57 protein-coding genes and 1 tRNA gene (1 of these 58 running past the window's edge) are annotated in these 54,548 nt (G+C 72.0%); 32 read left to right on the top strand and 26 right to left on the bottom strand.

Annotation, left to right across the window (positions count from 1 at the left end):
- Nucleotides 1-235 precede the first annotated feature (235 nt).
- The 14 genes from ABTZ58_RS11970 to ABTZ58_RS11905 all read left to right on the top strand — a co-directional run bounded on the left by ABTZ58_RS11970 (nt 236) and on the right by ABTZ58_RS11905 (nt 11,205).
- Nucleotides 236-499, top strand: coding sequence for a DUF6284 family protein (locus tag ABTZ58_RS11970; protein ID WP_351353985.1), 264 nt, complete (start codon nt 236-238; stop codon nt 497-499).
- Nucleotides 496-1,029 carry a hypothetical protein gene (locus ABTZ58_RS11965; RefSeq protein ID WP_351353982.1) on the top strand — a complete coding sequence of 178 codons (534 nt, stop codon included), beginning with the start codon at nt 496-498 and terminating at the stop codon, nt 1,027-1,029. The genes ABTZ58_RS11970 and ABTZ58_RS11965 overlap by 4 nt, the downstream gene beginning before the upstream one ends.
- Nucleotides 1,026-2,036 (top strand): DUF2637 domain-containing protein, encoded by a 1,011-nt coding sequence (locus ABTZ58_RS11960; protein WP_351353980.1) that lies wholly within the window; start codon nt 1,026-1,028, stop codon nt 2,034-2,036. Before ABTZ58_RS11965 ends, ABTZ58_RS11960 begins: the two co-directional genes overlap by 4 nt.
- Nucleotides 2,036-2,374, top strand: coding sequence for an RRQRL motif-containing zinc-binding protein (locus tag ABTZ58_RS11955; protein ID WP_351353977.1), 339 nt, complete (start codon nt 2,036-2,038; stop codon nt 2,372-2,374). The genes ABTZ58_RS11960 and ABTZ58_RS11955 overlap by 1 nt, the downstream gene beginning before the upstream one ends.
- Nucleotides 2,375-2,399: 25 nt before the next feature.
- The gene (locus ABTZ58_RS11950) at nt 2,400-2,900 is read left to right on the top strand and encodes a hypothetical protein (RefSeq protein ID WP_351353974.1); all 501 of its coding nucleotides are present in this window, start codon (nt 2,400-2,402) and stop codon (nt 2,898-2,900) included.
- Nucleotides 2,901-2,919: 19 nt separating this feature from the next.
- A complete protein-coding gene (gene traA, locus ABTZ58_RS11945) occupies nt 2,920-3,465 on the top strand; it encodes a plasmid transfer protein TraA (protein ID WP_351353971.1) in 546 nt (181 codons plus the stop codon).
- A 72-nt stretch (nt 3,466-3,537) separates the two neighbouring features.
- Nucleotides 3,538-5,556: a plasmid transfer protein TraB gene (gene traB, locus ABTZ58_RS11940; protein ID WP_351354401.1), complete on the top strand. Its 2,019-nt coding sequence runs from the start codon at nt 3,538-3,540 to the stop codon at nt 5,554-5,556.
- Nucleotides 5,557-5,737: 181 nt separating this feature from the next.
- Nucleotides 5,738-6,187, top strand: a complete 450-nt coding sequence (locus tag ABTZ58_RS11935; RefSeq protein ID WP_351353968.1) for a hypothetical protein — start codon at nt 5,738-5,740, stop codon at nt 6,185-6,187.
- 90 nt (nt 6,188-6,277) lie between these two features.
- Nucleotides 6,278-6,970, top strand: coding sequence for a class I SAM-dependent methyltransferase (locus tag ABTZ58_RS11930; RefSeq protein ID WP_351353965.1), 693 nt, complete (start codon nt 6,278-6,280; stop codon nt 6,968-6,970).
- A complete protein-coding gene (locus ABTZ58_RS11925) occupies nt 6,967-7,866 on the top strand; it encodes a bifunctional DNA primase/polymerase (protein ID WP_351353962.1) in 900 nt (299 codons plus the stop codon). The genes ABTZ58_RS11930 and ABTZ58_RS11925 overlap by 4 nt, the downstream gene beginning before the upstream one ends.
- On the top strand, nt 7,863-8,216 hold the full coding sequence (locus tag ABTZ58_RS11920; protein WP_351353959.1) for a hypothetical protein: 354 nt from the start codon (nt 7,863-7,865) through the stop codon (nt 8,214-8,216). Before ABTZ58_RS11925 ends, ABTZ58_RS11920 begins: the two co-directional genes overlap by 4 nt.
- Nucleotides 8,213-9,355, top strand: a complete 1,143-nt coding sequence (locus ABTZ58_RS11915; RefSeq protein WP_351353956.1) for a DUF3631 domain-containing protein — start codon at nt 8,213-8,215, stop codon at nt 9,353-9,355. Before ABTZ58_RS11920 ends, ABTZ58_RS11915 begins: the two co-directional genes overlap by 4 nt.
- Before the next feature lie 176 nt (nt 9,356-9,531).
- Nucleotides 9,532-9,735, top strand: a complete 204-nt coding sequence (locus ABTZ58_RS11910; RefSeq protein WP_344539840.1) for a helix-turn-helix domain-containing protein — start codon at nt 9,532-9,534, stop codon at nt 9,733-9,735.
- A gap of 63 nt (nt 9,736-9,798) precedes the next feature.
- The gene (locus tag ABTZ58_RS11905; RefSeq protein WP_351353953.1) at nt 9,799-11,205 is read left to right on the top strand and encodes a tyrosine-type recombinase/integrase; all 1,407 of its coding nucleotides are present in this window, start codon (nt 9,799-9,801) and stop codon (nt 11,203-11,205) included.
- Between the two features lie 46 nt (nt 11,206-11,251).
- Here ABTZ58_RS11905 and ABTZ58_RS11900 read toward each other — a convergent pair.
- A tRNA-Thr gene (locus ABTZ58_RS11900) sits at nt 11,252-11,325 on the bottom strand.
- A gap of 267 nt (nt 11,326-11,592) precedes the next feature.
- Here ABTZ58_RS11900 and ABTZ58_RS11895 point away from each other — a divergent pair.
- The 3 genes from ABTZ58_RS11895 to ABTZ58_RS11885 all read left to right on the top strand — a co-directional run bounded on the left by ABTZ58_RS11895 (nt 11,593) and on the right by ABTZ58_RS11885 (nt 14,222).
- A complete protein-coding gene (locus ABTZ58_RS11895; protein WP_351353950.1) occupies nt 11,593-12,681 on the top strand; it encodes an ABC transporter ATP-binding protein in 1,089 nt (362 codons plus the stop codon).
- A gap of 220 nt (nt 12,682-12,901) precedes the next feature.
- Nucleotides 12,902-13,357 (top strand): hypothetical protein, encoded by a 456-nt coding sequence (locus tag ABTZ58_RS11890; RefSeq protein WP_351353947.1) that lies wholly within the window; start codon nt 12,902-12,904, stop codon nt 13,355-13,357.
- 133 nt (nt 13,358-13,490) lie between these two features.
- Nucleotides 13,491-14,222, top strand: coding sequence for a nucleotidyltransferase family protein (locus ABTZ58_RS11885; RefSeq protein WP_351353944.1), 732 nt, complete (start codon nt 13,491-13,493; stop codon nt 14,220-14,222).
- A gap of 206 nt (nt 14,223-14,428) precedes the next feature.
- On the opposite strand, the gene ABTZ58_RS11880 is transcribed toward ABTZ58_RS11885, so the two are convergent.
- The 6 genes from ABTZ58_RS11880 to ABTZ58_RS11855 form a co-directional block, all read right to left on the bottom strand.
- Nucleotides 14,429-16,120 (bottom strand): DoxX family protein, encoded by a 1,692-nt coding sequence (locus ABTZ58_RS11880; protein ID WP_351353941.1) that lies wholly within the window; start codon nt 16,118-16,120, stop codon nt 14,429-14,431.
- A 128-nt stretch (nt 16,121-16,248) separates the two neighbouring features.
- Nucleotides 16,249-17,190, bottom strand: a complete 942-nt coding sequence (gene rlmB, locus ABTZ58_RS11875) for a 23S rRNA (guanosine(2251)-2'-O)-methyltransferase RlmB (RefSeq protein ID WP_351353938.1) — start codon at nt 17,188-17,190, stop codon at nt 16,249-16,251.
- 107 nt (nt 17,191-17,297) lie between these two features.
- Nucleotides 17,298-18,692 carry a cysteine--tRNA ligase gene (gene cysS, locus ABTZ58_RS11870; protein ID WP_351353935.1) on the bottom strand — a complete coding sequence of 465 codons (1,395 nt, stop codon included), beginning with the start codon at nt 18,690-18,692 and terminating at the stop codon, nt 17,298-17,300.
- Between the two features lie 55 nt (nt 18,693-18,747).
- Nucleotides 18,748-19,242, bottom strand: coding sequence for a 2-C-methyl-D-erythritol 2,4-cyclodiphosphate synthase (gene ispF, locus ABTZ58_RS11865; RefSeq protein WP_351353932.1), 495 nt, complete (start codon nt 19,240-19,242; stop codon nt 18,748-18,750).
- Nucleotides 19,232-19,996: a 2-C-methyl-D-erythritol 4-phosphate cytidylyltransferase gene (ispD, locus tag ABTZ58_RS11860; protein ID WP_351353929.1), complete on the bottom strand. Its 765-nt coding sequence runs from the start codon at nt 19,994-19,996 to the stop codon at nt 19,232-19,234. Before ispD ends, ispF begins: the two co-directional genes overlap by 11 nt.
- 283 nt (nt 19,997-20,279) lie before the next feature.
- Complete coding sequence (locus ABTZ58_RS11855) at nt 20,280-20,762, bottom strand: CarD family transcriptional regulator (protein ID WP_003953493.1); 483 nt, start codon at nt 20,760-20,762, stop codon at nt 20,280-20,282.
- A 600-nt stretch (nt 20,763-21,362) separates the two neighbouring features.
- Here ABTZ58_RS11855 and ABTZ58_RS11850 point away from each other — a divergent pair.
- Entirely contained in the window at nt 21,363-22,049 is a 687-nt protein-coding gene (locus ABTZ58_RS11850) for a copper chaperone PCu(A)C domain-containing protein (protein ID WP_351353926.1), read from the top strand.
- Between the two features lie 79 nt (nt 22,050-22,128).
- Here the strand turns inward: ABTZ58_RS11850 and phoP are convergent, their stop codons facing one another.
- Together phoP and phoR are read right to left on the bottom strand one after the other, a co-directional pair.
- Nucleotides 22,129-22,800 carry a two-component system response regulator PhoP gene (phoP, locus tag ABTZ58_RS11845; RefSeq protein ID WP_020271862.1) on the bottom strand — a complete coding sequence of 224 codons (672 nt, stop codon included), beginning with the start codon at nt 22,798-22,800 and terminating at the stop codon, nt 22,129-22,131.
- A gap of 5 nt (nt 22,801-22,805) precedes the next feature.
- On the bottom strand, nt 22,806-24,149 hold the full coding sequence (gene phoR, locus ABTZ58_RS11840; protein WP_351353922.1) for a two-component system sensor histidine kinase PhoR: 1,344 nt from the start codon (nt 24,147-24,149) through the stop codon (nt 22,806-22,808).
- Nucleotides 24,150-24,395: 246 nt separating this feature from the next.
- On the opposite strand from phoR, the gene phoU reads away from it, so the two are divergent.
- The 3 genes from phoU (at nt 24,396) to ABTZ58_RS11825 (ending at nt 25,787) form a co-directional block, all read left to right on the top strand.
- A complete protein-coding gene (gene phoU, locus ABTZ58_RS11835; RefSeq protein ID WP_351353919.1) occupies nt 24,396-25,097 on the top strand; it encodes a phosphate signaling complex protein PhoU in 702 nt (233 codons plus the stop codon).
- A 133-nt stretch (nt 25,098-25,230) separates the two neighbouring features.
- Nucleotides 25,231-25,386 carry a hypothetical protein gene (locus ABTZ58_RS11830; RefSeq protein WP_351353916.1) on the top strand — a complete coding sequence of 52 codons (156 nt, stop codon included), beginning with the start codon at nt 25,231-25,233 and terminating at the stop codon, nt 25,384-25,386.
- Between the two features lie 149 nt (nt 25,387-25,535).
- The gene (locus ABTZ58_RS11825; protein WP_351353913.1) at nt 25,536-25,787 is read left to right on the top strand and encodes an SCO4226 family nickel-binding protein; all 252 of its coding nucleotides are present in this window, start codon (nt 25,536-25,538) and stop codon (nt 25,785-25,787) included.
- Nucleotides 25,788-26,207: 420 nt separating this feature from the next.
- Here ABTZ58_RS11825 and ABTZ58_RS11820 read toward each other — a convergent pair whose 3' ends face one another.
- Together ABTZ58_RS11820 and ABTZ58_RS11815 are read right to left on the bottom strand one after the other, a co-directional pair.
- Nucleotides 26,208-26,819, bottom strand: coding sequence for a DinB family protein (locus ABTZ58_RS11820; protein ID WP_351353910.1), 612 nt, complete (start codon nt 26,817-26,819; stop codon nt 26,208-26,210).
- A 167-nt stretch (nt 26,820-26,986) separates the two neighbouring features.
- A complete protein-coding gene (locus tag ABTZ58_RS11815) occupies nt 26,987-27,187 on the bottom strand; it encodes a hypothetical protein (protein WP_309064127.1) in 201 nt (66 codons plus the stop codon).
- 1,738 nt (nt 27,188-28,925) lie between these two features.
- Here ABTZ58_RS11815 and cdgB point away from each other — a divergent pair.
- On the top strand, nt 28,926-30,455 hold the full coding sequence (gene cdgB / locus ABTZ58_RS11810; RefSeq protein ID WP_502996059.1) for a diguanylate cyclase CdgB: 1,530 nt from the start codon (nt 28,926-28,928) through the stop codon (nt 30,453-30,455).
- Nucleotides 30,456-30,548: 93 nt separating this feature from the next.
- Here cdgB and ABTZ58_RS11805 read toward each other — a convergent pair whose 3' ends face one another.
- Nucleotides 30,549-31,310: a phosphoglyceromutase gene (locus tag ABTZ58_RS11805; protein ID WP_351353906.1), complete on the bottom strand. Its 762-nt coding sequence runs from the start codon at nt 31,308-31,310 to the stop codon at nt 30,549-30,551.
- A 176-nt stretch (nt 31,311-31,486) separates the two neighbouring features.
- On the opposite strand from ABTZ58_RS11805, the gene ABTZ58_RS11800 reads away from it, so the two are divergent.
- Entirely contained in the window at nt 31,487-32,863 is a 1,377-nt protein-coding gene (locus ABTZ58_RS11800; RefSeq protein WP_351353903.1) for an MFS transporter, read from the top strand.
- A 212-nt stretch (nt 32,864-33,075) separates the two neighbouring features.
- Nucleotides 33,076-33,489 (top strand): nuclear transport factor 2 family protein, encoded by a 414-nt coding sequence (locus tag ABTZ58_RS11795; RefSeq protein WP_351353900.1) that lies wholly within the window; start codon nt 33,076-33,078, stop codon nt 33,487-33,489.
- A 107-nt stretch (nt 33,490-33,596) separates the two neighbouring features.
- Here the strand turns inward: ABTZ58_RS11795 and ABTZ58_RS11790 are convergent, their stop codons facing one another.
- Nucleotides 33,597-34,316 carry a YqeB family protein gene (locus tag ABTZ58_RS11790; RefSeq protein WP_351353898.1) on the bottom strand — a complete coding sequence of 240 codons (720 nt, stop codon included), beginning with the start codon at nt 34,314-34,316 and terminating at the stop codon, nt 33,597-33,599.
- Nucleotides 34,317-34,478: 162 nt separating this feature from the next.
- Nucleotides 34,479-34,925 carry a DUF2000 family protein gene (locus ABTZ58_RS11785; protein WP_351353895.1) on the bottom strand — a complete coding sequence of 149 codons (447 nt, stop codon included), beginning with the start codon at nt 34,923-34,925 and terminating at the stop codon, nt 34,479-34,481.
- Nucleotides 34,926-34,974: 49 nt separating this feature from the next.
- Between ABTZ58_RS11785 and ABTZ58_RS11780 the strand changes: the two genes are divergently transcribed.
- Entirely contained in the window at nt 34,975-35,799 is an 825-nt protein-coding gene (locus tag ABTZ58_RS11780) for a helix-turn-helix domain-containing protein (RefSeq protein ID WP_351353893.1), read from the top strand.
- Between the two features lie 19 nt (nt 35,800-35,818).
- Here ABTZ58_RS11780 and ABTZ58_RS11775 read toward each other — a convergent pair whose 3' ends face one another.
- Together ABTZ58_RS11775 and mshA are read right to left on the bottom strand one after the other, a co-directional pair.
- Nucleotides 35,819-36,346 (bottom strand): type III secretion system chaperone family protein, encoded by a 528-nt coding sequence (locus ABTZ58_RS11775; protein ID WP_351353891.1) that lies wholly within the window; start codon nt 36,344-36,346, stop codon nt 35,819-35,821.
- A complete protein-coding gene (gene mshA, locus ABTZ58_RS11770) occupies nt 36,339-37,676 on the bottom strand; it encodes a D-inositol-3-phosphate glycosyltransferase (protein ID WP_351353888.1) in 1,338 nt (445 codons plus the stop codon). Before mshA ends, ABTZ58_RS11775 begins: the two co-directional genes overlap by 8 nt.
- A 215-nt stretch (nt 37,677-37,891) precedes the next feature.
- Here mshA and ABTZ58_RS11765 point away from each other — a divergent pair, with 215 nt between their 5' ends.
- From ABTZ58_RS11765 to ABTZ58_RS11755, 3 genes are all read left to right on the top strand, one after another.
- Nucleotides 37,892-38,710 (top strand): class I SAM-dependent methyltransferase, encoded by an 819-nt coding sequence (locus ABTZ58_RS11765; protein ID WP_351353885.1) that lies wholly within the window; start codon nt 37,892-37,894, stop codon nt 38,708-38,710.
- A 237-nt stretch (nt 38,711-38,947) separates the two neighbouring features.
- Nucleotides 38,948-40,030, top strand: coding sequence for a C40 family peptidase (locus ABTZ58_RS11760; protein WP_351353882.1), 1,083 nt, complete (start codon nt 38,948-38,950; stop codon nt 40,028-40,030).
- 297 nt (nt 40,031-40,327) lie between these two features.
- On the top strand, nt 40,328-41,677 hold the full coding sequence (locus tag ABTZ58_RS11755; RefSeq protein WP_351353879.1) for a PP2C family protein-serine/threonine phosphatase: 1,350 nt from the start codon (nt 40,328-40,330) through the stop codon (nt 41,675-41,677).
- 201 nt (nt 41,678-41,878) lie between these two features.
- Here the strand turns inward: ABTZ58_RS11755 and ABTZ58_RS11750 are convergent, their stop codons facing one another.
- The 4 genes from ABTZ58_RS11750 to ABTZ58_RS11735 all read right to left on the bottom strand — a co-directional run bounded on the left by ABTZ58_RS11750 (nt 41,879) and on the right by ABTZ58_RS11735 (nt 44,522).
- Complete coding sequence (locus ABTZ58_RS11750) at nt 41,879-42,211, bottom strand: DUF2516 family protein (RefSeq protein WP_309097340.1); 333 nt, start codon at nt 42,209-42,211, stop codon at nt 41,879-41,881.
- Between the two features lie 103 nt (nt 42,212-42,314).
- Nucleotides 42,315-42,995, bottom strand: coding sequence for a hypothetical protein (locus ABTZ58_RS11745; protein ID WP_351353876.1), 681 nt, complete (start codon nt 42,993-42,995; stop codon nt 42,315-42,317).
- An 84-nt stretch (nt 42,996-43,079) separates the two neighbouring features.
- Nucleotides 43,080-43,757: a helix-turn-helix domain-containing protein gene (locus ABTZ58_RS11740; RefSeq protein WP_351353873.1), complete on the bottom strand. Its 678-nt coding sequence runs from the start codon at nt 43,755-43,757 to the stop codon at nt 43,080-43,082.
- Between the two features lie 99 nt (nt 43,758-43,856).
- Nucleotides 43,857-44,522 carry a class I SAM-dependent methyltransferase gene (locus tag ABTZ58_RS11735; protein WP_351353870.1) on the bottom strand — a complete coding sequence of 222 codons (666 nt, stop codon included), beginning with the start codon at nt 44,520-44,522 and terminating at the stop codon, nt 43,857-43,859.
- 148 nt (nt 44,523-44,670) lie between these two features.
- On the opposite strand from ABTZ58_RS11735, the gene ABTZ58_RS11730 reads away from it, so the two are divergent.
- The 3 genes from ABTZ58_RS11730 (at nt 44,671) to ABTZ58_RS11720 (ending at nt 47,073) form a co-directional block, all read left to right on the top strand.
- Nucleotides 44,671-45,210 carry a DUF2269 domain-containing protein gene (locus tag ABTZ58_RS11730; RefSeq protein WP_351353867.1) on the top strand — a complete coding sequence of 180 codons (540 nt, stop codon included), beginning with the start codon at nt 44,671-44,673 and terminating at the stop codon, nt 45,208-45,210.
- A 68-nt stretch (nt 45,211-45,278) separates the two neighbouring features.
- Nucleotides 45,279-45,875, top strand: coding sequence for a TetR/AcrR family transcriptional regulator (locus ABTZ58_RS11725; RefSeq protein WP_351353864.1), 597 nt, complete (start codon nt 45,279-45,281; stop codon nt 45,873-45,875).
- A gap of 4 nt (nt 45,876-45,879) precedes the next feature.
- Nucleotides 45,880-47,073 carry a GDSL-type esterase/lipase family protein gene (locus ABTZ58_RS11720; RefSeq protein ID WP_351353861.1) on the top strand — a complete coding sequence of 398 codons (1,194 nt, stop codon included), beginning with the start codon at nt 45,880-45,882 and terminating at the stop codon, nt 47,071-47,073.
- Nucleotides 47,074-47,143: 70 nt separating this feature from the next.
- Here the strand turns inward: ABTZ58_RS11720 and ABTZ58_RS11715 are convergent, their stop codons facing one another.
- From ABTZ58_RS11715 to ABTZ58_RS11695, 5 genes are all read right to left on the bottom strand, one after another.
- Nucleotides 47,144-49,159 carry a HelD family protein gene (locus tag ABTZ58_RS11715; RefSeq protein ID WP_351353858.1) on the bottom strand — a complete coding sequence of 672 codons (2,016 nt, stop codon included), beginning with the start codon at nt 49,157-49,159 and terminating at the stop codon, nt 47,144-47,146.
- Between the two features lie 40 nt (nt 49,160-49,199).
- Nucleotides 49,200-49,826 carry a TetR family transcriptional regulator gene (locus ABTZ58_RS11710; protein WP_351353855.1) on the bottom strand — a complete coding sequence of 209 codons (627 nt, stop codon included), beginning with the start codon at nt 49,824-49,826 and terminating at the stop codon, nt 49,200-49,202.
- A gap of 40 nt (nt 49,827-49,866) precedes the next feature.
- Entirely contained in the window at nt 49,867-52,047 is a 2,181-nt protein-coding gene (locus ABTZ58_RS11705; protein ID WP_351353852.1) for a phosphotransferase family protein, read from the bottom strand.
- 122 nt (nt 52,048-52,169) lie between these two features.
- A complete protein-coding gene (locus ABTZ58_RS11700) occupies nt 52,170-52,910 on the bottom strand; it encodes an HAD family hydrolase (RefSeq protein ID WP_351353849.1) in 741 nt (246 codons plus the stop codon).
- The gene (locus ABTZ58_RS11695; RefSeq protein ID WP_351353846.1) at nt 52,910-53,800 is read right to left on the bottom strand and encodes a winged helix-turn-helix domain-containing protein; all 891 of its coding nucleotides are present in this window, start codon (nt 53,798-53,800) and stop codon (nt 52,910-52,912) included. The genes ABTZ58_RS11700 and ABTZ58_RS11695 overlap by 1 nt, the downstream gene beginning before the upstream one ends.
- A gap of 169 nt (nt 53,801-53,969) precedes the next feature.
- Between ABTZ58_RS11695 and ABTZ58_RS11690 the strand changes: the two genes are divergently transcribed.
- A complete protein-coding gene (locus ABTZ58_RS11690) occupies nt 53,970-54,158 on the top strand; it encodes a hypothetical protein (protein ID WP_351353843.1) in 189 nt (62 codons plus the stop codon).
- 39 nt (nt 54,159-54,197) lie between these two features.
- Here the strand turns inward: ABTZ58_RS11690 and ABTZ58_RS11685 are convergent, their stop codons facing one another.
- Nucleotides 54,198-54,548, bottom strand: partial view of a FadR/GntR family transcriptional regulator gene (locus ABTZ58_RS11685; protein WP_351353841.1) — the 3' end only. 552 nt of this gene lie beyond the right edge of the window; the window shows 351 of its 903 coding nt (coding positions 553-903); its start codon lies off the right edge, out of view — the gene reads right to left on this strand; its stop codon occupies nt 54,198-54,200.

Below are 54,548 nucleotides of genomic sequence, written 5' to 3'. Positions count from 1 at the left end.
GGCCTGTGAGCGGAACACGCGCTCGCGGCCCATCTGGTCCGCCTCTTCCTGCCATCGCAGCGGCTAAAGCTGCGGCCGGTTGCCTCCCTCGTCCGTCCGAGCCCGCGCACGTGGCGGGGGCCGAACGGGCGAGGCGTGGGGAGCCGGATCTACCGACTTCAACGGCGAGCGGCTCCCGGGGTGCCACCCGGGAGCCGCGTTCGGGCCGCTTCACCTGCTAGGGAGACCACGACCCATGGACCACATCGTCACTGTTCAGGACGCTGTTACCGCGTTCACCGACTGGATCGAACCGACGGACGCAGAGCTGGACGCCATCGAGGCGGAGATGCCCGTGATCCGTGCGGAGATGGAGCTGCTGGACGCGCAGATCGTCGTCATCGACCGGACCCCGACCGTGCTGGACGAGCGGCGTATCCGCCGGGCCCGCCGGCGCGTGCTGGCCGCGCACCGCAACCTCGTCAACGGCCTGGCCGAGCAGTCGGGCGGTGCCGCGTGATCCGCATCGTCACCCGGGCCCGCATCGCCCGGATTGAGAACGAGGCTCGCGCCGCCGTTGCGCAGGCCCGGCAGACCAGCGCCGCGGCGAACGAGGCGTTCGGCCGGCACGTCCGCGAGCTGTACGCCGTCACGGACCGCGCGGAGCGGGCGGAAGCGACCACGGCCGAGGTGGGCACGCTCCTGGCCCGTGCGATGGAGGAGCTGTCCGCCGCGCAGCAGGAATTGCTGCTGCGGGACATCGAGATCCGCCGGCTCCGGCAGGAGCGTGAGGGCGAGTCGCTGGAGGGGCGGACGCTGACGGTGCTGCTGCACTACGGCGAGCCGCACACCATCTACGCGACCCGCCAGGAGGCTCACGCCGACACCGCCACGCACGGCATGCCGGCGGACCACGTGTGGAAGCCCTGCGGTGAACACCCGGCCTCCGCGTTCAAGTGGCGGTGTGAGGCGTTCATCTACAACCCCGCCTCCAACGGCTTCCGCCGCGCTCAGATGCCCGCCCCGAAGCCGATCGAGGGGGCGGCGTGAACAGCGTTCAGACCCGTTCAGCAGAACGCGCCCTGTCCGGCGGCACATGGCTGATCGTGTCCGGCGCAATGCTGTACTCGATCCTGACCGTGACGCCGCTGATGGCCAAGCACACGGCCGAGAAGTGGGACTGGACGGCCCCGATCCTGCCCCTGGTGGTGGATGCCGCGGTGGTCATCGTGGTCAAGCTCGATGACGTGCTGGCCCGCCTGGGCGGGCACGGCGGACGCTGGCCCATCACGCTGCGGTGGATGACCGGCCTGATGACCCTCGCGCTCAACACGGCCGACTCCGCGTTGAAGAAGGACCTGGTCGGCGTGGCTGTCCATGCGGTGGCGCCGCTGCTGCTGATCGTCACAGCGGAGACCAGCCTGGCCTACCGCCGGGCTATCGCTGCCGCGGTGGCGGCTCTGGAAACCCAGCAGCGGGCCGAGCGGGAGCGGCGGGAGCAGGCGGCCCGGGAGCGTGCCGAGCAGGCGCGTGCCGAGGCTCGCGAGGAGCGCGAGCACGCCGCCATGCTGGCGCGTGAACAGCGTGAACACGAAGCCCGCTTGGCGCGCGAGCAAGCCGAGCGCGAGGAGCAGCGGCGCCGCGAGGAGCGTGAGGCCCGGGAGCGGGCGGAGGCTGCCGAGCGAGAGGCTCGTGAACGCCGTGAACGCGAGCGTGAACAGCGTGAACAGGAGCGGCTGCACCGTGAACAGCAGGCCCGGGAACGGGCCGAGGCCGAGCGCCGCGAGCGTGCCGAGCAGGCGGAGCGTGAACGCCGTCAACGCGAGGAGCGGGCCGAGCGTGAACGCGCCGCGCTGCTGGAGCGCGGCCCCGCGGAGGTGAAGCTGCCAGAGGATGAGGCGCGCCGGATCGTGGCCGCCGGGTTCGCGTCGGGCCTGTCGGTGCGGCAGGCGGCGGAGCTGTGCGGCTGGTCGGTCGGCTGGGTCTCCCACCGCTACGCCGAACACCGCGACCCCGCAGCCCGCGGTCGCGCTGAACTCGCCATCGCAGGCCAGTGATGGGCGCCGTCCCCGTCTACCGGTGGCGGCTCGCCCCGGACGGCCTGGCCACCCGCCGCCAGCTCCGCGCCCTCGGGCTGCGCCCGGGTGGTCAGGAGGTGGCGGCACAGATCGAACGGCCCCGCCGACGGCGGGGCCCGCTGGTCGCCTACCTCTACCGCATCGACGCCGCGAAGCCGGTACGTGCGATGACCCCGGCCCGCTGGGCGGCCCTGGCCAAGGCCAACGCCGCCCGGCGTACCTGTCCGCGCTGCCGGCTCGACGTCGGCTACTGCATCCCCACTTCGCACGGCATGTGCGGCCGGTGCCTGGCCGCCGAAGAACAGCGCGCCGCCTGAACCCCTTCGACCTAGGAGTTTCGCTGTGTCCAGCCGTACCCGCACTCGCACCGTGAAGACGGCCGCGGGCATCCACACCGTCCGCATCCCCCGCCAGCGTGGCCGCCGCGGCGCCGACCCGTTCGTCATTGTCGTCCCCGAGCGCCCCTCCCTGACCCGCGAAGCGCTCGGCTTCGTGGGCCGCGGTCTGTGGACGTTCCGCCGCGCCCTCGCTCCCACCGGCCTGTCCGTGCTCGCGTTCCTGGTGGCCGGGCTGCTGCACCTGATCGCCTGGTGGTCCGCTCTCGTCATCGCCCCCGCGGCGGCCGCACCGCTGGGGTGGGTGCTGGTCATGCAGCGCCGCCGCCCGGCCCGCGCCGCCGCGCTCGCTTGGCGTATCGGCCTGGCCGCGCTCGCCACGCTCGCCGCGGTGTGGCTAGCGCTGGCCGCCGGGTTCGGTCCACTCGCCGGGCCGCTCGCGCTGCTGTGGCTGCTCATCCTGATCGCCGCGCAGACCGCGTGGCTCATCATCCGCCCGTCCCGCTGACCCGAGGAGACATCGTCTGATGGCGCAGAACACCCACGGCCGGCGTGCGCGCGGGCCCGTGAACGACCCCAAGACCGGCAAGTTCGCCAATGCCGGCGCCGCGGCCGGCGGGTTCGTCGGGGCACTGGGCGGCTCGATCGTCCCGCCGATCAACGTCACCGTGAACAACAACAAGCAGGCCAGCGGCTCCGCTGGGCGCCGCGCGCATGCCGAATCGCTGCTGCCTGCGCCGGAGTTCACCTCTCCGGCGCAGGTGCGGAACTACTGCAACACCCTGCGGGCTGCCGCGGTGACGCTGTCGATCGAGGTGGCGATGGGTGCCGAGATCCTCAAGGGCGTGCTCGCGGCCGTGCCGGACCCCGAGGGGCGACCGTTCGGCTCGCGGATCCGCGCGGCGAAGGTGACGCGGAAGATGCAGCGCGCCGCGGATGACCTGCGGGACGCCGCGAAGAACGCCGCCGCCTGCTACTCGACCTTCCAGCAGGAGTTCGAGGAGGAGATCAACCGCGTCCGTCACCGCGCCCGCAAGCCGCAACAGCCGGTCATGAACTGGGCCCAGCAGTAAGGAAGGTCGCCTGCCATGGCAAGGAACAGCTCTGGCCGCCGCGTGCGGCACTCCGACTTCCTCGACAACGGGATGGTCGCCCAGTACACCGGTTCCGGCCTGCTCCCCGGTGAGGGCGGCGGGGGCAGCATCGGCGCCTACCTCGTCCAGCGGGCCATGCCGCATCTGCCGCCGTGGGTGGCCGCGGCCGGTATCGGCATCGCCGGCGGGCTCGGCAGCCTCCAGTGGGCTCAGAGCGCCGCGGCCGGGGTCGGCCTGACCCTCGCCTCTGTCGGCCTCACCGGCGCCACGTGGTGGATGGGCAAGTCCACCACCCAGCAGCGGCGCCTCCACTCCGCCATCACCGTGGCCGCGGCGTCGGCGTGGACCACGGCCGCGTGCCTGGCCGGACCCACCGCGGGCCCGCTGCCCGACCTGTACCTGATGGGCGCCCCGGTGGTGGCGCTGTCGTGGAACATCCGCATGATCCTGCGCCGCAACGACGACCCGGCCGGCCAGAACGGCGACAAGGGCCTGCTGGAGAAGGTCGGCCTGGCTCGGGCGCAGATCGGCAACGCCAAGGTGGAGCCCAACCGGGTCACCGCCCCGCTCGCGGTGGAGGCGGGTGAGCAGACCAACGACGACGTGTCCAAGGCCCTGGGCCGGATCGCCTCCGCCCTGGACCTGCCCACCTCCGCCGTGCGTTACCGCCCCGACCCCGACTCCTCCCGCCGCGGCGACCTGGTCATCGTCCCTGAGGACATGCTGGCGGACGTGGTGGAGTGGGACGGGCCGTCGAACCTGGGCGGCTCGATCGCTGATCCGCTGGTCATCGGCCGCTACGACGACGGCGCCCCGATGCTGCTGTGGCTGCCCGGCGACCCGGAAGCAAAGCGCAACTCCACCCACGTCCTCGTGGCCGGCGGCACCGGATCCGGCAAGGGCGACACCGCCCTGAACCTCCAGACCGAGATCCTGTCCCGCACGGACGTGATCCTGTGGCTGTCGGACCCCAAGGCGTTCCAGGACTTCCGCCCGCTGCTGCCCGGCATCGACTGGGCCGTCGAGGGCGGCGCCCCCACCGAACTGATGGTGGAAGCCCTTCAGGCTGCGATTCCGGCCCGGACGCGGTGGCTCGGCGCCCACCACTACCGGCAGTGGGTCCCGGCCTGCGCGCAGACGCAGAACGACCCGGCTCACTCCTGCCGGCCCGGCGGCCGTGCCTGTGGCTGTGAGGGGATGCCGTTCCTGGTCGCGTGGATGGAGGAGGCCGCCAACACCCTCCGGGCGCTGGGGGACGACGCGTTCACCGGGATCGCTCAGGAAGCCCGCTCTGCGGGGATTTCCCTGATCGTCTCGCTTCAGCGTCCCTCGTACGACCAGATGTCCACCAGCACCCGCGCCTCGCTGCCGTCCGTGATCGCTCTGGGTTGTGACCCCCGCGACGAGGGATTCAGCCTCCCCGAGTCGGTCATCGACGCCGGCGCTCACCCCGGAGCGTGGGGCAACCGGCGCCCCGGCTACTGCTACCTCGTCAGCCCCGGCATCGACGAGGACCGCTACGCCTCCCCGGGCCGCACCCGGGCCTTCACCCACCGCGCCACCGCGCTCATGGAGCAGCTGGCGGCGTGGGCCCTGGCCAACGGCGCCACCGCGGACCCGGTCACCGCCGGCGCCGCGGTGAGCATCGCCGGCAACGCCTACATCGGCCGCGCCGCAGAAGCGGCCAGCACGCCTCAGCTCACCGTCGTGCAGCAGGAGGACGACATGCCCCACGGCAAGCACGTGGACCCCGAGGACGCGGACATCGACCCCGAAGCCGACCTCCCCGAGCCCGAGCAGGGCGACGACGCACCGATCTTCGGTCAGGAAACCGGCCGCAAGCCCTCCCCCGAGGAGGCACGGGAGTTGTTCGCCCAGGCGCTGGAGGAGTTCGAGCAGCACGGTCAGATGATCGTGGGCCCGGTCGACTTCACCGACTGGTGCGACCGCAACCAGCTCTCCCGCTCCTGGGTCTCCCTGCGCCTGAAGGAAGCCGCCATCGACGGCCGGCTGGAGCCGACGAACACCACCGGCCGGTGGCGCATCGTCCCCATCCTCGCCGCCGCCTGACCCGCCCTAACACCCGTAACGGTGTTACGGCCCCTAACACCCAAACCCCTAGGCAGAAACGGTGTTACGCGCCATCACAGCAACCCGTAACACCTTTTCTGACACCTGCCTCACACCCCACCCGAACCGGGCCCACGCCACCCACCGGCGCGGGCGCGCTGTTTCCCCGAAAGGGGCACTCATGACCCACCCCGAACAGCCCGCGCCGATCGAAGTCCACCAGCCCACACCGCTCACCCCCTACACCCCCGCCGTGGCGGCCCCGACACTGCCGCAACCGGGACACGTCCCGACCGTGGCGAGCATCGTCCTGCCAGACGGCCGCGTCATCACCGGCTACGCCGTCCATCCCGTCCAGACCGAACCGGTCACGCCGAAGTCGCCGGTCTCCCGCACGGCGGTGAACGTCGCCCTCGGGGGTGTCGGGTTCCTCGCCGTCTGCGGCGGCCTGCTGCTGCTGACGTCGTTCATCGCGGCTCTGACCGCTTTCGTCACCCAGCTCATCACCCTCGCCGCCGTCGTCTTCGGCGGCTGGATCGCCGTGCAGGTGTTCAGCGCGAGCAGCCACCGTGGCGGGACCACGGTCAACATCCGCAAAGCCGTGATCAAGCGCAACCACTTCCACAGCTAGCTACGCCAAGGGCGGCCCCTCCCTCTCGCCAAAGAAGCGGGGCCGCCCTTGTCCACCTGCCAACCACTTGACCTGTGGAGGTCTCCCAGCATGACGCAACCCGCCACCTTCCGGCGAGTGCACGGCCACCGGCCGCGCTTACTGGACCTGTACTGCTGCCAGGGCGGCGCCGGCAAAGGTTACGACGACGCCGGATTCGACGTGACCGGCGTCGACAAGGACCCGCAGCCGCGCTACCCCTTCCGGTTCGTACAGGCGGACGCCATCGCCTACGTGCTGGAGCACGGCGCGGAGTTCGACTTCATCCACGCCTCGCCGCCGTGCCAGCACGACACCGAATGCCAGCGCATCCGGGGAAACGCCCACCCCGACCTGATCGCCCCCACCCGCACGGCGCTGAAGGCGACCGGCCGCCCGTGGGTAATGGAGAACGTGCGCGGGGCGGTGCCCAAGCTGCGCGAGCCGGTGATGCTGTGCGGGCAGATGTTCGCCCTGGCCAACTACCGGCACCGGTACTTCGAGACCGGCGGCGGCTTCACCCTCGCCCAGCCCTACCACCCCGCCCATGTGGTGCCGCAGGCCAAGATGGGCCGCCCTGTCCCGCCCGGCCACTACGGCCAGTTCGTCGGCAACTTCTCTGGCGTCCCTCTGGCCCGTGAGGTGCTGGGGGTGCCGTGGATGAACCGCGACGGCATCCGCGAGTGCATCCCCCCGGCCTACGCCCACCACATCGGCCGCACCGCACTCACCACGCTCGCCGCCGGGCTGGAGGTAGCCGCATGAACAACGCGTTGATGCGCGCCGCCCTGACTGCCGCCGAACGCGGCTGGCACGTCTTCCCGCTCCGCCCCAACACCAAGCGGCCCGCCCTGCACGGGGAGAACGCCTGCCCCCGCACCGGGCCCTGTACCAGCGGGCACCGCAAGTGGGAGGAGCGGGCCACCACCGATCCCGACCGCATCCGGGCCGCCTGGGCACACGCCCCGTTTAACGTCGGTATCGCAACCGGCCCCTCCGGGCTGCTGGTCGTCGACCTGGACATGCCCAAGGACAACAGCAACACCGACGCGCCTGACGGCGCGGCGACCTTTACGGCGCTCTGCGAGCGCACCGGGCAGCCCGTCCCACGTACCCGCACAGTGCGGACTGCGAGCGGCGGGCTGCACCTGTACTTCACCGCCCCCGCCCCCGTGCGGCTGCACAACACCGCCGGGACGCTCGCCCCGCTGGTCGACACCCGTGCATGGGGCGGCTACGTCGTCGCCGCCGGCAGCACCGTCGACGGCGCCCGGTACGAGCTGGAAGGGCCCGCCCTGCTGCGGCCCCTGCCCGACTGGCTCAAGGCCCTGCTGGTGCCCCCACACCCCGTCAACCGGCTGTCCGTGGCCGCACCTGGCAACGCGCGCCGCCGCCCCTACGTCGCGTCCGCCCTGGCGAAGGAGACAGCCGCCGTCACAGCAGCCCCCGAGGGGCAGCGCAACGCGACCCTCCTGCGCGCGGGGCGGGCGCTGGGCCGGTTCGTCGCATCCGGCGGCCTGACCCGTACCGAGGTGGAAGACGCTCTTCAAGGGGCAGGGGAGTCGGCCGGACTGTCCGCTGCCGAGTGCCGCGCCACCCTGCGCAGCGCCCTGGACTGGTCCATCACCCACAACCAGACCAGCACGCGGGAGGCGGCATGAGCACCCCTGCCCGCCCTTTGAAGAGCCTCACCGGGCCCCCGGCCGGCCCGCTCGCCGCACGGTCGACCGCACCCGAGGCCACCGTGGGCGAGCCGAAGGGCGCCGCCCGTCAGGGCGTCCGAACTGCTTGCAGCCCCGACCCGCACGGATACGACGGACGCCGTCCCATCGCGTGGCTGCACATCGTCGCACCGCGCGGCGCCACACCCACCGCCACCTCCCGGTGCGCGTGCGGACGCGACCGCTCAGCCATCGGCACGGCACGGGTGCTCGCCCTGATCGACGACCACACCGCCCACCGCACCGCATGCCCCCTGCGCCACCCCCAGGAAGGAAGGGCCGCCGCATGACCCCCATCGACGGCGCCGCACTGCTCGACGAGGTGGAAGACTTCCACCGCCGTTTCAACGTCTTCCCCACCGACGCCGCGTTCGTGGCAGTCGCCCTGTGGGATGCACACGCTCACCTGCTCGACTGTTTCGACTCCACCCCTCGGCTGGCGTTCCTGTCTCCCGAGCCGGGGTCGGGCAAGACCCGCGCGCTGGAGATCGTGGAAACCCTCGTCCCGCAGCCCATGACAGCCGTCAACGCCTCCGCAGCCGCCCTGTTCCGGTCCGTATCCGCCGGCACCGCCAAGCCGACCATCCTGTTCGATGAAATCGACACGGTCTTCGGTCCCAAGGCAGGCGACAACGAGGAACTGCGCGGGTTTTTGAATGCCGGGCACCGCCGGACCGGCGTGACCTACCGATGCATCGGCGACGGTGGGCAGCAGAGCGTGCAGGCGTTCCCCTCGTACTGCGCGGTCGCGGTCGCCGGACTCGGCTCCCTGCCCGACACGATCCTGTCCCGTTCAGTCATCATCCGCATGCGGCGCCGGGCCAGGAACGAGAAGGTCGAACCCTTCCGGGCCCGCGTCCACGAGGCCGAGGGGCACAAGCTCCGTGACCGGCTCGCCACGTGGGCGGAACAGGTCCGCGATGCCGTCATGGGGGCGTGGCCGACCATGCCGGACGGGGTGACCGACCGGCCGGCCGACGTGTGGGAACCGCTGATCGCGGTCGCTGACGCCGCCGGGGGCGAGTGGCCCGAGCGGGCCCGCACTGCCTGCGTTGAACTGGTCACCGCGTCGAAGGCCAACGACAAGGGCAGTCTCGGCGTGCGGCTGCTGACCGACCTGCGCGACCACGTCATGGTCGGCATCGACCGCCTGCCCACCGTCGCGATCCTGGACCGGCTGAACGCCCTGGATGACGCCCCGTGGGCCGACCTGCACGGCAAGCCGCTGGACAACCGGCGTCTGTCCAAGATGCTCGCGGAGTACATGACGGTCGACAACGAACCGATCACGTCCCGCAACATCAAGACGGGCGGGAGCGTGCTGAAGGGCTATTACGCCGCCGATCTCACCGACGCGTGGGCCCGCTACTGCCCCCCACCCCCGGAAAGTCCGCTACCTCCGCTACCGGGCACCGAAAACGCTGCCTGACCAGCACAAATGGGGTAGCGGCAAGCGACCCCGGTTGCCGCTACCGCCCCGCTACCCATCCGCTACCGCTACCCCTTCCCGCTACCCCGGCAGGCCCCTGACCTGCACGGTAGCGGCGGTAGCGGAAGTAGCGCCTCTCAGAAGGTCCCTGGACGCCTGCCGAGGAGACACCCCGGATGAGCACCGCGATAGCTGCCCCCGTCGACCGCCTCCTGTACAAGCCCGAGGAAGCCGCCGAAGCGCTCGCCATCGGTCGATCCACCGTCTACGAGCTGATGGCCGAGGGCTCCCTGAAATACATCAAGTTGGGCCGCACGCGGCGGATACGGCGCGTGGACCTCGAAGCGTACGTAGCGAATCTCGCTCCCTTGCCCAACTGAGTCACGCAAGCCCTGAGGCGCCCTGAGCACCCCGCTCGGGGCGCCTCCCGCATGGAGGAGCACATGAGCCCCCGCAAGGCCAACATGGAATCGTCCATCTACTTCGGCGCCGATGGCTGGTGGCACGGCCGCGTGACGATGGGCGTCAAGAGCGACGGCAGCCCCGACCGGCGCCACCGCCGGGCCCGGACCGAAGCCGAGGTCAGGCGCAAGGTGAGAGAGCTGGAGCGCCAGCGGGACCAGGGCCGCGCCCCCGCAGCGGGCCGCAAGCCGACCGTCGCGGCCTGGATGGAGACCTACCTCACCGACATCGCCAGCCTGAAGCTCAAGCCGCGCTCGCTCGACGACTACTGGTCGAAGACCCGGAACGACATCATCCCCGGCGTCGGCAAGCATCGCATCGACAAGCTGCAGCCCGAGCACCTGGAACGGATGTACCGGGCCATGCTCGACGCCGGCCACGCCCCTTCGCACGTCCTCAAGGTGCACCGCATCCTGTCGCGCGCCCTCAAGATCGCTCAGCGTCGCCGCATCGTCGCTGAGAACGTCGCCACGCTCGTGGACCCTCCGAGCATCGACGAAATCGAGGCCAACCCCTTCACCAAGGAGGAGGCCCGAGCCTTCTTAGAAGCCGCGGCAAAGCGCCCCAGCTTCATGCGGTGGATCGTCGGCGTCGGCATGGGGTTCCGGCAGGGCGAGACGCTCGGGCTGCGCTGGTCGTACGTCGACCTGGAGGCGGAGCTGTTCCGCCCCGAGTGGCAGTTGCAGCGGCTCACGTGGCGGCACGACTGCGACGACCCGCACGCCTGTGGGGGACGCCTGCACCGCTTCGAGCCGTGCCCGCCGGACTGCACCGCGCACAAGAGCTACAAGCGCGGCTGCCCGAAGCCGTGCACCAAGACGTGCACCAAGCACGCGAGCACCTGCCCGCAGCGCAAAGAGGGCGGACTCACCTTCACCCGGCCCAAGACCAAGAAGAGCCGGAACGCCGTGCCGATCCCGCCCGTCTTCATTCCCTTCCTGCAGGACCACAAGGCTCAGCAAGAAGCGGCACGGCAAGCCGCCGGGGAGCTGTGGCAGGAGCATGACGTCGTGTTCGCGAGGCCGGACGGCCGGCCGCTGGACCCGCGTGCCGACTACGAGGAGTTCAAGGAGCTGCTCAAGGAGGCCGGGATCGACGACCGCCGCCTGTACGACGGGAGCCGCCACACCGCCGGCACGATCCTGAACGAGCTGGGCGTCGACATGCCCACGATCATGGAGATCCTGCGTCACACGCAGATCAGCCAGACGCGGCGGTACGTCAAGGGCCGGTCGCATCTCTCGAAGGATGCCATGCGGCGGATGGGCGAGTTCTTCGTGCCGCCGCCGTCGCCTCTACCGCTCTCGGATCCGGGCCCCACTGAGACCAGAACTGAGACCGCCGACACCCGCGCGGCCCGCTCCCGGCGCCGCCGCCGGATCCGCTGACGACGAAACCCCAGGTCAGAGCAGACCTGACCTGGGGTTTCAGCAGAGCCCCCTGTCGGATTCGAACCGACGACCTACGCATTACAAGTGCGTTGCTCTGGCCAGCTGAGCTAAGGAGGCACGCGCGCCACGACGCCGCGCGCGAGGCGGCACCACTGTACACAGAGGCCGTTACCCGGAGCCACGGAGTTCGGGCCACCCCGGGCCCGTCTCGAAAATTTCCGCGAAGTTCACATGCCCGGAACTACTGACAGACGTGTGAACGCCAGGTACCGTCCTGAGCCAGTTCACACGCGTGGACTACACCACAACGGAACACCGTCGTGGCACCGCCTTCCTACTCGGATCGTCCGGCACGTTCCTGCCGGTAGAAGGGGTTCATCCACCATGGCCACTGTGCAGTTCGACAAGGCGACCCGGATCTACCCGGGCTCCACCAAGCCCGCCGTCGACGCTCTCGACATCGACATCGAGGACGGCGAGTTCCTCGTCCTCGTCGGTCCTTCCGGCTGCGGCAAGTCCACCTCGCTCCGCATGCTCGCGGGGCTCGAGGACGTCAACGCCGGCGCCATCCGCATCGGCGACCGCGACGTCACCCACCTGCCGCCGAAGGACCGGGACATCGCCATGGTGTTCCAGAACTACGCGCTCTACCCGCACATGACGGTCGCCGACAACATGGGCTTCGCGCTCAAGATCGCCGGCGTCAACAAGGCGGAGATCCGGCAGAAGGTCGAGGAGGCCGCGAAGATCCTCGACCTCTCCGAGTACCTGGACCGCAAGCCGAAGGCCCTCTCCGGCGGTCAGCGCCAGCGTGTCGCCATGGGCCGCGCCATCGTGCGTGAGCCGCAGGTGTTCCTCATGGACGAGCCGCTGTCCAACCTGGACGCCAAGCTCCGTGTGTCGACGCGTACGCAGATCGCGTCCCTCCAGCGCCGCCTCGGCATCACCACCGTCTACGTCACCCACGACCAGGTCGAGGCCATGACGATGGGCGACCGCGTGGCGGTCCTCAAGGACGGTCTGCTCCAGCAGATCGACACCCCGCGCAACATGTACGACAGGCCCGCCAACCTCTTCGTGGCCGGCTTCATCGGCTCCCCGGCCATGAACCTGGTCGAGGTGCCGGTCACCGACGGCGGCGTGAAGTTCGGCAACTCGGTCGTGCCGGTGCAGCGTGACGCGCTCACCGCCACCAGCGACAAGACCGTCACGGTCGGCGTCCGCCCCGAGCACTTCGACGTGGCCGGCCCCGAGTCCGACCAGGGCCTCGCGGTCACCGTCAACGTCGTCGAGGAACTCGGCGCCGACGCCTACGTCTACGGCACCGCCAAGCTCGACGACGACGCCAAGGACCTCGTCGTCCGCGTCAACGGCCGTGACGTCCCGGAGAAGGGCAGCCAGCTGCGCGTCGTCCCGCGCTCCGGCGAGACCCACGTGTTCTCCACGTCGAGCGGCGAGCGCCTCTCCGACTGATCAACCGGCGAACCCACCACTCCGGGTGAATCACCCGGTCTTTGACGAAGAGGGCCCCGCGAGCTGCTGCGGGGCCCTTCTCGTTGTCGACAAATACCCCGGCAGACCGGACGTTTCGAGCGTTGTGCGTCAACCCTGTACCCAGAAAGGGGCACTTCCTCATCCCCCGAACCGGTGACTAAATGTCTACAAACCATTACGGGGCGCTACCCTCACACGCGTGAAGCACTCCAACAACCCTCAGACGCGACGCGGCCGGGGCCCCGCCCGCCGGATCGGCCGCACCCTCGCTTTCGTCCTGCCCGTCGTCCTGGTGCTCTCCGGGACCCTCGCGGTCACCCGAGTCAACTGGTCGGGCCACTCCACCGACCCGGTGCTCGCCGCAGCGGACACCGCCACGTCCGCCGGCGCCTCCCGCGCCGCCGAGCGCGCCCCCCAGGACGTCCTGCGCGACAGACTGCTGACCGAGCTGCAGCAGGAGAACCCGGGTGTCGCCCTCACCCACCTCCAGCAGGCCGTCAACGGCCGCCCGTCGCTCGCCAAGCACTGCGCATCCATCGCCCGCGCCCTCGGCCAGGCGGCCGTCCGGGTATACGGCCCGACCCGCGCCCAGTCCTACGCCCGCCCGGTCTGCGACACGTCCTTCGCCACAGGCGTCGCCGCGGCACACAGCTGAGCGCGCCGCCCCGGCGCAGACCGCCGGGTGAACACGACGGCGGACCGGCACCGGCCGGGAAGCCGGTGACAGCCGACGAGGGAACCGACTTCCCCCGTCGTCCCGGGCGGGACGCCACGTACAGTTCGGTCCCATGAGCGATCCGAACGCCGCGTCCCGCCCCGTTCAAGCCGTCGTTCTGGCCGGCGGCCAGGGCTCCCGGCTGCGTCCGTACACCGACGACCGGCCCAAGCCGATGGTCGAGATCCCCGGGACGGGGACTCCGATCATCGGCCATCAGCTGTCCTGGCTCGCCGAGGAGGGCGTGACGGACGTCGTGGTCTCCTGCGGCCACCTCGCCGATGTGCTGCAGAAGTGGCTGGAGACGGCCGATCTGCCCCTCTCCGTCACCACCGTCGTCGAGCCCGAGCCCCTCGGCCGCGGCGGCGGCCTCAAGTACGCCGCGGCACGTCTGCCCCACCCCGACCGGCCCTGGTACGCCACCAACGGGGACATCTGGACGCGGTTCTCGCTGCGGGACATGGCGGACTTCCACGCCGAGCGCGACGCGATCGCCACGGTGGCGCTGGCCCGGCCCCGGCTGCCGTGGGGCGCGGTCAAGACCGACGGCTTCGGCCACATCACCGACTTCATCGAGGCCCCGCCCTCGACGTTCGAGATCAACGCGGGCGTCTACGTCTTCTCCCCCGAGTTCACCGGGCTGCTGCCGCAGCGTGGGGACCACGAGCGGACGACGTTTCCGCATCTGGCCCGTGAGCGGCGCCTCGCCGGGTTCACGATCCCGCAGGGGTCCTACTGGCGGGCCATCGACACCGCGAAGGACCTGACGGAGGCGGCCAAGGAACTGGCGGCCCTGGGCCGCTGAGGGCGCCGTCCACGGCCACCGGCCACCGGGCACCGGGCACCGGGCACCGGGCACCGACGAGGGTCCCCGCGCCCGGCCAGCTAACCAGCACCCGGGCACCGGAAGGGTCCCGCGCCTCCCGGCCGGTCAGCCGGCACCCGGGTAGCGAAAAGGGCCCCGCACCACGTGGTGCGGGGCCCTCGCCGTCTCTCGTTCGGGTCGGCCGGCTAGCCCAGCAGACCGCCCACCAGGCCCGGGCGGCCCGTGGACGAGGAGCCGTCGCCGCCCGTGCCGGCGCCGCCGGTGGAGCCCGAGCCGCCCGTGGCGCCGCCGCCGGACGTGGGGCCCGAGGTCGTGGTCGGCGCCTGGTCGACCGGGGAGGACTGCTGCGGCGGGGCCTGGCCCCCGGTGCCCTGCGTCTGACTCGGGGAACCGCCGGTGACCGTGCCGGTGTCGCGGGTGGCCTCCGGCCGGGTCGTGGTGCCGGCGCTGGGGCTGGCCGAACCGGCCGTCGCGCCCTGCGTGGGCGAGGAGGAGGCCGACGGGGTCCGCTTCTCCTGCCGCTTGCCGGGCTCGCCGGGGAGCGGGGAGCCGGGCAGCTCGTTGCGCGGGGCCTCGCCGGGGCCCGGGACGACGACCCGGTCGGCGTCGCGGACGGCACCGCCGAGCAGCGAGCCGACGAGCAGGGTGAGGCCGATGGCGACGGCGGTGACCAGGGCGCCCCGGCGCAGCACGTACCGGCGCAGGTCCCAGATGTCCGCGCGGGGGCCGAGGCGCCGCCAGGCGCTGCCGGCCAGGCGGCCGTCGACGGAGTAGACGGGGGCACCGGCGATGATCAGCGGCGACCAGGCGGCGAGGTAGATGATGTCGGGCGTCTCGTAGGCCGGGACGCTCTTCCAGCTGACGGTGACCAGCAGCGCGGCGGAGAGCAGGGCGCCGAAGGCCGCGGCGACGCGCTGCCAGCAGCCGAGGACCGTCAGGACGCCGACGATGACCTGTGCGAAGGCGATGACCAGTCCGGAGCCCACCGGGTGTTCGAGGGCGAACTGGCGCAGCGGCTCGGCGACTTCCCAGGGGTGCAGGGTGTTCAGCCACTTCACCATGGAGCCGCGCTTGCCGCCGTCGAAGTAGACGGGGTCGCACAGCTTGCCCATGCCGGCGTAGATGGAGATGAAGCCGAGGAAGACGCGCAGCGGGAGCAGGACGACGCCGAGGTTCATGCGGCGGCCCGGGAAGTAGGCGTGCCGCGCGGGGTCGTCGCCATGGCGCCTGACGTGCCGTTCGGACTCCTCCTCCTCGCCAGGGAGGTCCTCGAACTCGCCTTCCGCGTAGCCCGGTTCGTCGTAGGCGCTGCCGACCGTGCGCATGCGGGGCAGCAGCCGGGTGCCGTCGGCGGGGTCGTGGGAGCGCTGAGGGCCGACGACAGGGGTCTCGACCGTCTGGACGAGGTCGTCCTCGTGGCCGCCGCCCTCGTACCCGGTGGTGTAGCCCGCGCCCTCGTGGCCCGCGTCCACGCGGGAGATGACCTGGGTGGCTCCGGTGTCGGAGGTGAGCTCCTCGGCGTGCCGCACGCTCTCGTGCCGCACGGCCTGCAGGAGCCGGTGGGCGCCGGTGTCGTCGGGCGCTGATCTGCCGCTCCATACGACCGGCCGGCGCCGGGTGGTGGCGCCGTCCGCCGCGCCCCCGGCGGTGACGAGGGGGATGCGGGCGGTGCCCTCGGTGGCGTTCAGATGCCGTGCGACCCGGGGGGACCGGACGCGACGCGTCGATGCGCCCAACTGCACGCGGAAGCTCGCGTGGTTGACGATGACCTGCGCCGGGTCGCTCGGCACCTTCACCATGCTCAGCGCGGGAGCGTCGTCGAGTCCCGACGAGCGGTCCCCCGTGGGTGTGCGGGGTGTTCTGGTGTCCACACTCATCTAACCGAGTGACGTCGGGTTAGGACACTGCTTTGACCCGCCCTATCTGTCCGGATCCCGTCAAGCTTGTCCTCGTCCCCCCGACAACCCCGGAATTCCCCCGCACGGGTGAAGTTCCGGACGCCTGTTCAGGCGCGTCGACGGGCCGCCTCGTAGAGCACGATGCCCGCCGCCACGCCGGCGTTGAGCGACTCGGCGCCGCCCGGCATCGGGATCCGCACCCGGACGTCGCAGGTCTCCCCGACCAGCCGGGACAGCCCCTTGCCCTCGCTGCCGACGACGATCGCGACGGGGCCCTCCAGGGCCTCCAGCTCCGTCAGTTCGACATCACCGTCGGCGGCCAGGCCGACGACCACGACACCGGCCTTCTTGTACGCCTCCAGCGCGCGCGTCAGGTTGGTGGCGCGGGCGACGGGCGTCCGGGCGGCCGTACCGGCGGACGTCTTCCAGGCACCGGCGGTCATGCCGGCGGCCCGCCGCTCGGGCACGACGACGCCGTGCCCGCCGAACGCGGAGACGGACCGGACGACCGCGCCCAGGTTGCGCGGGTCGGTCACCCCGTCGAGCGCGACGATCAGCGGGTCCGCGCCCTCGTCGGCGGCCGCGTCGAGCAGGTCCTCGGGGTGGGCGTACTCGTACGGCGGGACCTGGAGGACAAGGCCCTGGTGGTTCAGCCCGTTCGTCATCCGGTCGAGCTCGGGGCGCGGCGCCTCCATGAGGTTGATGCCGCCGCGCTCGGCCGCGAGCTGCAGGGCCTCGCGCACGCGCTCGTCGTTGTCGATGAACTGCTGGACGTACAGCGTGGAGGCGGGCACGCCCTCGCGCAGGGCCTCGTAGACCGGGTTGCGTCCGACGACCAGCTCGGAGGCCGACTTGCCGCCGCGGCCGCGGGCCGCGGGGCGGCGCGAGGTCTGGCGCGCCTTGGCGTTCGCGAGCCGGTTCTTCTTGTGTCCCTTGCGCATCTCGGCGGGCGGGGTGGGGCCCTTGCCCTCCAGGCCCCGGCGCCGCTGGCCGCCACTGCCGACCTGCGCGCCCTTCTTGCCGGACATGCGGCGGTTGTTGGCTGCCATGACCTACCTGTCTCTGCTGTCGCCCTGAGGCGGTGAAGTGCGTACGTCTATGAAGTGTGCCGCCCGGGGGCCCGGACGGCACAATCGATCTTCCGGCCGCGGGCGGGCTAGCGCGGGCCGAGGCTCCAGCGCGGGCCCTGCGGGCTGTCCTCGATGACCAGGCCGGACTGGCCCAGCTGATCGCGGATGGCGTCCGCGGTCGGCCAGTCCTTGCGCGCCCGGGCGGCCTCGCGCTGGTCGAGGACCATGCGCACGAGCGTGTCGACCACGCCATGCAGGTCCTCCCCCCGGTCGCCCTCGCCGGCCCACTGCGCGTCGAGCGGGTCGAGGCCGAGGACGCCCAGCATGGCGCGGACCTCGGCGAGCCGGGCCACCGCGGCTTCCTTGTCGTCGGCGGCGAGCGCGCTGTTGCCCTGGCGGACCGTGGTGTGCACCACGGCCAGCGCCTGCGGCACGCCCAGGTCGTCGTCCATGGCCTCGGCGAAGGCCAGCGGCACTTCGGCGGCGGGCTCGACGGCACCGGCCTTCTCGACCACGCGCTGCACGAAGCCCTCGATCCGCGCGAACGCCGACTCCGCCTCGCGCAGGGCCTCCTCGCTGTACTCGATCATCGAGCGGTAGTGCGGGGTGCCCAGGTAGTAGCGCAGCACGATCGGGCGCCAGCGCTTGACCATCTCGCTGACCAGGACCGAGTTGCCGAGCGACTTGGACATCTTCTCGCCGCTCATGGTGACCCAGGCGTTGTGCACCCAGTACTGGGCGAAGTCGTCGCCGTAGGCCCTGGCCTGCGCGATCTCGTTCTCGTGGTGCGGGAAGACCAGGTCCAGGCCGCCGCCGTGGATGTCGAAGGCGGAGCCCAGGTACTTGTGGGCCATCGCCGAGCACTCCAGGTGCCAGCCGGGGCGGCCGCGGCCCCAGGGCGTCTCCCAGTCGGGTTCGCCGGGCTTGGTGGCCTTCCACATGGCGAAGTCGCGCGGGTCACGCTTGCCGGAGACGCCCTCGTCGGGCTGGCGCAGGTCGTCGATGTCCTGGTTGGACAGCGCCAGGTACTCCGGGAAGGAGCGGACGTCGAAGTAGACGCTGCCGTCGGCGACGTAGGCGTGCCCGCGCTCGATCAGGCCGCGCATCATCTCGACCATCTCGGTGATGTGCCCGGTGGCGCGCGGCTCGTAGGTCGGGGGCAGGCAGCCGAGGGCGCGGTAGCCGTCGTCGAACGCCCGCTCGTTCTCGTAGCCGATGGCCCACCAGGGGCGGTCCTGGTCGGCGGACTTGGTGATGATCTTGTCGTCGATGTCCGTGACGTTCCGCACGAACGTGACCTCGTAGCCGCGGTACTCGAACCAGCGGCGCATGATGTCGAAGTTCAGGCCCGAGCGGATGTGCCCGATGTGCGGTGCGGCCTGCACGGTGGCGCCACACAGGTAGATCGAGACACAACCCGGCTTGAGCGGGGAGAAGTCACGGATCTGCCGGGCGCTGGTGTCGTACAGGCGAATGGTCACGGTTCCTAGGGTAGTGGGCCGTGGGGAGTGCGCGGCCCCGATCGGCCCGCAAGCCTCAGCCCGCGCGCACCACCAGGGCCGTCGCCACCGCCACCAGGCCCTCCTCGCGCCCCGGGAAGCCCAGGCCGTCCGTGGTCGCGCCCGACACCGACACCGGGGCTCCGGCCGCCTCCGACAGGAGCTTCTGCGCCTCGTCCCGGCGCTTGCCGATCTTCGGCCGGGGCCCCACCACCTGTACGGCGATGTTGCCGATGCGGAAGCCCGCCTCGCGGACGATCCGGGCCGCCTCGGTGAGCAGCGTGACCCCGGACGCGCCCGACCACTCGGGGCGGCCCGTGCCGAAGTGCTGCCCGAGGTCGCCGAGGCCGGCCGCGGAGAAGAGGGCGTTGCACGCGGCGTGGGCGACGACGTCCGCGTCGGAGTGGCCCGCCAGGCCCGGTCCCTCGCCCTCCCACTTCAGGCCGGCGCACCACAGGTCGCGGCCCTCCTCGAAGGCGTGGATGTCGGTGCCGATGCCGACCTGGGGCAGCGGGAAGCCGTCAGAAGCCATCGTTGAGCCTCCTGCGGGCCAGGACCGCCTCGGCGAGGACGAGGTCCAGGGGGCGGGTGACCTTGAACGCCTCCTCGTGGCCGGGGACGGCCACGACCGTGAGGCCGAGCCGCTCGACCATGCCGGCGTCGTCGGTGACGTCGCCGGTGACCGTCTCGTGCGCCCGGATTAGCGTGGCCCGGTCGAAGCCCTGCGGTGTCTGCACGGCCCGCAGCCGCGCCCGCTCCGGCGTGGCGACGACCGGCTCCGGCTCGCCGGGCGTCCCGGCGGGCTCGACCTGCTTGACCGTGTCGGCGAGCGGCAGCGCGGGGACCACGGCCGGGGCGCCGTCGCGTACGGCCTCGATCACGGCGTCGACCGTGTCCACCGGGACCAGCGGCCGGGCCGCGTCGTGCACCAGCACGATGTCGTGATCCGGCGGCAGCGCGTCCAGGCCGAGCTTCACGGACTCCTGGCGGCTCTGCCCGCCGGGGACGACGAGGAAGTCGGTCCGCTCGGGCAGCGCGTGCGCGTCGAGCAGCGACCTGACCTCGGCGGCGCCGTCGGGCGGGGCCACGACCACGACCAGGGAGACGGCGCGGGAGGCGGCCATCGCGCGGACGGCGTGGATGAGCATGGGTGTGCCGCCCAGCGCGCGGAGCGCCTTGGGGGCGCCCGGGCCGAGCCGTACGCCACGGCCGGCGGCCGGGATCACGACCGCCGTACGGGCCGTCGCGGGGGCGGCGGACGGCGAGGGACGCGAATCGTCAGACATCGGTTCCTGTCAGGTTTGTGTGCTGGCCTGGCGTGGGTATGGCCTGGTGGAGTGCCGGGCGCGACGCGCTCGACCGGACCCTTTCCGTGACGCTGGTCGAGCCGGCTGCCCGGGCCCGGCACGCCACACCGGGGCGTGAGTGATAACACATCCCGGGGGGTCGGCGCATCGGCGTTGGCGTACGAACATGCCGCAGCGCCCGGCGACAGGAATTCGTCATCGGGCACCGCGGCATTTCGATGTGCAGAGTTGATCAGCAGAGTGCTGAGCGACCGGCTTCCCCTCAGGAGGCGAGAACCTCGTCGAGCAGGGCCTCGGCCTTGTCCTCGTTCGTGTTCTCCGCGAGCGCGAGCTCGCTCACCAGAATCTGGCGGGCCTTGGCGAGCATGCGCTTCTCACCGGCGGAGAGTCCGCGCTCGCGCTCACGACGCCACAGGTCACGCACGACTTCCGCGACCTTGATGACATCGCCGGAGGCGAGCTTCTCCAGGTTTGCCTTGTACCGACGGGACCAGTTCGTGGGCTCCTCGGCGTACGGCGCACGCAGCACCTCGAAGACCCGGTCCAGTCCGTCCTGACCGACCACATCACGCACGCCGACGAACTCCGCATTGTCCGCTGGCACACGTACCGTCAGGTCACCCTGGGCGACCTTCAGCACCAAGTAGGTCTTGTCCACGCCTTTGATCTGGCGAGTTTCGATAGCCTCGATCAGCGCGGCCCCGTGATGGGGATAGACCACGGTGTCGCCAACCTTGAACGTCATGTGACAGGTACCCCTTCCGTGGCTATCCAGAGTAACACGGAAACCGGCGGTTCTGAATGGCGTTTTCGCAGGTCAGGGCATATCTCGGGGCTTGACAACTCCGACCGGAACGTGCTTCGGACAGGGAGTGGAAGAAGGTATTCGCAGGTGGGAGCGGCTCTCCGGGCCGAGCGAAACACGTACGCTACACGCATCCGCAGCCCCCTCCAGATGGCCGAACATCCCGGTATGTCCGGTTCCATGTGATCGACTTCCGCTACTCCGTTCGGCGGCCCGAGCCGGCTTCCGGTCGAATCCCGAATTGATCACGCGACCCCCGGGCGAGCCGCGGGCGATCGATTTTCCGGGCCGTGCGCACATTCCTTCACGGAAGTTTTGCGCTGCCGCCCGGGGCTCTTATGTGAATGCAGGACGTACACCCGGCAATGTGACGCACGAGTCACTTGTGACGCCGGAGCCCACGGAGACGCAGGTGGGATCGCAGGCGCCGGGGGGTCGGGTGCGGCCACGCGGGAACGGCTCGGTAACCTAAGGCCCGCTGACAGACACTTAGGGCGGCTTTATCGGCCGCTCCGTTCGAGTCAAGGAGTTGCCGCCGCCGTGAGCAGCAGCCTTCGACGCGGCGCCCTCGCCGCTGCCGCCATCGCGTTCTCGGTCGCCTCGCTCGCCGCGTGCGGAGCCGGCCACAACGCCCAGACGCTGGAGATCAAGCCGGACAACGCGGCCACGAGCGTGGGGGACATCAAGATCCAGAACGCGATCGTGATCACGCAGCCCGACCTCGAGTCGACCGGCCCGGCCGCGATCTCCGCCACCTTCTTCAACGAAGGCCGCACCGACCAGACGCTGGAGTCCATCACCCTGCCCGGCACCGGCAAGACCGCCGAACTCAAGCCGGCCAAGGGCGGCAGCCTGACCATCCCGGCCGGCGGCTCGCTGATCCTGGGCGGCAAGGACAACGCCACGGCGATGCTGCCGAGCAGCCGCGAGGCCGTGCAGGACGGCAACGCCCAGAAGGTCACCTTCACCTTCAGCAAGACGGGTGACGTGAGCCTGCGCGCGTTCGTGGTCCCGGCCGAGCACTACTTCGAGGAGTGGGGCCCGACCGAGGTCCCGGCCGCGCCGGGCGCGTCTGCCTCCCCCTCCGGCTCGCCGTCGGGCAGCCCCTCGGGCTCGCCGGCCGGCACCGGGAGCCCCGCCGCGGGCGAGACGCCGGGCGGCGAGGAGCCGCCGGCCACGCCGACCGACGCGGCCTCCGCGAGCGCGACGGCCGGCGCCGGGCACTGACCCGGCGCAGCACGTGAAGGGGCGGGACCTCTCCGAGGAGAGGTCCCGCCCCTTCTCGCCGTCGGCGTCCGGGGCCGGTCTACGGCTCGAACTTGTAGCCCAGGCCGCGGACCGTCACCAGGTAGCGCGGGGCGCCCGGGTCCGGCTCGATCTTGGCGCGCAGGCGCTTGACGTGGACGTCGAGGGTCTTGGTGTCACCGACGTAGTCGGCGCCCCAGACCCGGTCGATGAGCTGCATGCGGGTCAGCACGCGGCCGGCGTTGCGCAGCAGCATCTCCAGCAGGTCGAACTCCTTCAGCGGCAGGTCGATCTTGGTGCCGCCGACCGTGACCACATGCCGGTCGACGTCCATACGGACCGGGCCGGCCTCCAGCGCGGCCGGGGTCACCTCCTCCGGCTCGCCCCTGCGGCGCAGCACGGCCCGGATGCGGGCGACCAGCTCGCGCGAGGAGAACGGCTTGGTGACGTAGTCGTCGGCTCCTATCTCCAGCCCGACCACCTTGTCGATCTCGCTGTCCTTGGCGGTGACCATGATCACGGGAACGTTGGAGCGGCCGCGCAGCTGGCGGCAGACCTCCGTGCCCGGCAGGCCGGGCAGCATCAGGTCGAGCAGGACGAGGTCGGCGCCGTTGCGCTCGAACTCGTCGAGTCCGTCGGGCCCGGTGGTCGCGACGGCGACCTCGAAGCCCTCCTTGCGGAGCATGTACGACAGGGCGTCGGAGAAGGACTCCTCGTCCTCGACGACGAGCACACGGGTCACGGAAGGACCTCCGGGGCGGGATGCGTTTCGTACGCGGTGGAATCGGGGGATGTGGGGGTCTGCCGCCCGGCCTCGTCATCGAGGCCCGCGCCTGCGGCGCGTTCGTCCCGGGCGGACTGCTGATGTGCGCGGTCGCGGGCCGCAGGGGCCTCCGGCAGCCGCAGCGTGAAGGTGGAACCCTGGCCTTCGGCGCTCCACACGGTGACCTCTCCGCCGTGCGAGGCGGCCACGTGCTTCACGATGGCCAGTCCCAGCCCCGTGCCACCCGTGGCACGGGAGCGGGCCGGATCGACGCGGTAGAAGCGCTCGAAGATGCGCTCCTTGTCCTTGTCGGAGATGCCGATGCCCTGGTCGGTGACGGCGATCTCGATGTGATCCCCGCCCGGCGCGTTCACCCTGCGGGCCGCTATGCCGACGCGGGTGCGGGCGGGCGAGTAGTTGACCGCGTTCTCGACGAGGTTGCCGAGCGCGGCGGCGAGCTGGCCGCGGTTCCCCCACACACGCAGGTCGGCGGTACCGCCCGCCCGTCGCCCGCCGCCACCCTGCTCGGGCCCTTCGGGCGACCATACGTTCGAGGCCATGGTGATCTGCTTGGTGCCGGCCTGGTGCCGGCAGCGGTCGATGGCCTCGGCGACGAGCTCGTCGACGCGGACCGGCTCGGCGTCCTCCAGCGGATCGTCGTTCTGCACCCGCGACAGGTCGATGAGCTCCTGCACCAGGCTGGTCAGCCGGGTCGCCTCGATCTGCATGCGCCCGGCGAACCGCTGCACCGCCTCGGGGTCGTCGAAGGCGTCCATGACGGCCTCGGAGAGCAGCGACAGGGCACCGACGGGCGTCTTCAGCTCATGGCTCACGTTGGCGACGAAGTCGCGCCGGACCGCCTCGATGCGGCGGGCCTCGGTCAGGTCCTCCACGAGCAGCAGCACCAGCCGGGAACCGAGCGGCGCGACCCGCGCGGAGACGGCCAGGGCCTCTCCGCGTCCGGTGCCGCGCCGTGGCAGGTCAAGCTCGACCTGGCGTATCTCCCCGTCCCGCCGGGTGTCCCGGGCCATCTGCAGCATCGGCTCGACGGCGAGCTTGCCGCCGCGGACCAGGCCGAGGGCGTACGCCGCCGAACTGGCCTTGACCACGCCGTCGGCCTCGTCGAGGACCACGGCGGAGGACCGCAGGACCGACAGGACGGTGTCCACGCCCGGCGGGAGCACCGCGTCCGTGTGCAGGGAACTGCGGGTCGGGCGCTTCTGCTCGCGCTCGCTCCAGCGGAACGCCAGCATGGCGATGACGCCGGTGAGCACCCCGGCGATCGCTGCCACTGCGGCGACCGCCGCGTTCACGTCCATGCACCCAGGTTAGGCATGGGTCGGGCGCGCTCCACAGCCGTCGGGCTGCGACCTCGAACACTCGTCGCCCAGAGTTCACCTTGGAGCCAGTACTGGTTCATTTGGGATGCCGGAAACGGACGCGTACGGGCCGGAACGTGGGAGCGTGGGGTGCGGACCGTTGGTCGTACGACGGTCGTACCGCCGGTTTGTCGGTGGGGGCCCGGCCCTTGAACCCCCGACTTGAACGCACGAGAGGGAACCCTGATGCGGGACGCGTACCACGAGGAACTGGACTCGATCGGCGACGGTCTGGTGGAGATGGCCCGGCTGGTCGGGTCGGCGATCGGGCGCGCCACGACCGCCATGCTCGACTCCGACCTGAAGCTGGCCGAGAACGTGATCGAGGCCGACCAGAAGGTCGACGAGCTCCAGCACGAGCTGGAGGCCCGGGCGATAGCCCTGCTGGCGCGGCAGCAGCCGGTGGCGACGGACCTGCGCATCGTCGTGACGTCGCTGCGCATGTCGGCCGACCTGGAGCGCTCGGGCGACCTCGCCCAGCACGTGGCGAAGCTGGCGCGTCTGCGCTACCCGGACCGCGCGGTCCCGAGCGACCTGCACGCCACGATCCTGGAGATGGGCCAGCTCGCACAGCGCCTGATGGCGAAGGCCGCCGAGGTGATCATCACCAAGGACGTCGACCTCGCGCTGCAGCTGGAGCAGGACGACGACGCGATGGACCTGCTGCACCGCACGCTGTTCCAGCACCTGATGGACGACCGCTGGAAGCACGGCATCGAGACGGCCGTGGACGTCACGCTGCTGGGCCGCTACTACGAGCGGTTCGCCGACCACGCGGTGTCGGTCGCCAAGCGCGTGGTGTACCTGGTGACGGGCGAGCACGCGGACGAGCTCCAGGTGGATGTGCAGCCGGAGATCCAGGCGGCCCCGGGGGCGGAGGGGGCCTGACCCCCGGTTTCGCCAGGGCGTGAAACGGCCGGGCGGGGTTCGGGCTGGGCGCGCGGGCGCCTCTGTGCGCCGTTGATGCGCCCAGCGGACCTGGCGTCCAATGGGCACAGGCACCAGCCTCGAGGAGGGACCCATGGCCGAATCCCCCAGCACCGCGCCCGACCCCACCCAGCAGCGCGAGACCGAGCAGCCCGCCGAGCTCAGGAACCTGCCCCTGATCGCCGCGTGCGGCTGCGGCTCGGGCTGCGGCTGCGGGTGCCAGTCGGGCGGCCCCTGCCAGTGCGGCTGACGCCGGCACGCTGTGCCGTTCGACCTGTGGGGCCCCGGCGGCGCGCCGGGGCCCCACGGCGTTGCGGTCGCCCGCAGGGCCGTTCGGGCGGAGCATGGAAGGTGCGGGGGTCAGGGCGTGGAGTGCCGTACGGGAAGGAGGCACGGGCCATGGCCAAGTTCATGGATGTCCACCACAGCATGAAGGGCATCACGGAGGAGCAACTGCGCGAGGCCCACGACGCGGACCTCGCCATCCAGGACGAGGAGCAGGTCTCGTTCGAGCAGGCCTGGGCGGACCCGGAGTCCGGCCTCGTCTACTGCCTCTCGGAGGCCCCGTCGGCCGAAGCGGTGCAGCGCGTGCACGAGCGGGCCGGGCACCGGGCGGACGAGGTGCATGCGGTGCCGTTGACGGTGTCCTGAGGGATCGGCCACCGGCGGGGACCGGCGGCGGGCTGGGAGCGGCCACAGGCCGGGATCAGCAGGCCGGATCGACGGCGGGTTGAGGTCAGCCACAGGCCGGGATCAGCCACAGGCCGGGATCAGCCACAGGCCGGGATCAGCGACAGGCCGGATCGGTGGCGGGGCCGTTGTCAGTGCCGGGCACTAACCCTGTGCACCGCGCGGCCGGCTTCCGGGGGTTCCAGCTCCGTAGGGAATGGTTGCATCCCCGGTCTGTACGGGGGTGGCCCGGAGAAGTCGTCCGGGCCGCAACCGACGACCGGGCCTCGTCGATGACCAGGCGGTGACCTGCCAGCGCCGGCCGCGCGTCAGCCCTGTCGTGTGCGCAGGCGCAGCCGTTGGGTGCGCAGCTGCGGATGATTGTGGGAGTCGGTCGTCCCGTCACTGCCCGACCCGGCCGTCGATCCGCTCGCGCAGGAGGTCGGCGTGGCCGCAGTGGCGCGCGTACTCGGCGATCTGCGCCAGCAGGACGTCGCGGAGCCGGAGCCGGCCGCCGGGCTCGGGGCCGAGGTCGGAGTGGCCGGCGTTCGTGGTGTTGAGGTCCGTGACGCCGGCCAGGTAGCGGTCGGTGCGCTCGGCCTCCGTCCGCCACTGGCGCCAGGCGTCGTCCACGACCGCCTGGTCGGGCAGCGCGCCGTTGAAGTCGCCGTCGCGGTCCGCGTCGGTGCGGTACAGCTTCGGGGCGTCCTCACCGGCCATGACGCGACGGAAGTGCCGTTCCTCCTCGGTCAGGTGCCGCACCAGCCCGAGCAGGGACATGGTGGACGGCGGCACGGACCGCCGGGCCATCTGCTCCGCGTCCAGGCCCGCGCACTTCATCTCCAGGGTGAGGCGGTAGGTACGCAGGTAGTCGAGCAGAAGACCGTGCTCCCCGACGGGCTCGGCGTCGGTCTCACGGGGGTCGTCGTCCGGGTCGACCCACATGTCGGGGTAGACGGTCGCCTGCGTCCACCGGGTCGTGCTGCTGTCGTCGGTGTGCTCGTGGGAGGCCATGGGCACATGCTGGGGGGCGGGGAGCCGGTCCGCCACCGAATTCCCGGCCGGGAGCCGCCCCGACGTCAGCGCCTGACGTTGGGCCGGCACCCGGTGCCCGGTTCACCTGCCCGCTTGGAGCCCGCACCGCTGACGCCCCCGCCCGGTGACGGCGCCGATGCCCTTGGCTACGTCCGGTCCAACGCAGCGAAGACGGCCAGGCAGAGGGTCAGGCTTGCGGCGAACGCCATTCCGCAGCGGGAGAGGGCCGACGGCACGGCGGCTCCCTCCCAGCGGGCGAGGGCGAAGGCGATGGCCGCGGCGACGAGGGAGAAGAGGACGGCCACCGCCAGCGCGAGGAGCAGAAACGCCGGGAAGGTGTGTTGCATGGGGGCACCGCCTGGGTCGTGTGGTGTGGATGACGAATCACGACGATCCCCGGGCGGGACCGCAGGTGGGACGGTTGGATGTTTCTCCGGTGACAACAGGGGGTTGTCCGGCGAACAAACCAGGGGGGTTCGGGTGGCCGGCGAGAGGAAGCGGGCGGGGCGGCCGTGGGGGCCGGCCCGGGGCTCGTGCGTCGAGATCAATCAGCTGGTCGCCATGGTGCGGTCCTGGCTCGACGAATCGGGGGTGTCCGTGCGGCAGTTGCACGTACGGCTCACGCCCGAGCACTTCGTCGCCGGGGCCGTGCCCGAGTTACGCCGGTTGCGTGACCGGCTGTCCGGCGAGTCGCTGGAGTGGGATCTCGTCGAGGCCGTGGCAGACGTGTGCTTTCCTCACGAAGACGCCGACCTCTCCCGGCGGCGCCTTGGGGAGGCGAGGTCGCTGTGGGACCGGGCGCGCCTGAACCCCACAGCGGTCACGGAGGCGCAGGAGCTGGTGCCCGCTCGGGCCCTGCTGGAGGCCAAGGACCGCACCATCGAGGTCCTCCAGGAGATGCAGCGCGCCCGGCAGGCGTACGAGGCCGGTGAACGCGGGCGCCAACAGGCCTTGTCCATCGCCACGTTGCTGTTCGTGATGCTGGGGCAGGCCCAGGCGAAGGTTGCCGAGCTGAAGCGCAGGCTCGACGCGTTGGAGTCGGTCACGGTCGACCTCCCTGACGGTCAGGGGGTGGTGGAACTCCTTTCCCGGGCGCAGCGGCAGGAGACGGAACTACGCGAACAATTGGCTCGCGCCGAGCGGGAGCGTGGCATCGCCCAGCAGGTCGCCGACCACGCGGCACGCCGCGTTCAGGACCTGGAAGCCGAACTGGCCGAGTTGCGCCTACGCATGGGAGAGGACGAACCTTCCCCGGCACAGGAACCGGCACCGCTGCTGTCCGGGCCCGATCTGCACGCGTTCGACCCGGACGACGCCGCGCTCAACGATGTCGACCGTGCGCTGGAGAAGGCACGCGCCGTGCTCGACGAGGAGCACGAGGCCGTCCACCAGGCCGCCGACGAGGTGGGGTATCGGCCGTCCTCAATTCCCCCGGCTTCGGCGGTGGACGCCGGCGTCTCCCTGCCCGGGCGCGTCCCGCACGGCTCGACGGGACACCTGCCCGGGTTGTCCGGAACAACCCCGGACAACCCGCCGACCAGCCAGGAGGCGTCCTTCCCCGCGCTCGAGTCCCCACGGTCCCCGGTCGCCGGCCCCCAGGGCGACCTGTCCGAGGCGGCCCATCGCATCACAAGGGGGAGGGACCCGGAGGACATCATGACGCGGCTGTGCCGGGCCCTCGTCCCGGCCGTCGCCGACGCGGTCATGGTCTATCTGCGGAACCCGTTCCCGACGGGCGACGACCACCACGTGGGCCCGCTGGTGCTGCGGCTGCAGCAAGTGCACCCGCTCCACGCCGGAGGGGGTGCCAGGCAGTGCGAGGTGCGCCCCGGCAGCGCGCTCTTCGAGGTGCTGAACGGGGCGCTGCCGGTCACCACCGACTCGCCGATCGGTGACGCCGCGCTGCCGGAACTGCTCGGCCGACGGCATGAAGCACCTGGTGGGGGACACACCGTCCTGGTGCCCCTGCACGGTCGCAGCCGGATCATCGGCACCGCCGTCCTCCTGCGCCACGCCCACGAGCAGGCTTTCCAGGACGCCGACCTGTCGGTCGCCGCCGAGTTCGCTACCCGCAGCGCGCTCGCCATCGACAGGAGTCACCATCTGCAGGCCGCGGTCCAGGGCCTCCATCTGGCTCGCAGTCTCGCGGACACCCTGCAGATCGTCGCCGAAGGGGTCGTGACGGGTCTGGGATACGAGCTGGCGTGCGTCAACCTGGTCCGCCAGGACGGTGATCTCGTGGTCGCCGCCTTGGCGGGTGACGCCACCGCGGAGGCGCAGATGACCGGCCGGGTGGGCTCTCGTGACTCCTGGGAACGCCGGCTGACCATGGGCGAGCCGTGGGGCGACCTGGTGTTCATACCGCACACCGAGGGCTGGGTCCTCGACGACGACGACGTCCCGCAGTGGTACACCGACGGCCCCGCCCCCCGCTTCGAGGACGAGTGGCACCCGGCCGACCGGCTCTTCGCCCCGATGTACACCCGCAGCGCCTCCGGCGACTCCCGTGGTGAACTGCTCGGCGTGATTTCCGTGGACCGTCCCCTCACCCGGCGTCACCCCAGACCGGACGAACGCCGGGACCTGGAGGAGTACGCCTTCCAGGCCGCCGTCGCGATCAGCAACGCGCGGCTGCGGGCCAACATGCAGCGCGCACTGGTCAGGCAGGAAAGAGAGCAGCAGGCGCTGCGGGCGAGCGAGGAGTCGTTCCGCCAGGCCTTCGAGTACGCCCCGTCCGGCATGGCCATCGCCGAGATGGGCGGTAGCAGTCACGGCCGCATCCTCCGGGCGAACGATGTGCTGTGCCGCATGCTGGGCCGCCCGGCCTCCGCGATGCGCCGCTACTCCTTCTCCGACCTGGCCCACCCCGAGGACATAGGCACCCTGCTCCGCACCAGCGCCGAGGGCGGCCGCGCGGAACTGCGTCTCGGGCGCCGCGACGGGACGTACCTGTGGGTCTCCATGCGCAACAGCGTGATCGCGGACACCGCCGACGGCCCCCGCTTCCTGCTCACTCACATCGAGGACATCGAGGAGCGCAAGCACCGGGAACTGGAACTCGCCCACCGCGCCTCGCACGACACGCTCACGGGGCTGCCGAACGCCGCCGAGCTGCACGTCCGCATCGACGCCCGGCTCTGCGCACTCAGGAAGCACGGATCCGCCACCGCGGAGGCCCTCGGTCACCTCCACCTCGACCACACGGGCTACCACGAGCCGCCTCACACCCATGTCCGGCCCCCCGTGGGCGACGGCAACCCCCATGGCCTGGCCGTTCTGTTCTTCGCTCTCCGTGCCTTCAAGGCGATCAACACTCGTTTCGGGCACGGTACGGGGGACGACGTCCTGGTCGAAGTCGCCCGGCGGCTCAGTCAGGCCGCACGCGACGGTGACACGGTCGCGCGATACGGCGGTGACGAGTTCGTCGTCCTGGCCGACGACTTGAGCCTCACCGACGCGCACGAGGCAGCGTTGTCGCTACAGTCCCGGATCGGCATGCCGATCCGCGTGGGCGACCACGTCGTGCGCGTGCACGCGGATGCCGGCATCGCATGGGCGCAGTGCGGGACGACCCCCGCGGACATCCTGCGGGCGGCCCGCGGGTACGCATCATGACACGGCGCACCGGACGCGGAACGCGCCGCCCGACGACCGAAAAGGCCCCCGGCCGACGGGGAACTCGCGGGCCGGGGGCTTAATCGATTCGGGTTACTTCTTCTTGCCCTGGTTCTTGACCGCCTCGATGGCCGCTGCCGCTGCCTCGGGGTCCAGGTACGTGCCGCCCGGGTTCACCGGCTTGAAGTCGGCGTCCAGTTCGTAGGAGAGCGGGATGCCCGTGGGGATGTTCAGGCCCGCGATGTCCTCGTCGGAGATGCCGTCCAGGTGCTTGACCAGGGCGCGGAGGCTGTTGCCGTGGGCCGCGACCAGGACCGTGCGGCCGGTCAGCAGGTCGGGGACGACCGCGTCGAACCAGTACGGGAGCATGCGGACGACGACGTCCTTCAGGCACTCCGTGCGCGGGCGCAGCTCCGGCGGGAGGGTCGCGTAGCGCGGGTCGGAGAACTGGGAGTACTCGGCGTCGACGTCCAGCGGCGGCGGCGGGGTGTCGTAGGAGCGGCGCCACAGCATGAACTGCTCCTCGCCGAACTCGGCGAGCGTCTGCGCCTTGTCCTTGCCCTGCAGGGCGCCGTAGTGGCGCTCGTTCAGGCGCCAGGAGCGGTGGACCGGGATCCAGAGGCGGTCGGCGGACTCCAGGGCGAGCTGCGCGGTGCGGATGGCGCGCTTCTGGAGGGACGTGTGGACCACGTCGGGGAGCAGGCCGGCGTCCTTGAGCAGCTCGCCGCCGCGGGTCGCCTCCTTCTCGCCCTTCGCGGTGAGGTTGACGTCCACCCAGCCGGTGAACAGGTTCTTCTCGTTCCACTCGCTCTCGCCGTGGCGGAGGAGGATCAGCTTGTACGGTGCGTCGGCCATGCCTCAGAGCGTAATCCACGCTTTCGCCCGTTCGCGTGGCTGCCCGGCAGGCGGACGTTTGACGGGATCTGTTAATTGAGTGGCCCCCGACAAAGGGCGGATTGTAATTTCCCCTTGCTGCCAGCGCCGCTTACATCGGTGTCGCCATCCGCATCCTGTCGCCTCCGGGGGAGCCCATGCCGTACGCCCTGCGTGCCCGACGTGCCGTCCGGGAGACGGTCTCAGGTCTCCCCCGGGAGTTCTGGTGGCTGTGGACCAGCACGCTCGTCAACCGGCTCGGCGCGTTCGTCGCGACGTTCATGGCGCTGTACCTGACCCTCGACCGCGGCTACTCCGCGACGTACGCCGGTCTGGTCGCCGCCCTGCACGGGCTCGGCGGCGTGGTCTCCTCACTGGCCGGCGGTGTGATGACCGACCGGCTGGGACGGCGGCCGACCCTGCTGATCGCCCAGGCCTCGACCGCCGTGTCGGTCGCCCTGCTCGGCTTCGTGCGCGACCCCGTCACGATCGCCGGCGTCGCCTTCCTCGTCGGCATGGCGAGCAACGCGTCGCGCCCGGCCGTGCAGGCGATGATGGCCGACATCGTCCGGCCCGAGGACCGCATCCGCGCCTTCTCCCTCAACTACTGGGCCATCAACCTCGGTTTCGCCATCTCCTCCATGGCCGCCGGGTTCATCGCCGAGGTCAGTTACCGCGCCGGTTTCCTCATCGAGGCGGGGATGACGATGGTCTGCGCGATCGTCGTCTTCCTGCGCCTGCCGGAGTCCCGGCCGGCCGAGCCGGTGGAGACCGCCGCCGGCTCCGACCGTTCGGTCGGCCTCGGGACCGTACTGCGTGACGGACGCTTCATGAGTGTCGTCGGGCTGTCCTTCCTCGTCGCGCTGATCTTCCAGCAGGGGTCGGTGGGGCTGCCGGTGGCGATGGGCGCGGCGGGGTTCACCCCGGCCGAGTACGGCATGGCGATCGCCGTCAACGGCGTGCTGATCGTCGTCCTCCAGATCCCGGTCACCCGTTTCATCGAGCACCGCGACCCACGCCGGCTGCTCGTCGTCTCGTCCGTCCTGGCCGGGTACGGCTTCGCGCTGACCGCCTTCGCGGGGTCGGTCGGGGTCATCGCCCTGACGGTGTGCGTGTGGACGCTCGCCGAGATCGTGAACGCGCCGACGCAGACCGGCCTCGTCGTACGGCTGTCCCCGACGCACGGACGGGGGCGCTACCAGGGCATGTACACGATGTCCTGGTCCGTCGCGGCCCTCGTCGCCCCACTGCTCTCCGGGTTCGTCATCGACCGGTTCGGGGCGGAGTGGCTGTGGGGGTTCTGCGCGGTCGTGGGGACGGTCGCCGGTGTGGGGTACGGGGTGTTGATGCGGCGGCTTCCGGAGGAGACGGCGGGAGTCGAGACGGAGGCCCAGTCGGTGGCCCCTGCGAAGCCGGTGGAACCCGTGAAGCCGGTGGAGCCCGTGAAGCCGGTAGAACCCGTGAAGCCGGTAGAGCAGGTGGAGCCAGTGGTGAAGGGGGCGGTGCGGCCGCAGCCGGAGGTGGGGGCGGGGTGAGCCTCGGCTCGCGAACCCCACAACCCGCGCGCCCCCATACCCCGGCCTGCCTGCCGAAACACCCTCGGCCTGCCGAACTTCCCCGGTCTGCCGAGATACCCCGGCCTGCCGAGATACCCCGCCTGCCGGACGGAGGCCCTGACCGCACGGGCACGTCCTCGTTACCTCCGACGTAATCGACGCCCACCGGCCCGCCCCGCCAAGCTGCTTCCATGACAACCACCGCTGAAGCCACCCGCTCCACCGTGCAGAAGTTCCTCGAACTCCGGCTCGCCGGGGACACCGAGGGGCTTGCCGGTCTGTTCGCCGACGAGGTCGACTGGGTGCTGGCCGAGAATCCCGTCGTGCCCTGGATCCGGCCTCGGTCGACGGCCGCGGAATGCGCCGCGCAGGCCGACGAGTTGGCGCGGTACACCGTTCCCGAGGACGCCCGCGCGTCCATCGACACCATCCTCGTCGACGGGGCCGATGCCGTGCTGATGGGGCATGTCGCCGGAACCGTGCGGGCGACCGGGAAGTCCTTCTCCGGGCCCTTCGCCCTGCGGCTCACCGTCGAGGACGGGCGGATCACCCGGCACTACCTGTACGAGAACAGCCTGTCGATCGCGGCGGCCTGCACGCCCTGACCGCCGACGGACGGCGTCAGCCGACCGCATCAGCCGACCGCATCAGCCGACCGCGCCAGCCGATCGCTCCAGCCGCCCGCGTCAGCCGACCCCGCCATCCGACCCCGTCAGCCGTCGACGATCCGCCAGTACTGGCGCTTGTCCTCGTCCCTCACGACCACGCCGAGCCGCAGCAACTCCCCGCGCAGTTCCCGGGCGTCGGCCGCGTCGTCCTCGTGCCTGCGGGCCTGGGCGCGGGCGCGCAGCAGCGCGTCGGCGCCCGCCGGCAGGCCGGGTGTGCCGGGAACCCAGCGGCGGAAGTCCGCGTGGTACGGGTCCTGTTCGGCCCAGGTCCAGCCGTGCGCGGTGAGGGTGTCGGCGAGACGGCGCCAGGACAGGCCGCACGGCTCGCGGGCCAGTTCCAGCCCGCTCGGGGAGAGCGCGACGAGTTGCTTGCCGTCCCGGAAGAGGACGTCGACGTCCTCGCGCGGGAACTCCTGGGTGCTGTCCCTGATCGTGAGGGCCAGGTGGGTGCCGGTGACGCGGACCGACAGGGACTCGTGGACCGCCGTGAAACCGAGCAGCAGACCGCCGAGCGCGCCCACCGCCACCGTGCCGAGGGTGAGGGCGGGTTCCGGGACGGAGGTCAGCAGTTCGGCCGGGCCCTTGAGCGGGGCCCACGGCAGGGACAGCAGCAGGCGGGCGAGGAGGGGCAGCAGCGCGCCCGCGACGGCACCGCAGACGACGCAGAAGAGCACGATGGCCCACGCCGATTCGCTGAGTTCCGCGGTCTCGCCCGCCCGCGGACCGGGGCCTTTGCGCAACGGCACGTTCCTGGCTTCCTCCATGGCATCGAGTCTGCTCAGACGCTCGCGGCCCTGTCATCAGCCGTTGGTCTACCGGTCCGCGACTTTGGTCGCCGCCCCGCCGGCCACGCACCCGCGCCCACGCCCACGCACCGGCACCCACGCACCGGCACCCACGGACCCGCGCCCACGCCCACGCCCGGCTCACGGGTGCAGGCGTGCCCCCTTCACCACCTTGTCCACCGCGTTCTTCGGCCCGTGGACGGCGAGCCCCACCAGGTCCAGCTCCGCCGTCGGCACCGCGCGTACGGCCGCCCGGTTGTCACGGTCGTTGCCCGTCGCGAACAGGTCGGAGGTGAAGACCGAGCGCGGCAGGGCGCGGGACAGGGCGCGGGCGTGGGCCGTGGTGAGGGTCTCCTTCGTGGCCTCGAAGACCAGGACCGGCTGGCGGAACATCGGCAGGTACGGCACGCCGTCCGCGTCCTCGTACGGTTCGCCGATCACCTCGGGGATCTGTGTTCCCAGGCCGCTGACCAGGAACGACGTGACGTTGAGGCGCTGCCAGGGCTCCAGGTCGGCACGCAGCAGCACGGCGATCTTCGTGTCGAAGCGGATGGGTTCCGGCGCCGGGGGTTCGGTGATCGTGTTCATGATCCGAGCGTGCCCGGCAGCCCCGGGCCGGGTCTTGTACGTTCTTTGCATGGCCTCACCGCCCGCCCGCACGACCCCGGACCGACAGCGGATCGTCTCCGCCTGGCGGCCGGCCGTCCCGGGTGTCGTCGAGGTGTTCCACGCCCGGTTCACCGAGTACGCGTATCCGATGCACGTCCACGAAGCCTGGACGCTGCTGATCGTCGACACCGGCGCCGTACGGTACGACCTGGACCGGCACGAGCACGGCACCCCGCACGACACCGTGTCGCTGCTGCCGCCGCACGTGCCGCACAACGGCTCGCCCGTCACCGAGGAGGGCTTCCGCAAGCGGGTGCTGTACCTGGACGCGACGTATCTCGGCGACGAGTTCATCGGGGCCGCCGTCGACCGGCCCGATCTGCGCGATCCGCTGCTGCGGCGGCGCGTCGGCCAGGTGCACGGCGCGCTGGCCCGGCCCGGTGAGGAACTGGAGGCCGAGAGCAGGCTGACGTTCGTCGGGGAGCGGCTGCGCGACCATCTGCGCGGGGAGAGCGGCACGGCCCGTCCCGCCGATCCGGCGCTCGCGCGGCGGCTGCGCGAGCTGCTGGACGAGCGGGTCGTCGAGGGCGTCGGGCTGCGGGAGGCGGCCGGGCTGGTGGGAGCGCATCCCGCCCATCTCGTCCGGGCCTTCAGCACGGCCTACGGCATCGCCCCGCACCAGTACCTGACGTCCCTGCGCGTGGGCCGCGCCCGGCGGCTGCTGCTCGAAGGGCGCTCACCGAGCGAGGTCGCGGTGGCGACCGGGTTCTACGACCAGTCCCATCTCACCCGGCACTTCCGGAAGCTGGTGGGTGTACCGCCCGGGAGCTACCGGGCGACCTCCAGGGCCTGACCCTTCAGGGCCTGACCCTTCAGGGCCTGTCCTCCTGGGGCCGCTCCGGGCGCTGCGTCAAATGGGCGAAGGCGTCGAGGTTGCGCGTGGACTCGCCCCGGGACACCCGCCACTCGTACTCCTTGCGGATCGCCGAGGCGAAGCCGAGTTCCAGCAGGGTGTTGAAGCTGCCGTCGGAGGCCTCGAGCACCTGGCCGAGCAGGCGGTCGATCTCGTCGGCGGTGACGGCGGACAGGGCGAGGCGGCCGGTGACGTAGACGTCGCCGTGCTGGTCGACGGCGTAACTCACGCCGTAGAGCTTGAGGTTGCGCTCCAGGAGCCAGCGGTGGACGCCCTGCTCGTTGTCGTCGGGGTGGCGGATGACGAAGGCGTTGAGCGACAGGGAGTGGCGGCCGACGATCAGGGAGACCGTCGTCTTCAGCTTGCGGGTGCCGGGCAGTTGCGCGACGTACGTGCCGGACCGGGGGCTCTCCCACTCCAGGCCGGCGTCCTTCAGCACTCCCTCGACGACCTGTGCCGCGCGCTGTTCGAGATCGGTTTCACCCATGCAGCGAGCGTACGCGACGGCGGTGCGCCTGCAGCGCGGCCGTGTAGACGTCCGCGGTGGCGGCGGCCGCGGTGTCCCAGCCGAAGGACTGGGCGTGGCGGGCGGCCTGGTCGCCGAGCCGGGGCGCGAGGTGCGGGTCGTCGGCGAAGGCGGCCAGCACGCGTGCGTAGTCGGCCGGATTGTGGCCGCGGACGAGGAAACCGGTGTGGCCGTCCCGCACGGCGACCGGCAGGCCGCCGACCGCGGCCGCGAGCACGGGGGTGCCGGCCGCCTGGGCCTCTATGGCGACCAGGCCGAAGGACTCGCTGTAGGAGGGCATGACCAGCACGGAGGCGGCGCGGAACCAGTCGGCGAGCTGCTCCTGGCCGACCGGCGGGCGGAACCGTACGACGTCCGCGATGCCGAGGCGGGCGGCGAGCTTCTGCAGGCCCTCGGGCTTGGCGAGGCCGCTGCCGCTGGGACCGCCGACGACGGGCACGAGGATGCGCGAGCGCAGCTCGGGACGCTCGTCGAGGAGCACGGCGACGGCCCGCAGCAGCACGTCGGGGGCCTTCAGGGGCTGGATGCGGCCAGCGAAGAGCGGGATGAGGGCGTCCTGGGGCAGGCCGAGGCGGGCCCGGGCGGCGGCGCGGCCGTCGGCGGGCGAGAAGCGGCGGAGGTTGACGCCGGGGTGGACCACGGCGACCTTGCCGGGGTCGGCCGCGTAGTGCCGGACGAGTTCGTCGGCCTCTTCGGTGGTGTTGGCGATGAGGCGGTCGGCGGCGTCGACGATCTGGGTCTCGCCGATGACGCGGGCGGCGGGCTCGGGGGTGTCGCCGTCGGCCAGATTGGCGTTCTTGACCTTGGCCATGGTGTGCATGGCGTGCACCAGCGGGACACCCCAGCGCTGGGCGGCGAGCCAGCCGACGTGGCCGGAGAGCCAGTAGTGGGAGTGGACCAGGTCGTAGTGGCCGGGGCGGTGACCGGCCCAGGCCTGCATCACGCCGTGCGTGAAGGCGCAAAGCTGGGCGGGGAGGTCCTCCTTGTTGAGGCCCTCGTAGGGCCCGGCGTCGACGTGCCGGACGAGCACGCCGGGGGCCAGCTCGACGGTGGGCGGGAGGGCGGCGGCGGTCGCGCGCGTGAAGATCTCCACCTCGATGTTGATCGCGGCGAGACGCTGCGCGAGCTCCACGATGTAGACGTTCATGCCGCCGGCGTCGCCGGTGCCCGGCTGGTGGAGCGGGGAGGTGTGCACGGAGAGCATGGCGACACGGCGGGGCCTGCGGTGCAGCCGCAGGCGCGCGGGCGAGGACGCCGAGCGCCGCCCGAGCCTGCCGATGTACTGGCTCACGTGGCGTTCCTCCTCGCTCCGGGGCATGCCTGTCGCAGGGCGCACGTGCCCTCCGACGTGGTCCAACACCGGAGGAAGGTGCTCCATTTCCCGGTTCGCGAGTTTTACCGAATCATTACCGCTGGTCGCTCAACCGTTCGACCCGCCCCATGAGCGCGGCCCCCCGGGCCTCTCACGGTCCCCCGGGGTCCGTGGCGCCGCATACCCTCGTAGGCATGACAGCCCGCGCAGCCGCCCGACCCCTGGGCACGGTGACGCGCGGGACGACCAACCCCAACCGGCTGCGCCGCATGGACCGCTGGATCGCGGCCACGCACGGCGCCGAACTGCGCCGCGCCGCCGATCCCGTGGCGGTGGACCTCGGGTACGGCGCCGCCCCCTGGACGGCCGTCGAACTGCTGCAGCGGCTCCGCACGGTGGCACCACGCGCGCGTGTCGTGGGAATCGAGATCGAACCGGCCCGGGTCGCGGCGGCCCTCCCCTACGAGCGGGCGGGGCTGGTCTTCCGGCACGGCGGCTTCGAGATCCCGATCCCGCAGCGGCCCCTGCTCGTGCGCGCGGCGAACGTGCTGCGGCAGTACGAGGAGCACCAGGTGGCGGCCGTGTGGGAGCGGCTGTGCGGGCGGCTCGCCCCGGCCGACCCCGCGACCGGCTCGCGCGGCGGGCTGCTGGTCGAGGGAACCTGCGACGAGATCGGACGCCGGCACGTGTGGGTCGCGCTCGGCCCGGAAGGACCCCGCACGGTCACCCTCGCGACCCGGCTCGGTTCCCTGGGGCGCCCTTCCGACCTGGCGGAACGCCTGCCGAAGGCACTCATCCACCGCAACGTCCCGGGCGAGCCCGTGCACGCCTTCCTGCGCGACTTCGACCGCGCCTGGGCGGCCGCCGCGCCCTACGCCTCCTACGGCGCCCGCCAGCGCTGGATCCGAGCGGTGCGCGATCTGACGGCCGACTGGCCGGTCGTGGACGGCCCGGCACGGTGGCGCCAGGGCGAAGTGACGGTGCGGTGGGGGGCGTTGGCGCCGCGGGGGTGAGGGTCTTCGCGAGGGGTGAGGACGCCCGGGGGTGAGGGTCTCCGGGCGAGGCGACCCGGACTGAGGGAACGATCTCCGTGAGTCGTTCGTCACACCCACGGGGGGAGATCGTGGGGCGGGGGCATACCGGCGCGGGAGTGGCGGGAAGTACTACCCCTGTCGTTTTGCCTGCCGACATGGCAGCATCCCCAGGCGAACCGCATGTTACTGACGGTTAATAAGTGGGGGGGACGACGTATGGGAACGGGCAAGCGTGGCCTGATCGCGACGGCCGTGGCCGTGGTCTGCGCGGTCACGGTGCTGGCAGCGCCGGGCACGGCATTCGCCAGCCCCCACCCGGACCCCGAACCCACCCCCACCGCGAGCACGGCCCGCACACCCGGCACGGACCTGGAAGCCGTCCGCGAGAAGCTCGACAAGCTCTACCGCGCGGCCGCCCGCGCCACCGACGAGTACAACGCCGCCGAGGAGAAGGCCGACAAGCAGTCCGCCGAGATCGTCAAGCTGGCCAAGAAGATCGTCAAGGGCAAGGAGCGGCTGGAGCGGCTCAAGGACCGCGCGGGCGCCGCGGCCGCCGCCCAGTACCGCGGCGGCGGACTCCCGCCCGAGGCCCGGCTGATGCTCAGCGACGACCCGCAGCAGTTCCTCGACGGCACGGGCCGCGTCCGCCAGGGCCACCATGCGACCAGGGGCCTGATCGGCGAACTGACCCGCGCGCAGGAGGACTTGGAACAGTACGCCAAGGACGCCTCCGCGCAGTGGAAGAAGCTGGAGGCGGGCCGCAAGGCCAAGGCCGCCGCGCAGAAGAAGATCGAGAAGCAGATCGCGCAGGCCGAGAAGCTGGAGTCCGAGCTGCGCGAGGAGGAGCAGGAGCGCCTCGCCGAGCTGGAGAAGGAGGCCGCGGACCGGGCCCAGACCGCCTGGCTGGACTCCGGCGTCCTCGCCGAGATCGACGGCAAGGCCTCCGAGCAGGGCAGGAAGGCCGTCCAGTACGCCACGGCCCAGATCGGCAAGCCGTACCAGTGGGGCGCCGAGGGGCCGAAGAGCTACGACTGCTCGGGCCTGACGTCACAGGCCTGGGCATCCGCCGGACGCGGCGTACCGCGCACGTCGCAGGAGCAGTGGCGGCAACTGCGGCGCGTCGACGTGCGGGAGATGCGGCCCGGCGACCTCATCATCTACTTCGGCGACGCGAGCCATGTCGCGATGTACATCGGCGACGGGGCGATGGTGCACGCCCCGCGGCCCGGCCGGACGATCACCATCGCGGGGGCGGGATCCATGCCGATCCTCGGAGTGGTGCGGCCGGACGCCGGCTGAACCGGCCCCCGGGCCCCGGATACCGGACCGCGGACACCTGCCGTGACCTGGGCCACGTGACCCACCCCACGCCGAACCCCCGCACGGACACCGCGCCGACGTGACGTTCGTCATCCCCACGGCATCCCACACCTGTCCAACTGCGGGGCATATCGCGGCATATGACACTGGCCGATGGCACGGCGGCGTGGCTCACACCATTCCAATGCGGCGCCGACACCCGCTATGGTCCCGGTCGGTGGGTCGAGGTCCCTCGCCCCCGCCATGCCCTCGGGGGGAGGGAAGGAACCCAAGACAATGCCCGTACCCATACCGCGGCAGAGAGCCATCCCGGCCGTGGAGAGTGGTCAGGCGCAGGCCGCGTCCGCGTGCGGCGGCCCCGCCGGGGACTCCGGGACGGACGCCTCGGCGCAGGCCCCGCGCACCCCGGACACCGCCGGAGACACCACGGACAAGGTGGAGAACCACACCACCCACACCAACCTGACGCTGCTGCTGATCGAGGACGACCCGGCGGGTTCGCCGATCGTGCCCGACATGCTCGACCAGGCGGGCAAGCCGATCCGCGTCCGCACGGCCCGCAACCTCACGGAGGCCGAGCGGCTGCTGACCGACGACGTCCACTGCATCCTGCTGGACCTCGCGCTGCCCGCGCCCGGCCGCAGCGACTCCGACGACGAGCTCGCCGTGCTCAAGCACGTGCTGGAGCTCGCGCCCCGGCACGCCGTCCTGGCGCTGACCGCCTCGGGCGACGCCGAGCGCGGCGCTGAGGCGGTGCGCGTGGGCGCCCAGGACTACCTCTTCCGCGACGAGCTGGACGGCCGGCTGCTGAGCCGCGCGATCCGCTACGCGGTGGAGCGCAAGCGCTCCGAGTCGGCCGAGCGCCGGCTCGCCGAGGGCAAGCTGCGCGCGCAGGAGAACCGCCGTCTGGAGCGCGGCCTGCTGCCGACCCCCCTGCTGGAGGGCTCCTCGCTGCGTTTCGCCGCCCGCTACCGCCCGGGCCGCTCGCGCGCCCTGCTCGGCGGTGACTTCTACGACGTCGTACGCACGCCGGACGGCACGGTGCACGCCATGATCGGTGACGTCTGCGGCCACGGCCCGGACGAGGCCGCCCTGGGCGTGGAGCTGCGGATCGCGTGGCGCGCGCTGACGCTGGCGGGCCTGTGCGGCGACCAGCTGCTGGGCACGCTCCAGCAGGTGCTGGAGCACGAGCGGGCCGACGACGAGATCTTCGCGACCCTGTGCACGGTGGACATCGCGCCGGACGGCCGCCGGGCCGGACTGTGCCTGGCGGGCCACCCCTCCCCGCTGCTGGCCGGCCCCGGCCGGCCGGCCCGGCTGCTGCCGTACGACAACAACGGCCCGGCCCTCGGGCTGCTGCCGGGGGCCCGCTGGCCGCGGATGCAGGTGGAGCTGGGCGCCGAGTGGAGCCTGATGCTCTACACCGACGGTCTGATCGAGGGCCGCGTCGGCGATGGCCGGGAGCGGCTCGGCCAGGAGGGCATGACCGAGATGGTCCGCCGCCAGTTCGCCGAGGGACTGCGCGGCGAGCAACTGCTGCGCGCGGCGGTGAACGAGGTCCGCGACCTCAACGGCGGCGAGCTGACGGACGACGTGGCGGTACTGCTGCTGGACCGGGTGCCGTAGCCGGTCCGGGGGCGCCGGACGGCAAGGCCGGTGGACGGCAAAGAGCCGCGGACGGCAGGGACCTCGGACGGCGAGGGGACGCTGGACAACACGGTTGCCGCTGGACGACAAGAGGGCTGCGGACGACAAGAGGGCGCCGACGACAAGGGCCGCTGGACGACAAGAGGGCGCCGGACGACGGGGCGCCGCCGCGGGGTGGTTCTACCGGCCGCCGTTCCACGGGCCGTACGGGCCGTCGCTGCTGGAGCCCCGGTTGCTGCGGCCCCCGCCCGGGAGCGCCCGGATCGCCGGCCGCACGTCGACCATGTACACGATCGTCGCGATGAGGCCGATGATCGGCAGGAACGACAGGATCGGGAAGAGCAGGTTCACCACGAAGGCGATCCCGAGGATGATCAGCCAGAACGGCTTGGTCTTCTTGTCGGCCGCGCGGTAGGCGTCCTCCCGGCGCACGGCGGCGTCCAGCAGAGCGAAGCCGCTGAACACGATCAGGGCCATGCTCAGAAGCCACATAAACCCTGCGAAGCCCTGCATCAGCACAACGTCCACCACCCGACTCGGCTCGTCCCTACGCGGTCACCGTACCCGTACAACGGGCCGGGCACCCGCAGGGTGCCCGGCCCGCGCCGGCCGCCGGCTACTCCGCCGGGGGCGTCGTCTTCTTGGCGGTGGTGGTCTTGCGCGCCGGGGCCTTCTTGGCGGCGGGGGCCTTCTTCGCCGCCGCGGCGGCCTTGGCCTCGGAGGCGATGACCTGGGCGGGCTTCGCCGGCTCGTCCTTGACCTCGACCGGCTCGGACTTCGGCTCGACCGCGATGGCCAGCTCCTCGACGCTCTCGGCGACCTCCTCGATGCCGTCGGCGGCCTCGCCGCGCCAGGTGCGGACGGCCTGCTGGCCGTGCTCGGCGACCTTCTCGTAGGTCTCTCGGGCCTTGACGGCGTACTCGGCGGCCACACCGACGCCGCGCAGCGCGAAGTCCTGGGCGCTCTCGCCGAACTTCTTCAGGTCCGCGTCGATCGTGCTGCCGACCTTCTTGACGTCGAAGGAGCCGATGAACTCGGTGACCTTGTTCTGGAGGGTCTCCTGCGTCTCCTTGACGCGGGCGGAGGCCTCCTTGGCCCGGGCGGAGGCCTTCTCCTGAACGGCCTTGGTGTCGGTGTTGCGCACGGCGTCGAACCGGGCCGGCGCCTCCGACCGCAGCTGCTCGACCAGGGCCGGCACCTTCTTGGCCTGCTGAAGGGCGAGGTCGGCGGTGCCCGCCGCGAAGTAGAGCGGGGTCGGGTCGCTGAGGGTCTTGCGCAGGTCGTCGGTGATGGCCATGGTGATGGTCCTCCCGGATTTCTGTATGAGGGTTCGGCTGAGGGTTCGTGTGATCCGCGGCGGCGGCCGGTGCCCTGGTCCGGCTCAGCCGGCCGTCTGCCGCGGATCGGTGTCGCTTCCGCCGGTGCCCTTGCGGGGGCGGCGGGTGGCGGGTGTACCGCCGTGGGCCTTGCGGGGCCGGGCGGCGGGCGCAGCGCCGTCGGCCGTGCGGGGGCGGCGGGCGGTGGCGGACGGGCCGTCGCCGTCGCCGTCGGCAGGGAGCTCCGCGGACCGGTCTCCGTCGGCCGCGCGGGGCCGGCGTATCCCGGTGCCGGCGTCCGGAGCGTCCCCGTCCGAGGCCACCGCGCCGTCCCCGGCCGGCGTCCCGTCCCCGGCCGGCGCACCGACCGCGCTCAGCACGCCGTCGCCGCTCCCGAACCCGTTCTCCTTGCGGAACGACTCGTAGATCTGCAGCAGCACCTGCTTCTGCCGCTCGTGCAGCGTGGGATCGGCGAGGATGACCGCGCGGGTCTCCACATCGTCCCGGTCCCGCTCGGCGTCCAGGATCCCGGCGCGGACGTACAGCGTCTCGGCGGAGATCCGCAGGGCCTTGGCGACCTGCTGCAGCACCTCCGCGCTCGGCTTGCGCAGCCCGCGCTCGATCTGGCTCAGGTACGGATTGGACACCCCGGCGGCGTCGGCGAGCTGCCGCAGCGACAGCTGCGCGTTGCGCCGCTGCTCGCGCAGGTAGTCACCGAGATTGCCGACGTTGAGCGATGCCATGACTCCACAGTGCAGCACTCCGCTAACTATTGCAAGCACCCGCTTGCAATAGTGCGCCACACCACCCTTCCGGCCCCTCCCGGCGGACGGCCCGGGGCGTCACGCCGTTCCGCGCCAGCCATCGGTCCTGTACGCCAGGAACGTGCCCGACCGTCTCTTCGAGGCGCCCTCCGGTTCCTGCACCAGGCGGGTCGTGACCACCAGCCCCGCCTCCTCCAGGAGTTCGGCGATGCGGTCCGGGGGGAGCAGGTACGACGTGTAGGACACCGGGTGGTCGCCGTAGGCGCTGGTGGGGTTCAGCCGCTCGCCGTCGCCCACGTGACCGGCCGGCATCAGCACGCCGCCGGGCGCGAGCGTGCGGTGGATCTCGGCGAAGACGGCGGGCAGGTGCCGGGGCGGGGTGTGGTGGGTGGAGTAGTACGCGAGGACGCCGCCGAGTTCGCCGGCGGGGATGTCCAGGGCCGTCATCGAGCCGGTGGTGAAACGGAGCTCCGGGTGGGCCGCCCGGGCCAGTTCGACCATCCTCGGCGAGAGGTCCACGCCGAACGCCCGCACGCCGAGGGCGACCAGGTGGGCGGTCACCCTGCCGGGACCGCAGCCCAGGTCGGCGACCGGTCCCAGGGGGCGTACGAGTTCGGCGAAGGCGGCCAGCATCGCGCGGGACACCGGGTCCAGCCCGGCCGGCGCGGGGACCCGCCGGGCGTACTCGGCGGCGACGGTGTCGTACGACTCCCGGACCGCGGTGAGGTGCGAGGGCTCGGTCATGCCCCGACGCCAGCCGCCCCCACCGACACTCCGGCATGCCCCGACGCCAGCCGCCCCACCCGACACTCCGGCGTACGCCCACGCAAGTACCCGGAGTTACTCCCGCCGTAAGACGCCTCCGTCGTCGCCGCCAGGCACCGTGGTCCGGGTGAACACCACCACCTCGAAACCGCAGCTCGGCCGGTCCGCGCGGCGGGCCGTGCTCGTCGTCCACGTCACCGCCTCCGCCAGCTGGCTGGGGCTCACGCTCGGGCTGCTCGCGCTCGGCACCACCGCGGCCACGACCGGTTCCGCCGGGAGCGTGGAGGCCGGCGTGCGGGCCATGCTGCTCTTCACCGACTGGCTGCTGCTGCCCGTCGCGTTCCTGACCCTGCTCAGCGGCTTGGTGCTGTCGCTGGGCACGCCGTGGGGGCTGGCACGGCACCGGTGGGTCGTCACGAAGTTCTGGCTCACCCTCGCCACGACCGCCGCCACGGCGTTCGCCCTGCGCCCCGGCGTGAGCGCCGCCGTCAAGGCCGTCGCGGCGGGCGGGCCGCTGCCCGATGCCGGCGACGTGCTGTTCGGGCCGGTCGTCTCGTTGTCCGCCTACGTCTTCATGACCGCGATCTCCGTACTGAAGCCATGGGGCCCCACCCGGCGGGGAAGGAGGCTGCGAGCGCTCGCCCGGGGAACCTCACAGGCTACCTAAGCATGATGACGGTTTGCCTAAAAAGATTAGGCAGGTGCACAATCCCTTTCGGCAGAAGGGAACACCGAATGGCACGCGCAGGACTGACCCCGGAGCGGCTGACCCGGGCCGGTGCGGAACTCGCCGACGAGGTGGGCTTCGACCAGGTCACCGTCTCGGCGCTGGCCCGGCGGTTCGACGTCAAGGTCGCCAGCCTGTACTCGCACGTGAAGAACTCCCAGGACCTGAAGACCCGGATCGCCCTGCTCGCGCTCACGGAACTGGCCGACCGCGCCGCCGAGGCCCTGGCCGGGCGGGCCGGCAAGGACGCGTTGGCCGCCCTCGCCAACGTCTACCGCGACTACGCCCGGGAGCACCCCGGCCGCTACGCCGCCGCCCAGCTGCGGCTGGACCCCGAGACGGCCGCCGCGAGCGCCGGCGTCCGGCACGCGCAGATGACCCGGGCCCTGCTGCGCGGCTACGACCTGACGGAACCCGACCAGACCCACGCCGTCCGGCTGCTGGGCAGCGTCTTCCACGGCTACGTCAGCCTGGAGCTGGGCGGCGGGTTCAGCCACAGCGCGCCCGACACCGACGTCACCTGGGCCCGGATCCTCGACGCCCTCGACACGCTGCTGCGCAACTGGCCCGCACCGGGCGAACCCCCTACGGACCCCCGAGGCTGACACCATGCACACCGAGCCCGACTGGATCACCACGCCCCTCACCGCGGACCTGCTGCGCGGTGCCCTCGACGTGGAGCGCACCGAGCACGGACTGCTCCCGCACCGGCTGCCGGCCCGGGCCCGCGCCCAGAACACCGACCCGCAGCTGGCCATGGCCGAGGCCCAGCCCTCCGGCGTACGGCTGGCCCTCCGCACCGCCGCGACCGCCGTCGAGCTGGACGTCCTGCGCACCAAGCGCGACTACAGCGGCTTCCCGCCCCGCCCGGACGGCCTGTACGACCTGCGCGTCGACGGCCGCCCGGCCGGGCAGGCCCCGGGGACCGGCGGCAACGTCCTGACGATCGACTTGGCCACGTGGAACGGCACGGTGACCGAGGGCCCGGTCGGCACCCTCCGCTTCACCGGTCTGCCCGCGGGCGAGAAGGACGTCGAGATCTGGCTCCCGCACAACGAGACCACCGAACTCGTCGCCCTGCGCACCGACGCGCCCGTCGAGCCCGCACCGGACCGGGGCCGCCGGATCTGGCTGCACCACGGCAGTTCGATCAGCCACGGCACCGACGCCGCGAGCCCGACGGGCGTGTGGCCCGCCGTCGCCGCGCTGCTCGGCGGAGTGGAGCTGATCAACCTGGGGCTGGGCGGCAGCGCGCTGCTCGACCCGTTCACCGCGCGGGCCCTGCGGGACACCCCGGCCGACCTGATCAGCGTCAAGATGGGCATCAACATCGTCAACCAGGACGTGATGCGGCTGCGCGCCTTCGGGCCGGCCCTGCACGGCTTCCTCGACACGATTCGAGAGGGGCACCCCGACACCCCGCTGCTGCTCGTCTCCCCCATCCACTGCGCCATCCACGAGGACACCCCCGGGCCCACGGCCCCGGACCTGAGCGCGGTCGAGGAGGGCCGGCTGCTGTTCGCCGCCATGGGCGACCCGGCGGAGATCCCCGCCGGGAAGCTCACGCTCGGCGTCGTCCGCGAGGAGATGGCCCGCATCGTGCGCCAGCGCGCGGCGCAGGACCCCCACCTGTACTACCTCGACGGACTCGACCTCTACGGCGAGGCCGACGCGGCCGAACTCCCGCTGCCGGACCGGGTCCACCCCGACGCCGCCACCCACCGCCGCATCGGCGAACGCTTCGCGGAACACGCCTTCAGCGAGAAGGGCCCCTTCGCGCAAGCCCACCGGCTGTCCGACTGAGGCAGGGCGGTGCCGCCCCGGCCGGCCGAGCGGGCGGCACCCGCACTGCCCTGGCTCCGACCGCCGCCGGTCAGAAGGGCAGTGGCCGGCCGCACACCACGTCCAGCCGTGTCACCGCCCGCGTCAGCACCACGTACAGCCGGTGCAGTCCTCGCTCCTCGGCCTCGGCGACGGCCGCCGGCTCGACGGCCACGACATGGTCGTACTCCAGGCCCTTGACCATGCTCGCCGGCACCAGCGAGACCCGCGCGCCGAGTTCCTCCGGGCCCGCCGTCGCGATACCGGCCGCGTCCAGGGCGGATCGCACCCGGGCCACGTCCGCGTCGGCCGCGACGACCCCGACCGAGCCCTCCCGCCCCAGCGCGTCCCGTACGGCGTCCACGACCGCCGCGGGCACCGCCTCGGGGGTCGTCCGCCGCAGGCGCAACTCCCCGTCCCCGCGCAGCGAACGGGCCGCGGGCACCTCCACGTCCAGCCGCCGAAGCAGCCGGTTGGCGAGTCCGACCACGGCCCGGGGCACGCGGAAGCCCGTGGTGAGGGCGACCACGGCCGCGTCCGGCTTCCCCAGATGGGCGAGGACCTCGGGCCACGAGCGCGCCGCCCACGGCGTCGTCCCCTGCGCCAGGTCGCCCAGGACCGTCAGCGAACCGAACGGGGCCCGGCGGGCGATGGCCCGGCACTCCATCGGCGACAGATCCTGCGCCTCGTCCACGACGACGTGCCCGTACCCCTCCGGGTGCTCGATCAGCCCGGCCACCTCGTCGAGCAGCACCAGATCGGCGGCCGACCAGCGGGCCGACTTCCACGACCGGGGCGGCTTCTCCCACAGCAGCGCCCGCTGCTCCCCGGCGTCGAGCAGCCCGTCGGCGGCCGCCGCCAACGCCACCGGGTCACCCAGCAGTTCGGCCACGACCTCCTCGGGCCGCACGCGGGGCCAGACTGCGTCGAGGTACGCGGTCACGGGCCGCGCCCGCTCGACGCGGCGCACCCAGGCGGCGGGGGGCGGCCCGGCCCGCCGCTCGGCCTGTTCGCGAAGGCTCCGCACGATCCGCGCCCGCACCCGTTCCCGGCCGACTGCGTACGGCGGTTCCTCCTCCCGCACGTCCGTCACGATCCGCTCCAGTTCCGCCTGCGGCACCCGCCACCGGTACGACCCGTCCGGCACGGTGAGCGAGCCGGTCCCCGCGGTGCGCACGCGCGCGTACAGCGCCCGCCGCAGCACCCGGGCCATCCGGGCGTCGTGCTTGACGACGGCGGCGGACTCGTCGTCGACGGCGCCGACCGGCTGACGGGCGATCTCCTCGGTCAGCGTCGACTGCCGCACGCCCGTCTCGCCGAGGGCAGGCAGGACCTCCGCGATGTACGAAAGGAAGGTGCGGTTGGGGCCGAGGATCAGCAGACCGCCGCGCCGGATGCGCTGCGGGTGGGTGTAGAGCAGATAGGCGGCCCGGTGCAGGCCGACGGCGGTCTTGCCGGTGCCGGGCGCGCCCTGCACGCACACCGACTGGGCCAGGTCCCCGCGGACCAGGTCGTCCTGCTCGGGCTGGATGGTGGCGGCGATGTCCCGCATGGGCCCGACCCGGGGGCGCTCGATCTCCCGGGAGACGATCTCGCTGTCCCGGGACTCGCCCCGGTCGAGGTGCTCGTCCTCCAGGCCGGTCAGGTCGGCGGAGTCCCCGCGGCTGCCGGGCGCCCAGCCGAACCTCCGCCGTACGGCGACGCCCTGCGGGTCCCGGGCGGAGGCCTGGTAGAAGGCGCGGGAGACGGGGGCGCGCCAGTCCACGACGAGGGGCGGTTCGGCCGGGTGCTCAAAGATCCGCAGGCGCCCGATGTGCAGCTCGCCCTGCTCCCCGCGCAGGGCACCGAAGAACAAGGGCCCCTGCGGCAGTTCCCGCAGCGCCTTGGCCCGGCTGCGCAGCCGGTAACCGAGGACCTCGGCGTCGGCACCGGACGCGGAGACGTCCTCGCCGACGACGACCTGCTCACCGGCGCCCTCGACCATCGCGGCGAGGGCGTCCCGGCAGCGCTCGTGGTGGGCGCGTTCACGGTCGAGGACGTGCTGAAGGGCGGGCTCGGTCGACGTCATTCCACCGAGCGTACCCAAAAATGTGACCGAGTTAACTTTATTACTCGGTCCGACCTCTGACCCGGCCCGGCGACAGCCCGGCCGCCAGCCGGTCGAAGGCCCGCTCCGCCGCCGCCACCGCCTCGGGCCGTACGTCCGCCACCTGCTCCCCGGCCGAGATCCGCCGCCAGTTCTCCAGCGCCAGGACCCGCAGGACGGCCATGATCTGCCCGGCGGCGAGCCGCGCGTCCAGGTCGCCCCCGAGCGCCTCGGCGAGCGCGGCCTCGGACCGCTCCTGGTGCGTGTGCGCCCGGGCGACCAGGGAGGGCGTCCCGTAGAGCAGGGCGTGGAACGCCAGCACCTGGGGGTGGTCGTTGAGCCCGGTCACCGGATCACACCGCTCCAGGCCGGCCAGGAAGTGCCGCCGCAGCGCCTCCACGGGCGGCTCCCCGGACTCCGCCACCACCCGCGCGGCCTCCCCCTCGTGGTCGGCGATCCGGTACAGCACCAGATCCTCCTTCGCCGGGAAGTACCGGAACAGCGTCGGCTTGGAGATCTCGGCCGCCGCCGCCACCTCCGCGACGGACACCGCGTCGAACCCCCGCTCCAGGAAGAGCCGGATGGCGATGTCCGACACGGTCTCGTACATCCGCTGCTTCTTGCGCTCACGCAGGCCGGGCTGGGTCATGGGGGGAGCCTACGCAGTGCCCCGGCGCCCGGGCCCTCGGCTAGGCGAGGGCCCGGGCGAGGTACGGGTTCACCAGGGAGCGGGCCGGGAGGCCGAGGGAGGCGGTGGCGGCGGCGAGGGTCATGGCGTACGAGTCGACGGCACGGCGGACGTTGGGCGCGTCCAGGCCGGAGCCGGTGACCAGCCGGTCCAGGTCGACGTAGGCGGAGCGGATGATCTCGACCCAGCGGTAGACCCGCCAGTCCTTGCGCCAGTCCCTGGTGTACTCGGGCGCCAGCGTGTTCTCCCACTGCCGGAGCATGCGCTCCCGGATCTCCGGCCTGGTCGGGGTGAGGTGGATGTGCCGGACCAGGTCGTACAGCGGATCGCCGACCATCGCCATCTCCCAGTCGATGATCGTCAGGGCCAGATGATCGCGCTGGGAGTGGCGGACGAGGTTCCAGGGGTTGAGGTCCCCGTGCAGCAGGGCGTGCCGGCGCGGGGTGACGCGGTGCCGGGCGAGAATCTCGCTCAGCCGGTCGGCGTCCGGCAGCCCCAGCGCCTTCGCGACCTGCCGCGACTGCCGGGGCAGCCCCCGCACCAGGGCGACCAGCTGCCGGCTGAGCCAGGCGTAGAAGTCCCACGGCCCGGTGAGCGGGTCGAGCCCCGCGTGGTCGACGCGGGTCAGCTGTCCGAGCTGGTAGACGAGTCCGTCGGCCTCGTGCGGCAGCAGGCCGTTCACCGGGTGGCTAGGGGGCCGGTCGCCGTGCGGGGGTCCGGCGTAGGTGTGGATGGCGAAGGCGTCCCCGCCGTGGCTGTGGCCCAGCGCGAGGACCCTGGGGGCGGTCACGTCCACCTCGGAGCGGGCGATGGCGCGCAGCACCGCGTGCTCGCTGAGGTGGCTCGGCTCCCGGCGGCAGAACGAGGCGATCCTGCGCCGCACCACGACGGGGACGCCGAGGTGCGGCACGCGGACCACGGAGTTGAGGTGGGCGGTGCCCTTGAAGACCCGGCCGGCCGGGGTCGTGCCCTCCGCGAGCAGGGCGTCGCGCACGGCGGAGTACGGGAAGCCGGGCTGTTCCGGGACCCGCTTGTCGGGGGTCCAGGTGAGCGGCGGAACGGGGCGGAAGCCGGTGGGCCGCCGGTGCCGGGAGTCCCGCCGGCGCAGCAGCACCCGCTCGATCTCCGTCTCGCACGGCACCCTGGCGAGCCCGAGCGGCTCGGCGGCGGCCTCCAGCGCCCGGTGCACGGCGGCCGTGGCCTCCGTCAGGCTCCGCTCGTCGAGCCGGTCGTCCAGCGACCGGGCGGCCCGCATGACGTCCGCGTACAGCGACCGGACCCGCTCGAAGGCGACGTAGTGGCGCAGGTCCCTGGTCAGGCCGTTGACCGCCGAGGGCCGCAGCTCCTCCATGGCCCCGGCCCAGGCGTCGCGCACCTCGTCCCACTGTGTGGCGGGGTAGCGCATCCGGACCAGATGCGTGGCGAGTTCGTGCAGCGGGTCGCCGTAGGTGGCGAGCTCCCAGTCCACGGCCGTGACGGACCGGCGGTCCGTGGAGACGATGAGGTTGTCGCGGTGCAGGTCGGTATGGAGCAGGGTGTACGGCCGGCGCGCCATGGCGGGGATCCGCTCGGCCAGTCGCGTCAGCGCGTCGGCGGGGACGCCCAGCGCCTCGAACAGGCCGCCGTACTCCGGCCGGTTGGGCTGCCGGATCTGCCGGTCGGCCAGCTGGACCAGGGCGCGCAGGAACCCCCGGCTGCCCGTGTCGCCGCCGGGCCGTACGCCCGGCAGGGGCGGCAGGCTCTCCCTGCGGACCTGCGACACGCGGGCGACCGTCCGCATGAGCGACGTGATGAGGGGGCGGGTGACGGGTGTGTCGTCGCGGTGGAGAGCGGACAGCGGGACGCCCTCCACATAGCTGTGGACCGCCGAACCGTTCCGCCTGGCGAGGCATTCGGGGGCCTGGGGCAGCACGCCGCCGATGGCGCGGAGGACGTCCGGCTCCTTCCAGGTGCGGATCACCACGGGCAGCACGTTCAGGGTCCGTACGCGCACCATCGCCGGGGTGCCGGCCGCACGCCCCACGTACCGGGCCATGGGCTCGGTCAGGGGCAGGACGAAGTTCCGGTGGTGATGGCCGTCGTACATCACGCCGTCCGACTTCGCCCGCCGCACGAACTCCCCGTAAGGATCGTGCGCGGGCAGCCTCTGCGAAGGGGAGGGGGAAACCGCCAGCGGGGGCACCGGCTGCTCCTGGATCACTGTGCAAAGCTCCGGAAAGTGTTGCAGAGCCTAGCGCCGCCCCGGTGCCCGCACGACTCGAGTGAGGCGATCGGTGGTCTCGATGAGGTAACCGTGTCGCACTGTCAGGGCGTGCCCTTCAACGCCTTCAGTACGTCCTCCAGGGAACCCACGATGTGTGACGGGTCGACTCCCGCGGCGGTCAGCAGACCGAGCTTTCGCCGGTTGCGGGCGTAGCCGAGGAACGGGACTCCCAGTTTCCGCGCCGCCTGGTAGTCCGTGCCCGCGTCGCCCAGCATCAGGGCCTGCGACGGGTGCGCGCCCAGGGATTCCAGGGCCCGGGACAGGCAGTGCGGGTGGGGTTTCATCCGGGCCAGGTCCTCGGTGCGCCCGTAGATGTGGGGGAAGCAGCCGGTGAGCTGCCGGCTCTCCATGTAGGCGGCAGCGGCCCGTGCCGAGTTGTTCGTGGTGATGGCGAAGCGGGCACCCAGCGCCGACCACGTCCTGATGAGCGGGTCGGCGTACGGCGTGGGCAGTGCTCTGGGGACCGCGGTGAGCTCCTGCTCGGTGAGCCACTGCTCCAGCCGGGCGATCGGAGCGCTGTCGGCATGCCGCTGGTCGATCAGCAGCAGCACGGCCTGGGGATCGGGGTCGAAACGTTCCTCCTCGCTGAGCAGCTCGTCCAGCCCCAGCCGTTCGATCTCCTTCACGAGAGCCCGTGCCACCCCGTTCGCCGGATGGCCCGCGAACAGCCGGCAGATCGGCCCGTCCAGGTCCCACAGGACGTAACGGACCGGAGCGAGCAGTTCCCGCAGTCCTTCGGTCGACGGTGTCACCGCACCCGTCTGCGTCGTATCAGAAGTCACTAGGAGAGTGTCAGGTCCGTCGTGATGGTTTCCCAGAGGGCGTCGAACCACTTCTGGGATTCCTCCACGAACGCCGCGTCCCGCCGGCCCGTCCGCTTCAGGAAGGAGAAGAGCAGGGACCGGGAGCCGAGGACGTCGTACATGTCCAGGGCCCGGCCCTCCCACTCCTCCTCGCGGCGGGTCAGCATGTAGTAGCCGATCAGCGCCTCCTGCCCGTTGAGGAGGTACAGCTTCACCGGTGGCGTGAACGGCAGCGCCCGGAACCGTACGCGCACGTCCATGCCGTGCGTGGCGCGCAGGGTCAGCAGGTTGTGCTCTAGGACCCGGAGCTGGGCGTTGCGCATCTCCAGCCAGCGCTGGTGCACCGCGTCGTCCTCCCCCTGCTCCTCGACCAGGCGCGGGAAGGCCAGGTTGATCTCCCGGGAGGGGAGCAGGACCCGCAGGTCGATCGAGGCGGGCCGGGTGCGGCCCTCGTGGATCCACCGCAACGGCTCCCCGAGCGCCACCATCAGCGTCTCCGACGTGTGGCAGACCACGTCCACCTGGACGACCGTCGCCGAGAACGCCTCCGTCAGGCGCGGTGCCAGGCCCACCATCGTCGGCTGGGGTTCGTCCCGGGCCGGGGCGGGGGCGGCGATGCGCGGGGGGCTGCCCTTGGAGACGTGGGTGAGGAGGCCGTCCTCCTGGAGAACCCGCAGGGCCTGGCGCACGGTGCCGCGCTCCACACCGAACCGCTCCGCGAGTTCGGCCTGGGTGGGCAGGCGGTCCCCCGGCCTGAGTTCGCCGCCCCGGATGCGTTCCCGCAGGTCGTCGGCGATCTCCTGGGGCGAGGGCCTTCTGCTGCCGTTCACTGCCACACTCTCCGCCACGTTCTCCTGGGTCACGACCAAACGCTACAACTCTGATTCAACTAGCGGGAGTTGCCTGAAAGTTGTTTATGGCTAGTGGCCAAGTGGGGACAACTTAATCAGAGTTGGTTGCCAACTTCTCAAAGTTGGCGGAAGTTTTGCTTCCGAAGTTCCGGACCTCCGGACTTCCGGCTCCCGAAGGGGGAATCCGATGCCCGCCCTCGCTCTCCTCTCCGCCGCCTTCGTCGTCGCCTTCGAGCAGCTCGTGCAGTGGAAGTACGGCCCGGCCGGCATCGTCGGCCTGCTCCTTCTCACCGTGGGCCTCAAGGCCAAGAGCCCGGCCGTCAGCTCCGCCGGGGCCGTCGTCCTCGCGCTGCTGATGACGGGCCCGGCCAGGTGACCCACCCCGCCTGCCCGGATCCGACCACCGTGGGAGACCTCAGCTCGTGAGCGCCAGCTCCGAACTGATCGTCTCCCACAACGCGTTGAACCACAGGTGCGACTGCTCGACGAACGTCGTGTCGCGCGGGCCGGGGCCCTGCCGGAAGGAGAACAGCATCGACCGGGTGCCCTGGGCGTCGTACATCTGCAGGGGCTCGTGGTCGAACTCGGCCTCCCGGCGCGTCAGCGTGTAGTAGGCGAACAGCGCCTCCGAGCCGTTGAGCAGGTACAGCTTCACCGGCGGGGTGAAGGGCAGCGCCCGGAACGTCACCCGCACGTCGATGCCGTGCGTGGCCCGCAGGGCCAGCAGGTTGTGCTGGAGGACCTGCCCCTGGGCGTTGCGCATCGC

The sequence above is a fragment of the Streptomyces sp. NPDC094143 genome, from assembly GCF_040303825.1.
In the GTDB taxonomy this organism is placed as follows: domain Bacteria; phylum Actinomycetota; class Actinomycetes; order Streptomycetales; family Streptomycetaceae; genus Streptomyces.
This window is presented reverse-complemented; position numbering and strand designations above follow the sequence as displayed.

Bases quoted from the DNA above. Each gene is read 5' to 3' on its own strand.
- ABTZ58_RS11970 (WP_351353985.1), top strand. From the start codon at position 236: ATGGACCACATCGTCACTGTTCAGGACGCTGTTACCGCGTTCACCGAC.
- ABTZ58_RS11955 (WP_351353977.1), top strand. From the start codon at position 2,036: ATGGGCGCCGTCCCCGTCTACCGGTGGCGGCTCGCCCCGGACGGCCTG.
- traA (WP_351353971.1), top strand. From the start codon at position 2,920: ATGGCGCAGAACACCCACGGCCGGCGTGCGCGCGGGCCCGTGAACGAC.
- traB (WP_351354401.1), top strand. From the start codon at position 3,538: ATGGTCGCCCAGTACACCGGTTCCGGCCTGCTCCCCGGTGAGGGCGGC.
- ABTZ58_RS11935 (WP_351353968.1), top strand. From the start codon at position 5,738: ATGACCCACCCCGAACAGCCCGCGCCGATCGAAGTCCACCAGCCCACA.
- ABTZ58_RS11930 (WP_351353965.1), top strand. From the start codon at position 6,278: ATGACGCAACCCGCCACCTTCCGGCGAGTGCACGGCCACCGGCCGCGC.
- ABTZ58_RS11925 (WP_351353962.1), top strand. From the start codon at position 6,967: ATGAACAACGCGTTGATGCGCGCCGCCCTGACTGCCGCCGAACGCGGC.
- ABTZ58_RS11920 (WP_351353959.1), top strand. From the start codon at position 7,863: ATGAGCACCCCTGCCCGCCCTTTGAAGAGCCTCACCGGGCCCCCGGCC.
- ABTZ58_RS11915 (WP_351353956.1), top strand. From the start codon at position 8,213: ATGACCCCCATCGACGGCGCCGCACTGCTCGACGAGGTGGAAGACTTC.
- ABTZ58_RS11910 (WP_344539840.1), top strand. From the start codon at position 9,532: ATGAGCACCGCGATAGCTGCCCCCGTCGACCGCCTCCTGTACAAGCCC.
- ABTZ58_RS11905 (WP_351353953.1), top strand. From the start codon at position 9,799: ATGAGCCCCCGCAAGGCCAACATGGAATCGTCCATCTACTTCGGCGCC.
- ABTZ58_RS11895 (WP_351353950.1), top strand. From the start codon at position 11,593: ATGGCCACTGTGCAGTTCGACAAGGCGACCCGGATCTACCCGGGCTCC.
- ABTZ58_RS11885 (WP_351353944.1), top strand. From the start codon at position 13,491: ATGAGCGATCCGAACGCCGCGTCCCGCCCCGTTCAAGCCGTCGTTCTG.
- ABTZ58_RS11880 (WP_351353941.1), bottom strand. From the start codon at position 16,120: ATGAGTGTGGACACCAGAACACCCCGCACACCCACGGGGGACCGCTCG.
- rlmB (WP_351353938.1), bottom strand. From the start codon at position 17,190: ATGGCAGCCAACAACCGCCGCATGTCCGGCAAGAAGGGCGCGCAGGTC.
- ispF (WP_351353932.1), bottom strand. From the start codon at position 19,242: ATGGCTTCTGACGGCTTCCCGCTGCCCCAGGTCGGCATCGGCACCGAC.
- ispD (WP_351353929.1), bottom strand. From the start codon at position 19,996: ATGTCTGACGATTCGCGTCCCTCGCCGTCCGCCGCCCCCGCGACGGCC.
- ABTZ58_RS11855 (WP_003953493.1), bottom strand. From the start codon at position 20,762: ATGACGTTCAAGGTTGGCGACACCGTGGTCTATCCCCATCACGGGGCC.
- phoR (WP_351353922.1), bottom strand. From the start codon at position 24,149: ATGGACGTGAACGCGGCGGTCGCCGCAGTGGCAGCGATCGCCGGGGTG.
- phoU (WP_351353919.1), top strand. From the start codon at position 24,396: ATGCGGGACGCGTACCACGAGGAACTGGACTCGATCGGCGACGGTCTG.
- ABTZ58_RS11830 (WP_351353916.1), top strand. From the start codon at position 25,231: ATGGCCGAATCCCCCAGCACCGCGCCCGACCCCACCCAGCAGCGCGAG.
- ABTZ58_RS11825 (WP_351353913.1), top strand. From the start codon at position 25,536: ATGGCCAAGTTCATGGATGTCCACCACAGCATGAAGGGCATCACGGAG.
- ABTZ58_RS11820 (WP_351353910.1), bottom strand. From the start codon at position 26,819: ATGGCCTCCCACGAGCACACCGACGACAGCAGCACGACCCGGTGGACG.
- ABTZ58_RS11815 (WP_309064127.1), bottom strand. From the start codon at position 27,187: ATGCAACACACCTTCCCGGCGTTTCTGCTCCTCGCGCTGGCGGTGGCC.
- ABTZ58_RS11805 (WP_351353906.1), bottom strand. From the start codon at position 31,310: ATGGCCGACGCACCGTACAAGCTGATCCTCCTCCGCCACGGCGAGAGC.
- ABTZ58_RS11800 (WP_351353903.1), top strand. From the start codon at position 31,487: ATGCCGTACGCCCTGCGTGCCCGACGTGCCGTCCGGGAGACGGTCTCA.
- ABTZ58_RS11795 (WP_351353900.1), top strand. From the start codon at position 33,076: ATGACAACCACCGCTGAAGCCACCCGCTCCACCGTGCAGAAGTTCCTC.
- ABTZ58_RS11790 (WP_351353898.1), bottom strand. From the start codon at position 34,316: ATGGAGGAAGCCAGGAACGTGCCGTTGCGCAAAGGCCCCGGTCCGCGG.
- ABTZ58_RS11785 (WP_351353895.1), bottom strand. From the start codon at position 34,925: ATGAACACGATCACCGAACCCCCGGCGCCGGAACCCATCCGCTTCGAC.
- ABTZ58_RS11780 (WP_351353893.1), top strand. From the start codon at position 34,975: ATGGCCTCACCGCCCGCCCGCACGACCCCGGACCGACAGCGGATCGTC.
- ABTZ58_RS11775 (WP_351353891.1), bottom strand. From the start codon at position 36,346: ATGGGTGAAACCGATCTCGAACAGCGCGCGGCACAGGTCGTCGAGGGA.
- ABTZ58_RS11765 (WP_351353885.1), top strand. From the start codon at position 37,892: ATGACAGCCCGCGCAGCCGCCCGACCCCTGGGCACGGTGACGCGCGGG.
- ABTZ58_RS11760 (WP_351353882.1), top strand. From the start codon at position 38,948: ATGGGAACGGGCAAGCGTGGCCTGATCGCGACGGCCGTGGCCGTGGTC.
- ABTZ58_RS11755 (WP_351353879.1), top strand. From the start codon at position 40,328: ATGCCCGTACCCATACCGCGGCAGAGAGCCATCCCGGCCGTGGAGAGT.
- ABTZ58_RS11750 (WP_309097340.1), bottom strand. From the start codon at position 42,211: ATGCAGGGCTTCGCAGGGTTTATGTGGCTTCTGAGCATGGCCCTGATC.
- ABTZ58_RS11745 (WP_351353876.1), bottom strand. From the start codon at position 42,995: ATGGCCATCACCGACGACCTGCGCAAGACCCTCAGCGACCCGACCCCG.
- ABTZ58_RS11740 (WP_351353873.1), bottom strand. From the start codon at position 43,757: ATGGCATCGCTCAACGTCGGCAATCTCGGTGACTACCTGCGCGAGCAG.
- ABTZ58_RS11735 (WP_351353870.1), bottom strand. From the start codon at position 44,522: ATGACCGAGCCCTCGCACCTCACCGCGGTCCGGGAGTCGTACGACACC.
- ABTZ58_RS11725 (WP_351353864.1), top strand. From the start codon at position 45,279: ATGGCACGCGCAGGACTGACCCCGGAGCGGCTGACCCGGGCCGGTGCG.
- ABTZ58_RS11720 (WP_351353861.1), top strand. From the start codon at position 45,880: ATGCACACCGAGCCCGACTGGATCACCACGCCCCTCACCGCGGACCTG.
- ABTZ58_RS11715 (WP_351353858.1), bottom strand. From the start codon at position 49,159: ATGACGTCGACCGAGCCCGCCCTTCAGCACGTCCTCGACCGTGAACGC.
- ABTZ58_RS11710 (WP_351353855.1), bottom strand. From the start codon at position 49,826: ATGACCCAGCCCGGCCTGCGTGAGCGCAAGAAGCAGCGGATGTACGAG.
- ABTZ58_RS11690 (WP_351353843.1), top strand. From the start codon at position 53,970: ATGCCCGCCCTCGCTCTCCTCTCCGCCGCCTTCGTCGTCGCCTTCGAG.